54 protein-coding genes and 1 tRNA gene (1 of these 55 running past the window's edge) are annotated in these 56,684 nt (G+C 68.1%); 30 read left to right on the top strand and 25 right to left on the bottom strand.

What is annotated here, in order from left to right; genetic code table 11:
• The 3 genes from dtd to LzC2_RS02765 all read right to left on the bottom strand — a co-directional run.
• Positions 1–115: the 5' portion of a D-aminoacyl-tRNA deacylase gene (gene dtd, locus LzC2_RS02775; RefSeq protein WP_171183520.1), read on the bottom strand. Its footprint begins 368 nt before the window's first position; only the first 115 of its 483 coding nucleotides appear in the window; the start codon lies at positions 113–115; the stop codon falls past the left edge of the window.
• Positions 115–1,278, bottom strand: coding sequence for an NAD(P)/FAD-dependent oxidoreductase (locus tag LzC2_RS02770; RefSeq protein WP_171183503.1), 1,164 nt, complete (start codon positions 1,276–1,278; stop codon positions 115–117). The genes dtd and LzC2_RS02770 overlap by 1 nt, the downstream gene beginning before the upstream one ends.
• A 119-nt stretch (positions 1,279–1,397) precedes the next feature.
• Positions 1,398–3,095: a translin family protein gene (locus LzC2_RS02765; protein ID WP_171183501.1), complete on the bottom strand. Its 1,698-nt coding sequence runs from the start codon at positions 3,093–3,095 to the stop codon at positions 1,398–1,400.
• A 108-nt stretch (positions 3,096–3,203) separates the two neighbouring features.
• On the opposite strand from LzC2_RS02765, the gene larE reads away from it, so the two are divergent.
• The gene (gene larE, locus LzC2_RS02760; RefSeq protein ID WP_171183499.1) at positions 3,204–4,082 is read left to right on the top strand and encodes an ATP-dependent sacrificial sulfur transferase LarE; all 879 of its coding nucleotides are present in this window, start codon (positions 3,204–3,206) and stop codon (positions 4,080–4,082) included.
• 868 nt (positions 4,083–4,950) lie between these two features.
• Here the strand turns inward: larE and LzC2_RS02750 are convergent.
• On the bottom strand, positions 4,951–6,252 hold the full coding sequence (locus LzC2_RS02750; protein WP_171183495.1) for a serine hydroxymethyltransferase: 1,302 nt from the start codon (positions 6,250–6,252) through the stop codon (positions 4,951–4,953).
• A gap of 116 nt (positions 6,253–6,368) precedes the next feature.
• On the opposite strand from LzC2_RS02750, the gene LzC2_RS02745 reads away from it, so the two are divergent.
• Entirely contained in the window at positions 6,369–7,688 is a 1,320-nt protein-coding gene (locus tag LzC2_RS02745; RefSeq protein WP_171183493.1) for a tetratricopeptide repeat protein, read from the top strand.
• Here LzC2_RS02745 and LzC2_RS02740 read toward each other — a convergent pair.
• Entirely contained in the window at positions 7,685–8,827 is a 1,143-nt protein-coding gene (locus tag LzC2_RS02740) for a serine hydrolase domain-containing protein (protein ID WP_171183491.1), read from the bottom strand. The two genes, LzC2_RS02745 and LzC2_RS02740, sit on opposite strands and share 4 nt — an antisense overlap.
• A 53-nt stretch (positions 8,828–8,880) precedes the next feature.
• Entirely contained in the window at positions 8,881–10,236 is a 1,356-nt protein-coding gene (gene hisD, locus LzC2_RS02735; protein WP_171183489.1) for a histidinol dehydrogenase, read from the bottom strand.
• A 55-nt stretch (positions 10,237–10,291) separates the two neighbouring features.
• Between hisD and LzC2_RS02730 the strand changes: the two genes are divergently transcribed.
• From LzC2_RS02730 to LzC2_RS02710, 5 genes are all read left to right on the top strand, one after another.
• Positions 10,292–11,317, top strand: coding sequence for a threonine aldolase family protein (locus LzC2_RS02730; RefSeq protein ID WP_171183487.1), 1,026 nt, complete (start codon positions 10,292–10,294; stop codon positions 11,315–11,317).
• A gap of 88 nt (positions 11,318–11,405) precedes the next feature.
• Positions 11,406–11,654, top strand: a complete 249-nt coding sequence (locus tag LzC2_RS02725; RefSeq protein ID WP_171183485.1) for a hypothetical protein — start codon at positions 11,406–11,408, stop codon at positions 11,652–11,654.
• A 25-nt stretch (positions 11,655–11,679) separates the two neighbouring features.
• Positions 11,680–12,273 (top strand): Fur family transcriptional regulator, encoded by a 594-nt coding sequence (locus LzC2_RS02720; RefSeq protein ID WP_246254685.1) that lies wholly within the window; start codon positions 11,680–11,682, stop codon positions 12,271–12,273.
• 123 nt (positions 12,274–12,396) lie between these two features.
• The gene (locus LzC2_RS02715; protein WP_171183483.1) at positions 12,397–12,735 is read left to right on the top strand and encodes a P-II family nitrogen regulator; all 339 of its coding nucleotides are present in this window, start codon (positions 12,397–12,399) and stop codon (positions 12,733–12,735) included.
• Positions 12,732–15,680 carry a [protein-PII] uridylyltransferase family protein gene (locus LzC2_RS02710; protein WP_171183481.1) on the top strand — a complete coding sequence of 983 codons (2,949 nt, stop codon included), beginning with the start codon at positions 12,732–12,734 and terminating at the stop codon, positions 15,678–15,680. Before LzC2_RS02715 ends, LzC2_RS02710 begins: the two co-directional genes overlap by 4 nt.
• A 3-nt stretch (positions 15,681–15,683) precedes the next feature.
• Here the strand turns inward: LzC2_RS02710 and LzC2_RS02705 are convergent, their stop codons facing one another.
• Positions 15,684–16,709 carry a type I phosphomannose isomerase catalytic subunit gene (locus LzC2_RS02705; RefSeq protein ID WP_171183479.1) on the bottom strand — a complete coding sequence of 342 codons (1,026 nt, stop codon included), beginning with the start codon at positions 16,707–16,709 and terminating at the stop codon, positions 15,684–15,686.
• Positions 16,710–16,890: 181 nt separating this feature from the next.
• Here LzC2_RS02705 and LzC2_RS02700 point away from each other — a divergent pair, with 181 nt between their 5' ends.
• Positions 16,891–17,115: a hypothetical protein gene (locus LzC2_RS02700; RefSeq protein WP_171183477.1), complete on the top strand. Its 225-nt coding sequence runs from the start codon at positions 16,891–16,893 to the stop codon at positions 17,113–17,115.
• A gap of 48 nt (positions 17,116–17,163) precedes the next feature.
• Here the strand turns inward: LzC2_RS02700 and LzC2_RS02695 are convergent, their stop codons facing one another.
• A complete protein-coding gene (locus LzC2_RS02695) occupies positions 17,164–18,519 on the bottom strand; it encodes a S1C family serine protease (RefSeq protein WP_171183475.1) in 1,356 nt (451 codons plus the stop codon).
• Between the two features lie 127 nt (positions 18,520–18,646).
• Positions 18,647–19,579, bottom strand: coding sequence for an ICP22 family protein (locus tag LzC2_RS02690; protein WP_171183473.1), 933 nt, complete (start codon positions 19,577–19,579; stop codon positions 18,647–18,649).
• Between the two features lie 297 nt (positions 19,580–19,876).
• Between LzC2_RS02690 and LzC2_RS02685 the strand changes: the two genes are divergently transcribed.
• Positions 19,877–19,950, top strand: a tRNA-Cys gene (locus LzC2_RS02685).
• A gap of 100 nt (positions 19,951–20,050) precedes the next feature.
• Here the strand turns inward: LzC2_RS02685 and LzC2_RS02680 are convergent.
• Complete coding sequence (locus tag LzC2_RS02680) at positions 20,051–22,018, bottom strand: serine/threonine-protein kinase (RefSeq protein ID WP_171183471.1); 1,968 nt, start codon at positions 22,016–22,018, stop codon at positions 20,051–20,053.
• A gap of 126 nt (positions 22,019–22,144) precedes the next feature.
• The gene (locus LzC2_RS22730) at positions 22,145–23,488 is read right to left on the bottom strand and encodes an MFS transporter (RefSeq protein WP_171183468.1); all 1,344 of its coding nucleotides are present in this window, start codon (positions 23,486–23,488) and stop codon (positions 22,145–22,147) included.
• A 338-nt stretch (positions 23,489–23,826) separates the two neighbouring features.
• On the opposite strand from LzC2_RS22730, the gene LzC2_RS02670 reads away from it, so the two are divergent.
• Positions 23,827–25,098, top strand: a complete 1,272-nt coding sequence (locus tag LzC2_RS02670) for a CCA tRNA nucleotidyltransferase (RefSeq protein ID WP_171183466.1) — start codon at positions 23,827–23,829, stop codon at positions 25,096–25,098.
• Positions 25,099–25,108: 10 nt separating this feature from the next.
• Here the strand turns inward: LzC2_RS02670 and LzC2_RS02665 are convergent, their stop codons facing one another.
• Positions 25,109–26,161: a DUF6268 family outer membrane beta-barrel protein gene (locus LzC2_RS02665; protein WP_171183464.1), complete on the bottom strand. Its 1,053-nt coding sequence runs from the start codon at positions 26,159–26,161 to the stop codon at positions 25,109–25,111.
• 160 nt (positions 26,162–26,321) lie between these two features.
• Here LzC2_RS02665 and LzC2_RS02660 point away from each other — a divergent pair, with 160 nt between their 5' ends.
• A complete protein-coding gene (locus tag LzC2_RS02660) occupies positions 26,322–26,516 on the top strand; it encodes a DUF6800 family protein (protein ID WP_171183462.1) in 195 nt (64 codons plus the stop codon).
• Positions 26,517–26,654: 138 nt separating this feature from the next.
• On the opposite strand, the gene dnaK is transcribed toward LzC2_RS02660, so the two are convergent.
• The gene (dnaK, locus tag LzC2_RS02655) at positions 26,655–28,556 is read right to left on the bottom strand and encodes a molecular chaperone DnaK (protein WP_171183460.1); all 1,902 of its coding nucleotides are present in this window, start codon (positions 28,554–28,556) and stop codon (positions 26,655–26,657) included.
• Between the two features lie 272 nt (positions 28,557–28,828).
• On the opposite strand from dnaK, the gene pheA reads away from it, so the two are divergent.
• The 10 genes from pheA (at position 28,829) to LzC2_RS22725 (ending at position 37,254) form a co-directional block, all read left to right on the top strand.
• The gene (pheA, locus tag LzC2_RS02650; RefSeq protein WP_171183458.1) at positions 28,829–29,758 is read left to right on the top strand and encodes a prephenate dehydratase; all 930 of its coding nucleotides are present in this window, start codon (positions 28,829–28,831) and stop codon (positions 29,756–29,758) included.
• A gap of 176 nt (positions 29,759–29,934) precedes the next feature.
• Positions 29,935–30,198: a hypothetical protein gene (locus tag LzC2_RS02645; RefSeq protein WP_171183456.1), complete on the top strand. Its 264-nt coding sequence runs from the start codon at positions 29,935–29,937 to the stop codon at positions 30,196–30,198.
• Between the two features lie 80 nt (positions 30,199–30,278).
• Entirely contained in the window at positions 30,279–31,067 is a 789-nt protein-coding gene (tpiA, locus tag LzC2_RS02640; RefSeq protein ID WP_171183454.1) for a triose-phosphate isomerase, read from the top strand.
• Between the two features lie 84 nt (positions 31,068–31,151).
• Positions 31,152–31,607, top strand: a complete 456-nt coding sequence (gene secG / locus LzC2_RS02635) for a preprotein translocase subunit SecG (protein ID WP_171183452.1) — start codon at positions 31,152–31,154, stop codon at positions 31,605–31,607.
• A 16-nt stretch (positions 31,608–31,623) separates the two neighbouring features.
• Positions 31,624–32,505, top strand: coding sequence for a YicC/YloC family endoribonuclease (locus LzC2_RS02630; protein WP_171183450.1), 882 nt, complete (start codon positions 31,624–31,626; stop codon positions 32,503–32,505).
• A gap of 51 nt (positions 32,506–32,556) precedes the next feature.
• Complete coding sequence (gene gmk, locus LzC2_RS02625) at positions 32,557–33,174, top strand: guanylate kinase (RefSeq protein ID WP_171183448.1); 618 nt, start codon at positions 32,557–32,559, stop codon at positions 33,172–33,174.
• Between the two features lie 27 nt (positions 33,175–33,201).
• Complete coding sequence (locus LzC2_RS02620; RefSeq protein ID WP_171183446.1) at positions 33,202–33,477, top strand: DNA-directed RNA polymerase subunit omega; 276 nt, start codon at positions 33,202–33,204, stop codon at positions 33,475–33,477.
• A gap of 27 nt (positions 33,478–33,504) precedes the next feature.
• Positions 33,505–34,089, top strand: coding sequence for a flavoprotein (locus LzC2_RS02615; protein ID WP_171183444.1), 585 nt, complete (start codon positions 33,505–33,507; stop codon positions 34,087–34,089).
• Positions 34,086–34,736: a phosphopantothenoylcysteine decarboxylase domain-containing protein gene (locus LzC2_RS02610; protein ID WP_171183442.1), complete on the top strand. Its 651-nt coding sequence runs from the start codon at positions 34,086–34,088 to the stop codon at positions 34,734–34,736. Before LzC2_RS02615 ends, LzC2_RS02610 begins: the two co-directional genes overlap by 4 nt.
• Positions 34,737–34,920: 184 nt before the next feature.
• Positions 34,921–37,254, top strand: coding sequence for an FtsK/SpoIIIE family DNA translocase (locus LzC2_RS22725; protein WP_171183440.1), 2,334 nt, complete (start codon positions 34,921–34,923; stop codon positions 37,252–37,254).
• 16 nt (positions 37,255–37,270) lie between these two features.
• Here the strand turns inward: LzC2_RS22725 and LzC2_RS02600 are convergent, their stop codons facing one another.
• Genes LzC2_RS02600 through LzC2_RS02590 form a run of 3 tightly spaced genes read right to left on the bottom strand, consistent with a single transcriptional unit; the run spans position 37,271 to position 39,158 of the window.
• Complete coding sequence (locus LzC2_RS02600; protein WP_171183438.1) at positions 37,271–38,401, bottom strand: cellulase family glycosylhydrolase; 1,131 nt, start codon at positions 38,399–38,401, stop codon at positions 37,271–37,273.
• The gene (locus LzC2_RS22000; protein WP_171183436.1) at positions 38,398–38,895 is read right to left on the bottom strand and encodes a VOC family protein; all 498 of its coding nucleotides are present in this window, start codon (positions 38,893–38,895) and stop codon (positions 38,398–38,400) included. Before LzC2_RS22000 ends, LzC2_RS02600 begins: the two co-directional genes overlap by 4 nt.
• 38 nt (positions 38,896–38,933) lie before the next feature.
• On the bottom strand, positions 38,934–39,158 hold the full coding sequence (locus LzC2_RS02590) for a hypothetical protein (protein ID WP_171183434.1): 225 nt from the start codon (positions 39,156–39,158) through the stop codon (positions 38,934–38,936).
• Between the two features lie 185 nt (positions 39,159–39,343).
• Between LzC2_RS02590 and LzC2_RS02585 the strand changes: the two genes are divergently transcribed.
• Complete coding sequence (locus LzC2_RS02585) at positions 39,344–40,387, top strand: endonuclease/exonuclease/phosphatase family protein (RefSeq protein ID WP_171183433.1); 1,044 nt, start codon at positions 39,344–39,346, stop codon at positions 40,385–40,387.
• Between the two features lie 124 nt (positions 40,388–40,511).
• Here LzC2_RS02585 and LzC2_RS02580 read toward each other — a convergent pair whose 3' ends face one another.
• The gene (locus tag LzC2_RS02580) at positions 40,512–41,456 is read right to left on the bottom strand and encodes a phytoene/squalene synthase family protein (RefSeq protein WP_171183431.1); all 945 of its coding nucleotides are present in this window, start codon (positions 41,454–41,456) and stop codon (positions 40,512–40,514) included.
• Positions 41,453–42,391, bottom strand: a complete 939-nt coding sequence (gene hpnC, locus LzC2_RS02575) for a squalene synthase HpnC (RefSeq protein WP_246254683.1) — start codon at positions 42,389–42,391, stop codon at positions 41,453–41,455. Before hpnC ends, LzC2_RS02580 begins: the two co-directional genes overlap by 4 nt.
• A 237-nt stretch (positions 42,392–42,628) precedes the next feature.
• On the opposite strand from hpnC, the gene der reads away from it, so the two are divergent.
• Both der and LzC2_RS02565 read left to right on the top strand, forming a co-directional pair.
• Positions 42,629–43,987 carry a ribosome biogenesis GTPase Der gene (gene der, locus LzC2_RS02570; protein ID WP_414636408.1) on the top strand — a complete coding sequence of 453 codons (1,359 nt, stop codon included), beginning with the start codon at positions 42,629–42,631 and terminating at the stop codon, positions 43,985–43,987.
• Between the two features lie 137 nt (positions 43,988–44,124).
• A complete protein-coding gene (locus LzC2_RS02565) occupies positions 44,125–45,165 on the top strand; it encodes an HlyD family secretion protein (RefSeq protein ID WP_171183427.1) in 1,041 nt (346 codons plus the stop codon).
• A gap of 40 nt (positions 45,166–45,205) precedes the next feature.
• Here the strand turns inward: LzC2_RS02565 and LzC2_RS02560 are convergent, their stop codons facing one another.
• Positions 45,206–45,715 (bottom strand): hypothetical protein, encoded by a 510-nt coding sequence (locus LzC2_RS02560; RefSeq protein ID WP_171183424.1) that lies wholly within the window; start codon positions 45,713–45,715, stop codon positions 45,206–45,208.
• Positions 45,716–45,868: 153 nt separating this feature from the next.
• On the opposite strand from LzC2_RS02560, the gene LzC2_RS02555 reads away from it, so the two are divergent.
• Positions 45,869–46,084, top strand: a complete 216-nt coding sequence (locus tag LzC2_RS02555) for a hypothetical protein (protein WP_171183401.1) — start codon at positions 45,869–45,871, stop codon at positions 46,082–46,084.
• A gap of 20 nt (positions 46,085–46,104) precedes the next feature.
• On the opposite strand, the gene LzC2_RS22720 is transcribed toward LzC2_RS02555, so the two are convergent.
• From LzC2_RS22720 to LzC2_RS22715, 6 genes are all read right to left on the bottom strand, one after another.
• The gene (locus tag LzC2_RS22720; RefSeq protein WP_315854503.1) at positions 46,105–46,461 is read right to left on the bottom strand and encodes a hypothetical protein; all 357 of its coding nucleotides are present in this window, start codon (positions 46,459–46,461) and stop codon (positions 46,105–46,107) included.
• Positions 46,462–46,950: 489 nt separating this feature from the next.
• Positions 46,951–48,975, bottom strand: coding sequence for a LamG-like jellyroll fold domain-containing protein (locus LzC2_RS02545; protein WP_171183420.1), 2,025 nt, complete (start codon positions 48,973–48,975; stop codon positions 46,951–46,953).
• A gap of 58 nt (positions 48,976–49,033) precedes the next feature.
• Positions 49,034–49,258 (bottom strand): DUF4926 domain-containing protein, encoded by a 225-nt coding sequence (locus tag LzC2_RS02540; RefSeq protein ID WP_171183418.1) that lies wholly within the window; start codon positions 49,256–49,258, stop codon positions 49,034–49,036.
• 89 nt (positions 49,259–49,347) lie between these two features.
• Entirely contained in the window at positions 49,348–50,418 is a 1,071-nt protein-coding gene (locus LzC2_RS02535) for a Gfo/Idh/MocA family protein (RefSeq protein ID WP_171183416.1), read from the bottom strand.
• 98 nt (positions 50,419–50,516) lie between these two features.
• A complete protein-coding gene (gene tyrS, locus LzC2_RS02530) occupies positions 50,517–51,731 on the bottom strand; it encodes a tyrosine--tRNA ligase (protein ID WP_171183413.1) in 1,215 nt (404 codons plus the stop codon).
• A 65-nt stretch (positions 51,732–51,796) separates the two neighbouring features.
• Positions 51,797–52,567, bottom strand: coding sequence for a CPBP family intramembrane glutamic endopeptidase (locus tag LzC2_RS22715; protein ID WP_171183411.1), 771 nt, complete (start codon positions 52,565–52,567; stop codon positions 51,797–51,799).
• 22 nt (positions 52,568–52,589) lie between these two features.
• Between LzC2_RS22715 and trpC the strand changes: the two genes are divergently transcribed.
• The 5 genes from trpC (at position 52,590) to LzC2_RS02500 (ending at position 56,530) form a co-directional block, all read left to right on the top strand.
• The gene (trpC, locus tag LzC2_RS02520) at positions 52,590–53,402 is read left to right on the top strand and encodes an indole-3-glycerol phosphate synthase TrpC (protein ID WP_171183409.1); all 813 of its coding nucleotides are present in this window, start codon (positions 52,590–52,592) and stop codon (positions 53,400–53,402) included.
• A 144-nt stretch (positions 53,403–53,546) separates the two neighbouring features.
• Positions 53,547–54,212, top strand: coding sequence for a phosphoesterase (locus LzC2_RS02515; RefSeq protein WP_171183407.1), 666 nt, complete (start codon positions 53,547–53,549; stop codon positions 54,210–54,212).
• Between the two features lie 132 nt (positions 54,213–54,344).
• Positions 54,345–55,061: a hypothetical protein gene (locus tag LzC2_RS02510; RefSeq protein WP_246254680.1), complete on the top strand. Its 717-nt coding sequence runs from the start codon at positions 54,345–54,347 to the stop codon at positions 55,059–55,061.
• 79 nt (positions 55,062–55,140) lie between these two features.
• Positions 55,141–56,157 carry a lysophospholipid acyltransferase family protein gene (locus LzC2_RS02505; protein ID WP_171183405.1) on the top strand — a complete coding sequence of 339 codons (1,017 nt, stop codon included), beginning with the start codon at positions 55,141–55,143 and terminating at the stop codon, positions 56,155–56,157.
• 37 nt (positions 56,158–56,194) lie between these two features.
• Positions 56,195–56,530, top strand: a complete 336-nt coding sequence (locus tag LzC2_RS02500) for a Rieske (2Fe-2S) protein (RefSeq protein WP_171183403.1) — start codon at positions 56,195–56,197, stop codon at positions 56,528–56,530.
• Positions 56,531–56,684 lie beyond the last annotated feature (154 nt).

Genomic DNA, 56,684 nt, shown 5'->3' with positions numbered 1-56,684 from the left:
CCCCGTCTCCCTCTTCCACGCCTAACAGCACTAGCAAGCCGCGGCCGATCTCCCCCACGACGGTCCCCTCGACCGTCACGGACGCGTCCGAAACTCGCTGCACCACGGCGCGCATCACTCAGCCTCCGGCTTCGAAAATCGGTCGGGGGCGAACCCGTCCAGCGAGATTGCGGGGGCGTTCCCCTCGATGAGATCTGCGAGGATCGCGGCAGTGCCGGGGCTTTGTTGGAGACCGTCGCGGAAGTGGCCGGCGGCGAGGAGAAGTCGGTTGTAAGGTTCCCCGTCAGCTTGGGGAACGCGACCGAGCAGCGGGTTGCCGTCGGGCGTTCCGGGACGCAGACCCGCCCAACACCGTTCGACGGTCGCCTCCTCCAGAACCGGCGCGAGCGTGCGGGCGAAGTCGAGCAATTCGGCGAGGCCGCCCGCGGTGGTCGTCGCATGAAAGCCGGCCTCCTCCTGCGTCGCGCCGACGATCAGCCGACCGTCGGTCCGCGGGACGAGGTATCTCCGTCCGCATTCGATCGTCGCCGAGAACAGTCCCGGTCGCGTGCGCAGCAGCGCGATTTGTCCGCGGACGGGACGAACCGGGGCTGCGAATCCGGCGTCTGCCAGCAGGCCGCCGGTCCACGCTCCGCCGCAGATCAGAACCGCTCCGGCGTCGATTCGCTCCCCCGTCTCGGTCGTGACGCCGACGATGCGTCCGCCCGATCGCCGCAGCGATCGGACCGGCACGCCTTCGCGAACCTCCACCATTCCGTGGCCCGCCCCGCGTAAAGCCCGCAGCAAGCGGGGATTGCGAACCTGCCCGGCGGCCGGCACGCGGATGAGTTCGGACACGTCTCGCGACAGCCCGGGAGCATGCAGGCGCCCGTCGTCCGGCCTCAATCGTGCCGCACGAACGCCGACCTGCTGCAAAGACGTGACGTAGGCTTCGGCCTCCTGCCCCGACGCAAACTCCCCGCCGAGATTTGGGTGCGAGACGTGCAGCGAGCCGCGACGTGAATAGCCGATCTCGACGCTGGTTTCCTCTCGCAAAGCCGCGGCCCAATCGTCCCAGCGAGCGTGGGACAGCGCCCGCAGGCGATCTCGCGGGGTGACGGCGAGTTCCAGCGACGCCGGCGGCAGCATGCCGGCGCCCGCCCAACTCGCCGGCCCGGTCTGGGCGCCGACCTCGCCGCGTTCCAAGACCGTGACAGAGCGGCCGCGTCGACCGAGTTCGACCCCGCAGCTGAGTCCGATCACGCCCCCGCCGACGATCAACACATCGGGCGCGGGCATGGACGGGGCGAAACGAAGCGGGGCGGCGGGAGAACCAGTATAGGTTCCCCCCCCGCCCCGTTCTTGTCCAAGGAACGCCAGTCGGCCACGACGGACGACCGTCCGTCGATCGGCCCCGACTACCGCCCGCGCGCCGCCGCGACGAGGCGGGCCGCCAATTGAGCCGGGGTCGCGCCGTAAACCTGCAACAACGCCGCCGCTCCGCCGTCGCCGCGGTTGCGGTTCCCGCGTCGCATGGCGTTCATCATCATCGCCGGTTCCTCCGCGGGAGCGGAGGCGGCCATCACGTTGAGCAACTGGCCGAGCTTCTTGTCGCCGCCGTTTTTCCGCAGGACGGAGACCATTGCGGCGCCGACGGCCGGCATCTCTTCCGGAGCGAAGGTGCCGGGCATGAGCAGTTCGTCCGGCTTCGAGAGCCGCGACAAGGCGCCCGGCAGCCGATCGGACATCGCCCGCAAGGCGGGATTCTGCGAATCCACGTCGAACGCGATCGCGGGGCCGAGGCCCGCAGACAACCAGGCAGGCACGTCCCCGCCCCGCCCCGCCATCGCGGCTTCGGATAGCCCGAAGATCACGTTCGCCCGCATGCCCGGATCGGACTGCGTCGCGTCGTCCCGCAGGTCCTGCAGCGCGATGTAGGCGTCGCTGCCGTCGTCGGGGACCGTGGCGTCGGCGGTCACGCTGGCCGGCACCTCGAACAAACCGCTGGCGGCGGCGTGGAACTCCTGATAGTCGAAGCGGCTTTTCATCACGAACACGGTCAGCGGTCCGCGCCCGCCGAGGCCGTCCTCGCCGGCCAGCGGTTCGAGGCGTTCGGCGTCCTTCTTGATCCAATCCGCGATCTGGTTGAGCCGGGCCTCGTCCACGTTGCCGATCAGGATCAACCCCCCGGTGACGGGGGAGGCGGAATCGGGAACCTGAACGACCGTCGGCGTCGAACGGCGCAACGCCTTCTTGAACAGTTCGTTCGCTCGTTCGAGTCGAGCGGCGGCGAGTTCGCCGTCGCTCATCTTCGCCATCGCTGCCCGGGCAAGCTGCGCTGCAGTGGGCACGAGCGACCGCATCGGGGCGCTCGGATTGCCCTTGTCCAGCTTGGCTCCGGCGACGGCCCAATCACGGGCGTTGGTCCATTGGCTGCGTTTGATGCGGGCGTTGCCCGGGGGCATCTTCGGCTGCTCGATTTGCCCCATCAGGCGGATCATGCGACCGCCCTCGGGGTCGTCGGTGTCGACGTAGCCGCTGTCCATCAGCTCCTGATAGCTGTTCATCTCAAACCCGCCGCGGGCCTGCCCGTTCATGTGGCAGCGGCCGCACATGTTCACCAGCGTGGGGGCGACGTCTTTGGAGAAGGTGATCCCCCCCGCCCCGCTGTCGCCCGTGTCCATCGCGCCGCCGGCCATGGCGTTTCCGCCGGCCATATTCCCGTTCATGGCGGGGCCGTCCACCGGCATGTCGTCCATTTCGGGATGAGGTTCATCTTCGACGGGGGCGGCTCCCGGGGCCAGCGCGGTGCGAGCTTCGGCGAGATCTTCCTCGATGAGTCCCGCGTAGCGGTCGCCTTCCAGGCCGCCGGTCGCCTCTTTGAGCTTGGCGAAGCGGGCCTCCACCTCGGCCAGCATCGCCTTCGCATCTTCGGTCTCGCCGCGACGCAGCAACCCGCCCAGTCGGACCGCATCTCGCTTCAACCCGACGAGTTCGACCCGTTGCTCACGCGTCAACTCGCCCTGAGCGGCCACCGGAGCGGGCGAGAGAGCCATCGCTGCGACGACGCTGAGGACGGCGACGGCCGTGAGGAGACGGGGACGGGGCGGGCGCATCGGCGGGGTCATAGAAGAGGTGGACGGGCGGTGCGGCGGGACGAGTGTACCCGGTCCGGGGACCGCGAGGTTCGCCACGATCCCGGCCGGTCTCGCTAGAATCGGTCGATGCCCGCCGTTCAATCCCCCCCGCTCTCCCCCGAACTCGCCGCGAAGCGCGATCGGTTGCTCGACGTGCTGCGTGGAATGGGACGTGCGGCGGTCGCGTTTAGCGGCGGGGTGGACAGCGCCGTCGTCGCGAAAGCGGCCGCATTGGCCTGCGGAGAGAACGCGGTCGCCGTCACCGCCGACAGCCCCAGCCTCGCGGCCGGGGAGTTAGACACGGCGACGGAGGTCGCGACGGCGATCGGCATCCGGCATCGCGTGCTCAAGACGAACGAGTTCGCCTCGCCGGACTACCTTGCGAACGCCTCCGACCGCTGCTTTCACTGCAAAAGCGAACTCTACGACCGACTCGGCGATCTGTTGCCGGAGTTAGGCGTGGACGCGGTGGTCAACGGCGCCAACGCCGACGACGCCGGCGACCACCGCCCCGGCATGCGGGCCGCCAGCAACCGGGGCGTCCGCAGTCCGCTGTTGGAGTGCGGCTTCACCAAAGCCGACGTGCGGGCGTTGGCCCAAGCTTGGAACCTGCCGGTGTGGGACAAGCCGGCGAGTCCCTGCCTGAGCAGCCGGATCGCCTACGGCGTGCCGGTGACGGAGGAACGCGTCCGCCGCGTCGACGCCGCGGAAGTCTGGCTCAAAGCGACGTTCGACTTGCGGGAGTGCCGCGTCCGCTGCGAGGCGAACGAACTGGCCCGCGTTGAAGTCCCCCGCCCCGCCCTGCCCCGCGTCTGCGGCGAAGCGGCGGCGGTCAGCGAGGAACTCAAGCGACTGGGCTTCCGCTACGTGACCCTCGATTTGGAGGGGTTTCGTAGCGGGAGCCTCAACTCACCACTGCGGCTGAATCCTCTTCGACTGGGAGTAACAACTGGGAGCCAAACCTAGCCTGTGGGAGTTCAGCTTTTCGGGCTTTATCCGCTGCTGCCAAGACTAACAGTTCCAAGCTGTTAAGTTCCGCTCGACTCCCGCCGGTCTCTTTGAAATCCAATAGATTTGGACACGGAAGCGACACATTGAACTCCTTGCGCCCGGTGTGGTTACGAATCCGGAAGACACAGTTGGACGACTCGATCCCAACCTCTAGCGAGCGGTCGTCACCGAGGTCGCTCAAGTAGATGTCGGGGTGTCCTGTCGACATCCAAATCGCGCTGCCGCGACGAGTATTCTCAAGAATTTCTTCGACGCGACTGCCTAGTTGAGCCAGATCTGATGCTCGGTTAGCCCGCCCAGAGATGTAATCGTACTCAGTGCTAAGTTTCATTTTCGACCCTCAAGGACCGTTCCGCGATTGCCGTGAGTTCGCCAGCTAAGAGTTGAATCTTACCTGTTGCGTTGCGCAATTGCTGAAGTTGTACGGCTCGTGGCGGCTTTCGACCGACGATTGTAGCTACCTCTGTGACCGCTGTAAGTTCTTCCAGCAGTTGTCGGCAACAGATGTGAGCATCGACTTCCACAACCGCATCGAGTGAAACGGGCTTCATTCTCGCAATCGTGAAAAGCAACCTGTTTGCTAGGGTCGCAACAGCTTCACATTCACCTCGTGTAGCTGCTCGATTTAGCTCGTCGAGGTCTAACCTGAGGGACTCTAGCTTTCCGAGCGAGTTGAGCCTGCGGGTCCGTGACGCTGCACGCCTCGCTTGGTCTCGCGCAGAGCGAGCGAATAGGACCGCTGCGAGCGAGAGCCCTGCCCCAATGCATGTGACTGCGATGCCTGCCCACTGCCAAAACGCAGGCGGATTCTGCCACAGCCAGTTCATTTGGTCTCCCCGACCGCGCTAACGCCCGGGACCGGGTAGTTGCGGGTGAACTCCGTCACGGCTTCGTGGGTGCGTTTGATCAGAGCTTCGTCTTCTGGGTTGGCGAGCACTTCGAGCACCCACGCGGCGACGCGTTTCATCTCGTCCTGCTTCATGCCGCGGGTGGTGAGGGCGGCGGTGCCGAAGCGAATGCCGCTGGGGTCCATCGGCTTGCGGGGGTCGAACGGGATCATGTTCTTGTTGACCGTCACGCCGGCGGCGTCGAGGGCCTTCTCCGCGATCTTGCCGGTGGTGCCCACGGCGGTGACGTCGCAGAGCAACAGGTGGTTGTCCGTGCCGCCGCTGACCAGGGTGACGCCGCCCGCGGCCAGCGCCTCGCCGAGCGCCTGGGCGTTGTCGAGCACCTGCTGGGCGTACTGCTTGAACTCCGGCTGCAACGCTTCGCGGAAGCAAACGGCCTTCCCCGCGACCGCGTGCATCAGCGGGCCGCCCTGCGAGCCGGGGAACACTTGCCGGTCGATCGCTTTCGCCAACTCTTCCCGACAGAGGATCACCCCGCTGCGGGGGCCGCGGAGCGTCTTGTGGGTCGTGCTGGTGACCACGTCCGCCACATTCACGGGATCGTCGTGCAGTTTCGCGGCGACGAGGCCGCTGTAGTGGGCCATGTCGACCAGCAGCTTCGCGCCGACCTCCTCGGCGATCTCGGCGAAGCGGGCGTGCTCGATCTCCCGCGGGTAGGCGCTGGCGCCGGCGACGATCATCTTCGGCTTGTGCTCCTTCGCCAGAGCCGCGACCTGATCGAAGTCGATCCGGTGATCGCTCTGCCGGACGCCGTAGTGGACGGGCTTGAAGAACTGGCCGCTGACGTTCAGGTGCATGCCGTGCGTCAGGTGCCCGCCGTGGGCGAGGTCCATGGCGAGGAACGTCTCGCCCGGCTTGAGGATCGCACTGAAGGCGGCGAAGTTCGCCTGGCTGCCGGCGTGCGGCTGGACGTTGGCGTGCTCCGCCCCGAACAGTTCCTTCGCCCGGTCGCGGGCGAGGTTCTCGATCTGGTCGACGTACTCGCATCCGCCGTAGTAGCGGCGGCCGGGGTAGCCCTCGGCGTACTTGTTCGTCAGGCAGGTGCCCTGGGCCTCCATCACGGCGGCGCTGGTGTAGTTCTCGCTGGCGATCAGTTCGAGGCCGTCGGTCTGGCGACCCCGCTCGCGCTCGATCGCGGCGAAGACGTCGGGATCGGCTTGCGACAGACCGGCGGTCTGCAGGCCGGAGGCGGGGGCGGACGAGGCGGACGAAGACATCACGAGGCCGGTGGGGGAGCGCGCGGGGCGAAGGAGGCTCCTAAACTACCGCAGAGAATTGCCGCCCGACACGCGGCCGCCTGCCACATCCGTTCCCCGCCCCGACCCGCAGACTCGTGCCCGCGGAATCGCTCCCATCTGCCGAATCGCTGGAAGCCGTCGGCGACGATTCGTCGGAGGACGCCGTCGACCCGCCGTCGACCGAACCCGCCGATCCGCCGCCGCTCGCCGGGGAGACGATCGCCTTCACCGGCACATTGGCGAGCATGACGCACGCCGCAGCGGCACGGCTGGTCGCGGACCTCGGGGGGACGTTCACAGAGCGCCTCACTCGAAGCACGACGCTGCTGGTGGTGGGCGAGGAGGGCTGGCCGCTGGCCGACGACGGCGCCCCGACCGTGAAGTTCCGCCACGCGGCGGAGTGGAATCGCACCGGCGAGGCGACCGTGCGGGTGCTCGCCGAGAGCGATTGGCTGCGGGCCGCGGGACTCAGCGCCCCGCTCGACGCGGATCTCTCCGCGGGCGTGCGACGCCTCTACACGCCGGCGATGCTGTCCGGCCTGTTGGACGTGACGCCCGGCCGCATCCGCCGCTGGGCGCGAGACGGATTGATTCGGCCGGTGAAGACGGTGCACCGGTTGCCGTACTTCGACTTCGCCGAGGTCGCCCGCACCCGAACGCTGGCGAAGCTGTTAGCCGCGGGCGTGTCCCGTTCGGAGTTGGAAGCCGGGTTGGCGTCCCTGACGGAGGTCTTCGGCGAGGACGCGATCGCCGCGGGACGGCTCGAATTGCTCGCTCACGATGGGCGTCTGCTGGTCCGGGACGACGCGGGACTGCGTGAACCGGCGAGCGGGCAGCGGGTGTTGGAGTTCGCTGCGGACGCCTCGCTCGAACCCGCGTCCCCGGAAGGCGAGCCGCCCTCCCCCGCCCTGCTCCGCCTGCCGGATGCGGACGGCGAACGGCCCGAGCGTCGCACCGCCGCCCAGTGGCTCCGGCTCGGCATCGAGCGGTTGGACGCCGACGACCCCGCCGCCGCGGAGCCGGCGCTGCGAGCCTGTCTGGCGAAGGAACCGGCGCATCCCGAGGCTCACTTTCACCTCGCCGACGCCCTGTTTCGCACCGGCCGTCCCGACGCCGCGGCAGAACGCTACCGAGCGGCGACAGAGCATGACCCGCGCTACCTCGAAGCCTGGGTGCAACTCGGCTGCGTGCGGGCGAGCGGCGGCGAGCATCGCTCCGCGAGCAAGGCGTTCCGCACGGCACTGGCGATCCACGGCGACCTGCCCGAAGCTCACTTTCATCTCGCCGAGAGCCTGCACACGCTGGGCGACGAGGGCGCGCAGGAGCACTATCGAGCCTATCTCGTTCACGACGACCGCGGCCCATGGGCGCAGCTGGCCCGGACCCGGCTGGGCCTGCCGAACGACGTGCGCTAGCCGCTGAGGCCGAGCCCGAGGTCTTCGTAAATCGCCGCGTTGATCGCCCGATTGCGACGCTGGTGCTTCGGCTCCCCGCACATCCCGTTGGTCGCCCAGGCGACGACGAGTTCGTGCTCCGGATCGCAGAAGGCCATCGACGACTGGCTCCCCCCGTGCCCAAACGTCCGAGGCGAGCAGTGCGGCCCGAACCCGTACGGCACGGTGTCCGCCCCGTAGCGGTTTGAATCGATGATCACCCCGAGGCCGAAGTCGACCGTGTGCTGGAACGTCCGGTCACGGACTCCGACGCGATGAGGCGTGACGAGCAGTTCGGCGGCGGCCTGCGGAAAGGACTCGCCCAGCCCTCGCATCGCGTCGAGCAGATCGAGGTAGAACCGGCCGAGGTCCGCGGCGGTTCCGCGGAGCGACGAACCGGGCGAGTCGCGGGTGAGGTGGACGTCGTCCTGATGCTCCGTCTCGACGAGCTCCCGTCCGGCACGGCGGTACATCGGGGCGAGCGTCGGGCGTACTTCATCCACTCGATGCTCGCCGACGCTCCACCATCCGTAAAACCCGCTCCGGATGACGCGCTGAAGCGTGATCGTCTCATTGAAGCCGGCTCGTTCGTGCATCGCGTCCGTCGCCGGTTCGTTCTCCCACAGACGCAGCAGTTCGCCGAGGATGAACCACGACGACTTCGGGTGATAGCCCGCGGTCTCGCCCACGATCCACCCGTCCGCCAACGGGGCCTCGCAGACCCTGCGGATCGATTCCTCCCAGGAGACGTTCGGGTAGCCGGGATCGGCGTCGGGAAACCCGCCCGTGTGGGTGAGGAGATGCTGAATCGTCACGTCCCCCTTCCCGCCCGCTGCAAACGCCGCCAAGTATTTGGCGACAGGATCGTCCAGGCGGGGGCCGGCTTCGTCACTTCGCGTGCACCAATCGACGACCGCTGCCGCGGTGATCGGCTTGCCGCTGGACAGCCAGAGCATGAGGTGCTTCGGCTTCAGCGGCTCCCCGGGCCGAGCCTCGCCTGCGGCGCGGTCGCAGATCAGGTCTCCGCGATGCGACACGAACAGCTGGGCGCCGTGGTGCAGACCGTCGGCGCGGCCCTGTTCGAGGACGGCGCGGGTCTGGGGGAGGGCGTCGAGGCTCATGGTTCGATCGTAACGCAGAGGCTCCGCGGAGCCTCTGCGTTACGCGGCACGGGTTACGCAGTACGAATCGAAACGCTCGCCGCGTGAGCGGTGAGGGCTTCCTTCTCCGCCAAACGGACGACGTCGTCCGCGGCGTCGCCCAGCGCCGCTTCGTCGTAGCGGATCACGCTGCTGCGCTTGAGGAAGTCGTTCACGCAGAGCCCGTTGGCGAAGCGGGCCGTGCCGCCGGTGGGCAAGACGTGGCTGGGGCCGGCGTAGTAATCGCCCAGGGCCACCGGGGTGTGATGGCCGAGGAAAATCGCCCCGGCGTTCGTGATCTTTTCGGCCAACCGTTCCGGATCGCTGGTCTGAATGTGCAGGTGCTCCGTGGCGAGTTCGTCCGTCAGTTCGCACGCCTCCGCCTCGTCGCGGGCCAGCATGGACGCCCCGTAGGCGTCGAGGCTGGGCCGGATCAGGTCCGCCCGGCTGAGCGTCGCGAGTTGCGTTTCGATCGCTTCCTCCACCGCCGCGATCAGCGGTTCGTGCCACGTGACGAGCACGGCGCTGCCGGGGCTGTGCTCCGCCTGGGCGATCAGATCTGCGGCGATGAAGGCGGGATTTGCCGTCTCGTCTGCCAGCACGATTACCTCGCTGGGGCCGGCGATCGAATCGATGCCGACCGTGCCGAACGCCCGCCGCTTGGCCAACGCCACGAACAGATTGCCCGGGCCGCAAATGAAATCGACTGGCTTCATCCCCTCCCCTGCCCCGTAGGCCAGCGCCGCGACGCCCTGGGCGCCGCCGGTGCGGTAGACCTCGGTGACGCCGATCGCTTTGCAGGTGGCAAGCAGGTCCGCGTTGTAGCCGCCGAAGGCGGTGGGCGGGACGGAGACGGCGATCTCCGGCACGCCGGCGACCTGCGCGGGGACGGCGGTCATCAGTAGCGTCGAGGGGTACGCCGCCGCCCCGCCGGGCACGCACAGGCCGACCCGCTTCATCGGGACATATCGCTGCACCAGATGCACCGAGCCGCCGCCGGGCGTGTCGCGGCGGACGGGAACGTCGCGGTGTCGGATCGCGGTCTGAAACTCACGGACGTTCTCCGCCGCGCGTCGGATCGCCTCGAGGAACGCCGGGTCCGCGGCGGCTTCGGCCTCGGCAAACTCCTCTTCGCTCACTCGGACTGTCTGCGGGGTGAGGTCCTTCCCGTCAAGTCGGCGGGTGTAGTCGAGGACCGCGTCGATTCCGTCCCGCCGCACGTCGTCGCAGATGCGGTCGACCACCAGCTTCGGCGAGAGCGGCTCGCCGAACAGTTCGATCGTTTTCGCCCGGCCGGCCTCCGAGACCACGTCGCCGTCCACGCCCAGCGTGTCCCGCAAGGCGTTCAGGGCGGCTCGCCAGTCGTCGGTTCGAGTGTCGATCGTGCGCATGTCCCTATCCTAACGCGGAGGCTCCGCGGAGCCTCCGCGTTACAGTGCAATCAACATGATCGATCTCCGCAGCGACACCGTCACCAAACCGACGCCCGGGATGTACCGGGCGATGTGCGAGGCGGAAGTCGGCGACGACATGGCCGGCGAAGACCCGACGGTCAACGCCCTCGAAGCGGAAATCGCGGACTTGCAGGGGAAGGAGGCGGCGCTCTTCTGTCTGTCCGGCACGATGAGCAACCAACTCGGCGTGCGGCTGCATGCCCGGCCGGGGGACGAGGTGTTGATCCACGAAACGGGCCACATCGCCAACTACGAGGGCGGCGCCGCGGCGGCTCTCTCCGGGATCTCCTGCCGCACGGTGCCCGGCGAGGGCGGCATGCCCGGGGTCGACGACTTCACTCCGCACGTGCACGCGGACGCGGTCTACCTCTCCCGGACCGCGGCGATCTGCCTGGAGAACACCGCCAATATGGCCGGCGGCCGAGTTTGGCCGCTCGAACGGCTGAGAGAAGTTTCGAGTTGGGCGTGGGATCGCGGCTTGAAGGTGCATCTGGACGGCGCCCGATTCTTCAACGCGGTGGTCGCCGGGGGCGGCACGCCGCGGGAGATCGCGGCGTGCTGCGACACGGTGTCGATCTGCTTCAGCAAGGGGCTTGGCTGCCCGATGGGGTCGATTCTGGCCGGCAGCGAAGCGGAGATGCATGCGGCCCGTCGCGCCCGCAAACTGTTCGGCGGCGCCTGCCGGCAGGCGGGCGTGATCGCCGCGACCGCCCGCTATGCGCTGGAACATCACGTCGATCGCCTCGCAGAGGATCACGTCCATGCCCTCGCCTTTTGGAACCGTGTTTCGACAGTGGAGGGCGTGAGCGGATCGGCCCCGGAAACGAACTTGGTGTTCTTCACACTCGCTCCGCAGCTTCCCTCGCCCCGCGAAATATGCGAACGGCTCCGGGAGCGGGGCGTCCTGATGGAGCCGGCCGGACCAAACCGCGTGCGGGCCTGCACGCATCTGGACGTCTCCGCAGAGCAAGCCTTGAGCGCGGCGGACGCCGTCGTGGCCGTGTTGAACGGTCGGTGAGAGGCAGACCGACTCGACCGCCCGTTGCCGGGGGCGCCAGGGGGGCCGTACACTGACCGGCTGCCCTGCCCCCGGGAGACGCTGCGCGATGGAGCCGAACCCTGACCCCGATCCGCCGCCCTCCCCGCCGCGTGCGGAGACCGACGGGGCGGCCGGCGACCGAACGGACGCAAGCGGCGACGCTTCGACCGCCGATGATCGCTCTTCCGGCGACGCCAAGTCCGTCCGGGCGGCTCGGTTGGAGTTGATCCGCGAGCAGATCGCCGCCGGCGCCTACGATACACCGGACCGCCTCGACGCCGCCCTCGACGGGTTGTTGGCGGACCTCCTCGACTGAACCCGCCCGCCCCACGGCTTTTCGTTTGTCGCACCTCGGCCCAGATTCGGAATCGCGCTCGTCGGACGGCTCCCGGCCCCGCGACGGCTCCGCAGACGACGCGGCGCCCAACCCCCGCGGGCGAACCGACCTGCCGCCGGTGCCGGTGGCGGTTTCGCCGACAGAAAAGTTCCGCGAGTTCCTCGTTACGCGAAACCAACGCCTCACCCCGGAACGCCGGATCACGGTGGAGGAAGTGTTCGCTGATCATGAGCACTTCGACGTGGAAACCCTCGCCGAACGCCTCGCCGCTAAGAGCGACGGCCGGCGGGTCAGTCGCTCCAGCGTCTATCGGCACGTCGCCGCGATGGAGGAGGCGGGGTTGATTCGCAAGATCGCCCGTCAGGACGACCGCGACCTCTACGAGCACGCGTACGGCTACCCGCACCACGATCACCTGATCTGCCGGGAGACGGGCGAATTGATCGAGTTCCGCAGCCCGGAACTGGACGCCATCCTGGAACGCGTCGCCGCGGAACATGGATTCCGCGTCGAAGGCCATCGACTGGAGGTCTACGGCCTCTCCCGCGAGGCCCGCAAGCCGCGGCGGCGTCGCCACAGCAAGCTGGATCGCGTGTGACCGGCCCCCGCCGCGTTCGTGGAACGCTGCGGCCCGATCGCCCGTCCCTTGCGGTTTCGCGTCGGACGATCAGAGTACCCGGAGTGTTCGCCCCTCAAGTCCCCCCGGCGCAGGCGTGTTTTCGTGAAGAAGATTGAGGCGATTATCCGGCACTACAAGCTGGAGGAAGTAAAGGACGCGCTCACCGCCGTGGGCGTACAGGGCATGACGGTCACGGAAGTCAGCGGTTTCGGGCGTCAGAAGGGCCATAAGGAGCAGTACCGCGGAGCGGAGTACACCGTCGACTTTCTTCCGAAGAAGAAGATCGAAGTCGTGGTCGCGGACGATCAGTTCAAGGAAGTCGTGGACACGATTCTCCGCACGGCGCGCACCGGGCAGATCGGGGACGGCAAGATCTTCGTCTACGACGTCGCTGAGATGATCCGCATCCGCACCGGCGAAACGGGCGACACGGCGCTGTGACCGATGCGCCCCCCGCGACGGACGCGACCGCCGAACCGGTCGAGACCGGACCGGGCGCAGACCGCAACGCGGCCGTCGACTCGGCGACGTTGACCCGTCGTGCCGCGGATCGATGGGCGGGCCGTCTGGATCGGGCGCGGGCCGCGCGTGAGGCGGGCGTCGGCGGTTTGAGAGTCGCGGCGATTCTCTCCGCGATCGCCGACGACTGCGTCCGCGACCTGTACGAAGCGGCCCTCTTGGATTTGCCTGAGGACGTTCGCCGGGCGGCGCGGCGGCTGACGTCGGTCGTGGCCACCGGCGGAACGGGGCGAGGCGAGTTGTGCCCGCATTCCGACGTCGATGTGTTGCTGCTCGGCCCCAAGGCGCTGCGGGGGCCAAGGGCCGCCCAATTGCATCGGTCCGTGGTCCGCGGCGTCGTGCAGGGCTCGTGGGACGCCGGATTGCCCTTGGCGCACGCTTCGCACTCCGTTCGCTCCGCGCTGGCCGCCATGCGGGCGGACATCCAAACGGCGACCGCGTTCACGGAAGCTCGCCCGATCTGCGGCGACGCCGATCGCAGCGCCGGATTCATCGCGGCTTCTCGCGGCTGGGTCCGACGCAAGGCGGTTCGCTTCTGCGGCGACGCCCTCCTCGCTCGACAGGCCGAACGGAACGCTCATGGGGAAACGCCGTTCCTGCTGGAACCGGATTTGAAGCGGGCCAGCGGCGGCCTCCGCGACGCTCATCTGTTGCGTTGGGTAGCGGTCGCGGCGTGCGGCACGACCGATCTGGATGAACTGGTCCGCTCGGGCGATCTCACCGCCGCGGACCGCGAGGATTTGGTCGCCGCGATCGACGTCCTGCTGGACGTCCGCTGCGGATTGCACCTCGCCGTCGGACGGGCCCGGGACGTCTTCACGCGGACCGACCAGCTCGAATTGATTCCCGGCCCGGAGGAACGCGGACCGGACGCCCGTCGGGCGGTGGAGACGTTCATGCGTCAGTTCCTCACCCGCACCGGCGGACTCGCGGAGTTGACGGATCGGTTCGTCGCTCGTCATCGCCCGCGACGTTGGCAGACGAAACTGAAGCGGGCGGTGCGACGGCCGCTACGGGGAGCGGAGGATCAGCTCACCGCCGGTCCCAACACGCTTGACCTACCCGCCGCCCGACAGGCGGAGGTCGCGGCGGACCCGGCGCGGACGATGCCGGTGTTCGGAGTCGCGGCCCAAACAGGCTCCCTGCCCTCCCCCGAACTGGCCGATGCGATCCGGGAAGCGGTCCCGCTGTGGCCGGTCGAGGTTCCTCGGACGGTCGCTGCGGAGTTCGACGCCCTGCTCGCCGCCGGCGTGCACACGGCTGCGGCCGTCAGAAGCCTGCACCGCCACGGGGTGTTGGGTTGGTTGCTCCCGCCGATGGAGCAGGTTCGCTGTCTGACGCAGTTCAACCAATATCACACTTACACCGTCGACGAGCACAGTCTGCGGTGCGTCGAAGCGGCCTGCGGCATGCTGATCGACCCTGACGCGGACGGCCGCGTGGGGCACGGCGACGAAGACGACAGCGGTCTTCCTCCCTGGGGCGGATGTGATGCGACGGTCTCCGCGGCCCGGCGGGCGGTGCTCGATTCGGGCCTGTTGACGCTCGCCGTCCTCCTGCACGATTGCGGCAAAGGGGCCGGCCGGGATCATTCCGTCGTGGGGGCGGAACGCGCCTGGGACGTGGCGGAGCGGCTGGGGCTGGAGCCGGAGCGGCGGGATCTCCTGGTCTGGCTCGTCGCCCATCATCTCAAGATGACGCATCTCGTCCTGCGGCGGGATACGGCCGACCCCGCGGTGATCTTCCGGTTCGCCCGGGAAGTCGGCGACGTGCCGAGGCTGAGGATGCTGTACGTCCTGAGCGCCGCGGACCTGCGCGGCGTCGGGCCGGACGCCTGGACCGCATGGAAGGGCGATCTGCTGGCGAGCTTCTACGAAGACGTCCGCCGGGTGCTGGACGGCGGGCGACCGGCGTCGCACGAACATGCCGAGCAGCGCTTGCACGCCGCCGCCGACTCGTTCGCCGATCGTGCCGCGGCGGCCACCGGGTCCGGTCGGATCGACGTGGAGCGAGCCTCGCTCCGGGCTTGGGCCGAGCGCAAATTGCGGCAGTTCTCGCCTCACCTGATCGGACTTCGCGACCCCGACCTGTTGACGGACGACCTGAGGGTCTTGCACGACCTGCCGGCCGGCGGGGCCGCGGCGGATGGTCGGTTCGATCCGCAAACGGGCACGACGGAATACCGGCTTGCCGCGTCGTCCGCCTCGACGGGATTGTTCGCCCGGCTGGCCGGCGTACTGGCCGCCCGCCGGTTGGAGGTGGTGGACGCGGTGGTCGAGACGTTGGAGGACGGCAGCTTGCTGGATCTCTTCCGCGTGCTGGACCGGGACTTCATCCCGCCGATGCCCACTCCGCCGCCGGGGATGGGGGCGACCGCGGTCTCCGTCATCCCGATGGCGGTCCCGGATTGGCGGGTTCAGCAGGTCGCCGACGCTCTGAGGGCCGCCGCCGATTCCGAATTGGGCGACGCCGCCGCCGATGCGGCCGCCTCCCGGGCCAAGGTGCCCGCCGCGATCGCGGCGTCCCGTCCGTTCGGCACCGCCCCCGCCCTGCCCGCCGAGGTGACCGGCGAACCGATCCGCGTGACGGCCGACGTCGATTCCAGCGATACCTGCACGGTCTTCGACGTGTTTGCCACCGATGCTCCGGGGCTGATGTTCGTCCTCGCCTCCGCCATCGCGGAACAGGGGCTGATCGTGCGGCTGGCGAAAATCAGCACGCATTTGGACCAGGTGGTGGACGTGTTCTACGTCACGGACCGGGACGGGGCGAAGGTGGTCGATCCGAAGCGGCTGGAACAGATCCAGGATAGCCTCCTCGCGCGGGTCCGAGCGTTCGAAGGGCAGGACGTACCCCCGGACGCCTGACGATCAGCTGGGCAGATAGCTCTCCAGCAGCGTCACGCCCCCGGCGGCCGGTTCGACCGTGAGCGGTTTGCAGTCCGCCGGAATCAGGACGGTCTTCCCGGTGGGCAGTTCGATCGAATCACGCTCGCAGAGGAGGGTCGCGGAGCCGCTCAGGGTCATGAGCACGCGGAATCGGTCGTCGCTCGGCAGGGGGAACGCGGCGCTCGCCGTGTGGCGATCGATCACGAAATACTCGCCCTCCACGAGCCGTTCGCTCCGTTCAGACAACCCCTTCAGAGGTCGCGGCGAAACCGGGTCGACGGGGCCGCGATTGAAGTCCGTGCAAGCGATCGATTCGTCGAGGTGAATCTGCCGCGGATTCCCCTGCGGATCGCGGTAGCCCCAGTCGTACAGGCGGAAGGTGAGGTCGCTGGATTGCTGGATCTCCGCCAGCACGATCCCCGCTCCAATCGCGTGCACCGTGCCGGCCGGAATGAACACGCAGTCACCCGCCTCCACCTCAAAGCGGTGGAGCAGGTCTTCGACGGAACCCGCCTCGCTGGCGGCGCGGAGGGCGTCGGCGTCGGTCTCCGGTTTCAGACCGGCGTAGAGCGAGGCGCCCCGCTCCGCGTCGACGATCACCCACGCCTCCGTCTTGCCGTTTTCCGACGGGTCATAGGTCTTCGCCTGCTCGTCGTTGGGATGAACCTGCACGCTGAGCGTGTCCGCGGCGTCAAGGAACTTGATCAGCAGCGGAAACTGCGTCCGCGGCGTGCCGTCCGGCAGCGTCGCGTGCCGGCCGAATAGGGCGCGGGGGCGTTCTGCAACGAGACGTCCCAGCGACCATCCCGCGTATTGGCCGGCGGTGACGACGCTCTGATCGTCACCATGGTCGGCGACCTCCCAACTCTCGGCCCAGTCGTCTCCTTCGCCGAGATCCTTGCCCAACAGCGAGCCGAGCTTGGTTCCCCCCCAACGGATCCGTTTGAGAATCGGGGCCGGTTCCAGGGGGCCGGCGGAGGCGGCGGCGTTGCGGTCGGCGTCGGCCATGAGATCTTCATTCTCCAAGATGCGGGGCAGAAGATTGTGACGACGCGCGGGGCTTCGATCACCGTCGCGGGCCGGGCGAATCGAGGTCGCGACTCGAACATGGGTTCCCTCCCCACGGGCCAGCCCCTATATGAGCCGCCCCCGGCTCAGAGCCGCCCCCGCCCGCCCGCGACGCGACCGCATGTTCGACCCCGCTTCGTCCGCCGACCGCCTTCCTCGCACCGTCGACGTCGATCCGACGAAGTCGGTGGAAGTCGAGTTGGCGGTGGGCGACAGCGTGCAGGTGGGTGAAGTGGTCTGCACGGTCGTCGAGATTCTGGACGGGGAGGTCCACCTCCGCGTCGATCCCGCCGAGGGTTCCGAAGAGGCGGCGGAAACCGCCCGCTTCTCCGCCGTCGCCCGCTGATCGCCGTTCGCAGACAGATCGGGATCGAGCGCCGAAAGCGTCGACCGATCACGGGAACTCGGGAAGTTCCTGGAGCGTCACGTCTAGTTTGAGCGGATCCGGCTCGCCGGCCCGCACGATCGTAAGCGTGACCGTCTCGCCCGCTTTGCGACGAGTCAGTACGTCTTGCAGGTCTGACCCGCTGCCGATGTCCCGGCCGTCCACAGCGACGATCAGGTCGCCCGGCAGGGTGCGGTTCTCGCCGAGCCGCGTGCCCAGCACCCCCGCCTGATCCGCCGCGCCGCCGGGGAGCACCCGACCGACCAGCGCCCCCGCGCGCGGGATGCGTCCCAGCCGAACGTCGCGCCGCATTCCGGCGTCCATCACCAGTCCGACGCCGATGCCGATCGGCCGGACTTCCCCCGTGCGGATCAGCTCGGGGACGAACCGGTTGAGGTCGTCCACGGGGACCGCGAAGCCGATCCCCCCGCTGCGGCCGCCGTCGGTGAAGATGGCCGTGTTCATGCCGATCAATCGCCCGGCGGAGTCCAGCAGCGGTCCGCCGGAGTTGCCCACGTTGATGGCGGCGTCCGTCTGGATGGCGCCCGTGATCCGCTGACCCGGTTCGCCGGCGATCGCGCTCTCCCCGGGCAGGCCGGAGGGGATCGCCCTGTCCAGCCCGCTGACCACCCCGGTCGTGAGCGTTTGATCCAGTCCGAACGGACTGCCGATCGCAAACGTCGACTGCCCCACGCGCAGATCGCCGCTCTCTCCGACCGGGATGGGGGTGAGGGCTACGGGCGGGGCGTCGATCTTCAAGACGGCGATATCGCGTCCCGGCAGCGCCCCGACGGGCCGGCCGTTGTAGGTCGTGCCGTCCGCGAGGGTGATCCGCAGATCCTCCGCGTCCGCGATCACGTGTGCGTTCGTGACGACGTGCCCGTCCGCATTCCAAACAAACCCGCTGCCGGAGACCTGACGTTCGCCGATCAACGCCTGCTGGCCGGAAGCGTCGACGCGGTACTCGGGCACCCGGCCGACGAGATGCACAACGCTGGGCGAAACCCGTTCGTAGATCTCCGTCACCGTTTGTTCCGCGGGGGCGAGTTCGCCCCTCGGCGTGATCGGACGCGGCGCCGCGTCCGGGTCGAGGACGCTCCCGCCGCTCAGCAGGCCCAGCCGAAACAGCAGCCCGGCGATGATCACCAGCAGGACGAAAACCAGCCAGGGCGAAACGCCCCGCCCGGTGCGCCGCCGAGGTTCGACCGCTTGCTCCGGCCGCTCCGCGGTCCGTTCGACGAAATGTTCCGCCGCTCTGCCCTGCCCTGGGTAACGGGCCGCTCCCTCGGGCCAATCACCCCGGTCGAGCAGATCCCCGGCGCGGCCGGCGGCGGCGGGTTCTCGAGCGGCGTCGAACTCAGACATCTCGGGCGGCGGGACCGGGGACGGGCGCTCCATTGTGCCCGTGATTCGTCCCCCGCCCATAGCCCGCCGTCAAGATCGCCCGCGGATCCGCGCCGATTCAGACCTCCTCAGTTCAGACGTCCTCGTTTCAGGCCTCGTCGAGGCTCGACAGGATCTGAAGCTTGCCGAGCACCGCACGTGCGGACTCCGCGATGTCTCCCCGGCGAGAGTCCGAGAGATGCCGGAAAGAGTCCATCACTCCTTCGGTGAGCGTTGCGTCGACCCGTTGGAGAGTCTTGGCGAGTCGGGCGGCGTTGGAGTCCGTTTTGTCCTCCGCGTCACTGCCTGATTCGCCCCCCGGCGGCGTCACGGCCCCCGCGGAGAACGGCGCATAGCCGTCGCCGCCGGTCTCGTCCCCGTCTTCGCCGCTCTCGCCGGATGCGGTTTCACGCAGCGCCGCCATCGCGGCGGGCGGTCGGGCGGAATCGGCCCCGTCTTCATCCCAGGGCGGGCGTTCGCCGGCCGGGCCGGCGAACTCGTCCGGGTCGCGAACCGGCACCGGATCGGTCGGCAGACGAATCACCGACGGGTCGCCGGCGAAGTCGTCCGCCGGCCCGCGAGCCGCGGGAGCGGAGAGGTCTTCGCCGTGCAGGGCCCGGCGGTACGCCTTCATCTCCGCGACGGTCGCCTCGTTCTCAGACGCCCATTCCAAGCATTCGGGAGCGTCGTCCCACGTCAGGGCGACGTAGAAGTGCGACCAGCGCGGCCCGCGTTTGGGGGAACCGGGGGCCGCGACGGTTTCGTACTGCTCCCGCACGTCGGCAAAGGTCTCCCAGACCCGACGACGCTGGTACACCTGATCGGCGGACAAACCGACGAGGGCGGCAAAGTCGGCGTCGGTCCGGCCGCGGGCGTACCGTTCGGTCCATTCCGCGGCGCATCGCCCGACGACCCAGTTGCACCGGCTGACGGCGATCTGCGCCGTCTCGACCAGTTGCGATTCGGTTTCGGGGAGACCGTCGGGCGCGACAGTCTGGGAGGCATCGGTGTCGGGAGCGGAGGGGGCGACGACGGCGGTCACGGGGGCGTCCTGCGGCGGTGGCTCTATGGTGAGGGCGGGCGCCCATCCCGGCGACCGCTCGGGGAGCGTAGGTCGTAAGCTGCTTCTTCCGAAACACCGACCTTCGCCCCTACATCCTGCCCAGCCGTCTTGACCATCACGGGCGGTCGATTTAGGATCCGAACCGCGGTCGCCCCAAGCGTGTCCGCGAATTGGAAAAAGCCGTCGTTTTCGTTCAAGCGATCGCGGCGGCGGTTCCGATAGAAGTGGCACAGCCGGTTCGTCCGGCGCCGGTTCATCCGGAACAGTTGACCAAACGGTGGTGTAGCCAAGTGGTCTAAGGCAATGGATTGCAAATCCATCATTCGGCGGTTCGAATCCGCCCACCACCTCTCCGCAGCCGCTCGGGTGATCACTCACCCGGGCGGCTGTTTTCTTTCGCGGTCGAATTCGATTCGCCGGACGTGATCGCGAAATCGAACTCTTCGCAGTTCACTCCGCCGCTTCGCTGTTCGACGGCGCGGGCCCATCGGGGGGCGGCTCGTCTTTCCCGGTCGGTTCCGGTGCGGCGGTTGGTTCGGTGAGGAACGCGGGCGGCGGGGGGGATTGCCCGGCGAGACGCGCTCGGGACCACTCCACCTGAGGAACCAGTTCCGGGACGGTTTCGTATAGTTGGACGACCCCGGTCCACTTCTCGCGGGCTTCTCCGACACGGCCTGCTGCGAAAGCACGCTCGGCGGATCGCAGGCTGTCCGCAACAAATCCCTGTCGGCCGAGGGTGTCGTCGCGGAGTTCCGACTCCAACTCCGCGGCCCGTTGGTCGAGCAGCAACCCGTAATAGCGGGCGTTGTCAGCGCCGATCTCTTCCCGCTTCGTCCAAGCGTTGTCCTTGAGCAGATCACGGAGAACGTTCACTTGGTCGGCAGCGCCCCAGTAATCACCGAAGTCGGCAAGTCGTTCGACCTCCTGGTACTGCCGTTCTAACTCGTTTCGTGGGCTGGCGAAGACGCTGGCGGCTTGGGTGCGAAGCTGTCGACGGAGGATGTCTACTTCGATGCGGTCGATCCACGCCGTGAGTTCCGGGGCGTGTTCGGTCTCTGGAAACCGTTCCAGCAGCGGATCAATGAAGTTTTCGCGAGCGGCTCGCCAGTCGTTGACGTCGTCGGAGGCCATCAGCGCCGCGGCTTGGTCGTACAACTCCTCTTCGCCAGGCGGCCACATCGCCCACGTCGCTCCGCCGGCCATCAGGACCAGCAACAGGCCGAGGAACCATGCTCGCTCGTAGATCGGGACGGCGGGGCCCCTCTTTCGCTTCTTCTTGCGGCCCAGCAGTTTGCGGGCGGCGTCCCTTTGGGTGCGGACCTCGGACACGGTGGCGCCCAGAGCCGTGGACTCCGCGGCGGCGGTACGGCCGATGACGCTGCGGGTGGCTTCCTCTTCGGCCCGTTCCCGGAGCAATTCTCGGACGGCGAGAGCGTCGAACGGGCGATCCGCCGGATCTTTGGCGAGCATCGAGTCGACCAGATCGGCCAGCCAACGCGGACAGTCCGGACTGCGGACCCGCGGGGGCGGCTCCGTCATATGCGAATGCAGCAACTTGGCCGGATTGGTCGCGGAGAACGGCGGTCTGCCGGTCAGCAGTTCGTGCAGCACGCAGCCCAGCGCGTACAGGTCCGTCTTGGGACCGACTTCGAGGGCGGAACTGATTTGCTCCGGGGCCATGTAGGCGTAGGTGCCGACCGTCCGCCCGGCGGCCGTCAGGGCGGTGGCGTTCGCGTCTCGAGCGATGCCGAAGTCGCCCAGCTTGAGGTTCCCTTTCGAGTCGATGAACAGGTTCGCCGGCTTCAGATCGCGGTGGATCACCCCTTGTGCATGAGCGTGATGGAGGGCGTCGGCCGTTTGAGCGGCGAAGTCGACCGCCCGTCGCCAGTCGACCGGGCCGGTCTCGCGCAGTCGATCTTCGACGCTCCCTCCGCTGAGCAACTCCATGGCGTAGAACAGCTTACCGCCGGTCTGCCCGCCGCCGAAGTACCGCACGATGTGCGGGTGACGGAGCTTCTTGAAGATTTCCATCTCGCGGTTGAACCGCTTGCGGACCTTCGGGTCCGCTGCCAGCGATGGGGTGAGCACCTTGACCGCGACCGCCCGGCGATCGCCCTTGGTGTATTTGGCGGCGTAGACCACCCCCATGCCGCCGACGCCCAGTCGGCGTCCCATCGTGAACGGGCCGAGCCGCCTCGTTTTGGTCTGCGAATCGTCCGGATTGGGAACCTCGCCGGTGTTCTCCGCGGTCACGCCCGCCGATCCGCCGGGGATCACGGTCTGTCTGGAGGCTTCGTCGAACGACGGCGCTTGCCGAGTCTTGCCGAGATCCTCCGAAGGCTCCGCCGCGTCGGCCTCTTCGGAGGCCGCGGCATCGACCGTGCGGGGCAGTTCGGCGGGCGGCGTGGGAGCAGTCATGCGGCGGCGGGGTACGGTGGCGGCCCGTGCCCCGGCATGAGGGCGGCCCCCGGCAAGCGGGCGGATGGGCGATCTTCGGCCACGATCAGGTTCGGTTCAACTGCTTTCGGGCCTCGCTCGCCGGACTCAGCGTCGCGGTTCCGGCGCCCGCCACGTCAATCCGCACCCCGCGGCAACCAGGATCGCCACGCCGAGGAACACCGGCCGGTGTCCGATCAGGTCGATCAACGCTCCGACCGGCACGGCGAACAGGAACGGGGCCGCCATGCACAGTTTCAGGGTCGAAACGTACCGCGGGTGATTCTCAGGAGCGGTGAGTTCGAGCGTCCAATTCGTCATCGCCTTGAAGGATACCGGCGTCAGCCCCAACAGAAAGAAGAGGGCCGCCATCGCGGTCGGATCGCTCAATTGCGTCAGGATCAGCGCCGACGGCGGCAGCGTGGCGAGTCCCGCGAGGCACATCCGCACGGCCAGTCGATTGCCGAATCGATCCGCGATCCAGCCGACCGCGACGCTGAACAGCCCCGCCCCGACGTTCTGCGCCGCGACGAACAGAATCAGCGGCAGGTTTCCCGCCCCGTGCCGTTCACGGGCCAGCACGATGTAGTGGGGGAACACAAGTTGAGCGGTGACGAAGAGGCCGGCGACCGCGGCGATTCTGCGGAACCGGCCGTCGGAGCGCAGGACGGCCGCGGCCTCTCGCACCTGACCGCGGACGGAGAACCGTCGTGAGCCACGGTTCCCAGCCCCGTCGTCCGGCGCTTCCCGCACAAACAGCACGAGCGTCGAACTGATCAACATCCCCGCGGCGGTCGCGGCGAAGGGCGCGGCGAAGCTGCCCGGCCCTTCGACTCGCCAGCCGGCCAGGAATCCGTAGGCGACCGTGACCGCGGCGATCGAGCCGAGTACCCCGCCCGCCGCGATCAGCCGGCCCCGCCGATGCGGCGGGATCAGCTTCGCCTGCAAGGTGCTGAATCCAAGCTGGTTCAAGCCGGTCGCCACGAAGAACAGCCCGTAGAGCAGGAGGAACCCCGCAACCGCCGGCGCTCCCGCGAACCGTTCGTCGAGAGCGGCGAGCAGGACCGCGAGTAGTGCGAACGGGGCCGCCATGCCCAACGTCGTCGCCCACACGCTCCACCTTTTCAGCGGCCGATCGCGCAGGCTATCCGCGTACAGCAACGGCGGGACGCTCTGCCCTGCCCGGTTCAACAGCGGCAGGAACCCTTGGACCCACCCCGCTCCCCCAGCCATGGCCAGCGGGGCGGTCAGCGTGTCCAGCAGCGCCGGCATCACGACGCTTTCCGTTTTGAAGATCCAACTGACCCGCAACGCCACGGTGTAGGCGGCGAGCGTCGCGAGGTTGCGACGCTCCGCCGGGGGATCGGCCGGAAGGCCTGTGTCGTCAGATCGATCTGACGATAACGGGGAACCCTCGGCCGCGGATGTTGTGGAGGGCGGAGTTGCGATCACGGAGGGTTCGCCAGCCGATTCATCCCCCGCGAACTCTCCGCGCGCGGCGGTTTCAGCCGTTACATCAGCCAGGTTCGGCACCGCCGGCCCGTGGAGACCGTCGCAGGCGATCGTTCCACATGAGAAACCGTGGGGGCCGGAGCGTTCTGTAGGCGAGGGGACGATCGGAGGAACCGTGGGGTCCGGAGGTTTGGTCGCGGGGAACCCTCGCGCTCGAAGGATTCTGCCTGGCGAGGAAGGATTTGAGGAACCGTAGCGCGTAACGGGGATCGGTCGTCCGGCGGAACCGTCGCGCCCGAAGGATTGCATCGACCGCTCGGTCGAGGTCCGCTGGGGGCGTGACCGACGCCGAACGCCCCGCCGACCCGAACCGTGTCTTCGCGAGTTACGTCGCTGAGGAACTATCGCGCGCGGGCTATCGCGCCTTGTTCGCTGGCGGATGCGTCCGGGATCGCCTGCTCGGCAAGACGCCGAAGGATTACGACGTCGCCACCGACGCCCCCCCGGCCGCCGTCCGCGAAACGTTCGGGAGAAAGCGGACGCTGGCGGTGGGGGAAAGCTTCGGCGTGATCGTCGTGCTGCCAAACCGCCGACGGTTCCCCGGCGCCCAGCAGGTGGAGGTCGCCACGTTCCGGGAGGACGCCGGCTACGCCGACGGGCGCCGCCCCGACGCCGTCCGCTTCAGCACGCCCGAAGCGGATGCGCTGCGGCGGGACTTCACGATCAACGGCCTGTTCGAAGATCCGGCGACGGGGGAGGTGATCGACTTCGTCGGCGGGGTGGCGGATCTGGAAGCAGGCGTGCTGCGAGCGATCGGCGATCCGGCGGACCGGATGGCGGAAGACGCCCTACGCATGCTGCGTTTCGTGCGTTTCGCCACCGTGCTGGAGTTCTGGCCGGACGAGGAGACCTCCGCCGCGGTCCTGGCGGCAGCGGACAACATCACCGCCGTGAGCGGCGAACGCATCGGGCAGGAGATGCGTCGACTGTTGGCGGCGCCGCGACGCGATCAGGGCGTCGCGATGCTGCATGCGGCGGGGCTGTTGGGATACGTCGCCCCCTCCGTTGCGGCCCTGAGTCCGACCGAGCGATCACGGACGCGTCAAGCTCTCCGGTTATTGCCCGGCTGGCAGCCGGGCCCCGTCTCGTTCCCCCTCACGTTGGCGGCGTTGTACGCGCAGGTGGGTTCCGCGGAAGAGGCGGTCCGGGGCTGGCGGCTCTCCAACGACGAGGCGCGTCGATCCGAAGATCTCCTGGCGAATCTCGGCGCCCTTGGCGGCTTCGAAGCGTTGCCCACGCACCGCAAGAAACGACTGCTGGCGGGAGCGTTTGCGAGGGATTTGATCGCTCTCGAACGTGCGATGCGGCGAGCCGACGGGGACGACGGGACCGGCACGGCCACCGCGGACGCGGACGCCGCCGAAACGTTCTTGAACGAAACGCCGGCGGCGGAACTGTCCCCTGCCCCGCTGCTAACCGGCGGAGATCTAATCGCCGCCGGCTGCCAGCCGGGACCGCAGTTCAAACAGATGCTGGACGAGGCATATGACGCCCAGCTCGACGGCACGGTGCGCTCGACCGAAGAAGCGCTCGCCCTCGTGACTCGGTAGCTGGCCGGCGTCAGCGGCGAAGACCGACGCGGAAGAGCCAGGCGTCGTCGAAGTCGGCATCGCCCACGCCGCTTTCGTATTCGACGTCGCGATTGAAGACCCAGCCGGTCTCAGCCAGCAGGCCCATGCCGCCGTTCCGCTTCCATTCGAACCCGGCGAGCAGGCGGAGGTCCGAGAGCGTCGCCACATCATCCGTCGGCACGCCGGGGCGTTCGTGGCGTTCGATCGCCCAACTTCCGCCGCCCAGTTCCCCGGCGATGTATCCGAAGCCGCCGTCGTCCCAACTCGTGCCCCAGAACCGCTGAATGACCTTCGGACGCGGAAGGATGAACTCGAAGGTCGTGCGATCGGTCGGCTTATGGATGACTCCGAACGCCGGCAGCCAGGACAGGTCTTCCCGGTCGAGGTAGACCGCGCCGACGGTGAACTGCGTTCTTGCGGAATACTTGTAGATCCCCAGCAGCCGACCCGGCATGCGGAACGAATCCGAGGAGACGTGGTCGAAATCGGTGTAGATCCCCGGCGAGAGGCCGACCTGGGCGATCCACTGTTCGGAGAGCGGCATCGTCGCGGTGAACTGGGCGCTCAGTCCCCACAACCGCGAAGGCAAATCGGGGCCGGGAGCGGGGAACGCCGAAGTCGACGGGCCGTCCACCAGTAGCAGGTTCAGTCCGGGCGTGACCGTCACGAACGGCGGGACGCCGCGGAGGCCGTGCGTGCTTTGCAGGTCGAGTTCGGAGGTGGACAGGTCGCCCCCCGTCACCTCGGTGCGCTGCCCGTTCATCGAGCGCGGCGTGAGCATCTGGAGCCACGGCGGCTTCCCCGCATCAACCGGGGGCGGCGGGGGCGACGGCCGACCGATCGGGCCGCCGATCGGCCCGGCGGACGGATGCATCAGCGTGGTGGGGATCTCCGCTGGCGGGTGGACGCGGGCGTTCAACGCGGCGGCCAGCGGGCTGCGGGCCCGTAGTTCTTCGGTGGTCAGCTCCGTCGCATCGCACGATTCCCCCCCGGCGCACGTCGCCGCGAGGATCAACACGGCGACGAGGGACTGGTGAGGCATCGTGGGGGCGTAGTCCGATCCGACCTCCCTCGTCAACGGGAATCGCGGGGCCGTTGTCGCGGCAGACCGCTGTGGATACCCTGTTCGGCCCGCGCCTCCGCGCGAGTTTCGCACATCCCCGCGGCCCCGAGCCGCCCCCCGAGAGAACCAAAGACCTGTTATGCCGAAACCCGAGCGGCAAAAAGAGCTGGCCCGCCGCCGGCATCGCAAGATCAAGCTGAAGAAGCTTCGCGTGAAGTACACCGCCGCGGGCAACGCGGAGGAGAAAGACGCCATCTTCGCCAAGGCCCGTCGCATCAGCCCGTTCGTCCCGCGCGAAACGTTCGACGAGCCGCACGTCCCGGTCTCCGCGTAACAACGCCGGTGATCGACGCTCCTTCGGAGCGGACGTTCACAGAAACGACAGCGACCCGGACGCTTGCAGCGTCCGGGTCGCTTCTTTTCATGCGCCGGTAACAAGGACGGGGGGCCGAAGCCCCTCGCTCACGTGGCCTCAGCTCTTCGTTTCGAACTCGGCGTCGATCACGTCTTCGTCATCGGACTGGGCGGTTTCGCCGGCCGATTCGTCGGACTGCTGATCGGCGGCCTCGGCGCTTTGCAGTTGCGAGGCGAACGCCTGCATCGCGGTGTTGAGGTCGTTGATCGCAGATTCGATCGCTCCGACGTCATCCCCCTCCGCGGCGGACTTCACCTTGTCGATCGGGCCCTGCAACGCCGTCTTCGTCGCGTCGTCCAGATTTTCGCCCTGCTCCGTCAGCATCTTCTCGGCTTGGAAGGCGACGGTGTTCGCCTGATTCTTCGCCTCGGCGAGCTTGCGGCGGGACTTGTCGGCGTCGGCGTTCGCCTCGGCTTCCTTGAGCTTCGCCTTGATCTCGTCCTCGGACAGGCCGCCCGATTGCTCGATCTTGACGTTCTGTTCCTTCCCGGTCGCCTTGTCCTTGGCAGACACGTTCAGGATGCCGTTCACGTCGAGGTCGAAGGTGACCTCCACCTGCGGCATGCCGCGCGGCGCCGGCGGGATGCCGTCGAGCGTGAACTGATCCAACAGGCGGTTGTCCTCCGCCATCGGGCGTTCGCCCTGGAAAACACGCACCGTCACGGCCGGCTGGTTGTCGGCCGCGGTGGAGAAGGTCTCCTTCTTCGTGGCGGGGATCGTGGTGTTCCGCTCCACGAGGACCGTCATCACGCCGCCTTCGGTTTCGATACCGAGGGAAAGCGGGGTGACGTCCAGCAGGGTGACGCTCTCCACGTCGCCGGTGAGGATGCCGCCCTGCGTGGCGGCGCCGAGGGCCACGACTTCGTCCGGGTTCACGCCCTTGTTCGGCTCCTTGCCGAACAGGTCTTTGACCAGGGCCGCGACGGCCGGGACACGGGTCGAGCCGCCGACCAGCACGACTTCATCAATGTCGCTCTTGGACAGCCCGGCGTCCTTCAGGGCGTTCTGCACCGGCGTCTTGAGGCGGTCCAGCATCGGGTCGATCAGGCGCTCGAAGTCGGCGCGGGTGATCGTCTGCTGGAGGTGCTTGGCGCCGCTGGCGTCGGCGGTGATGAACGGCAGGTTGATGTCCGTGGAGGAGGCGCTGGACAGCTCCTTCTTGGCCTTCTCCGCCGCTTCTCGCAGGCGTTGCAGGGCCATCGCGTCCTTGCGGAGGTCGATGCCCTCGTTCTTCTGGAAGCCGCCGGCGATGTGGTCGATCAGCAGTTCGTCGAAGTCGTCGCCGCCGAGGTGGGTGTCGCCGTTCGTGGCGAGCACTTCGACCACGTCGTCGCCGACCTCTAACACGGAGACGTCAAACGTGCCGCCGCCGAGGTCGAACACGACGATCTTCTCGTCGGCTTTCTTGTCGAGTCCGTAGGCCAGCGCCGCGGCGGTCGGCTCGTTGATGATGCGGGCCACTTCAAGGCCGGCGAGTTGGCCGGCGTCCTTGGTGGCCTGGCGCTGGGCGTCGTTGAAGTACGCCGGGACGGTGATGACGGCCTTGTTGACCTTGTGGCCGAGGTAGTTCTGGGCCGCTTCCTTCAGCTTACGGAGCACGACCGCGGAGACCTCCGGCGGGGTCATCTCCTTCCCGCCGGCCTTGATCTTCACGTAGTCGTCATCGGCGCCCGTCACCTCGTAGGAGACGGCTTTCTCTTCGGCCTTCACCTCGTTGTGCCGGCGCCCCATGAAGCGCTTGGCCGAATAGATGGTGGACTTGGGGTTGGTGACGGCCTGCCGCTTGGCGGGCTCGCCGACGTAGGTCTCGCCCTTATCTGTGAAGGCGACGACGGAGGGGGTGGTGCGGGCGCCCTCCTGGTTCTCGATGACTTTGGCTTCGCCCCCTTCCAGCACGGCGACGACGGAGTTCGTCGTGCCGAGGTCGATGCCGATAATCTTCTCGCCGGAAACGGCCATACAATACTTTCGTGTGATGATTTCGTGATGGAGATACGCGGCCGGCCGGCGGGCCGAACGGTCGCTTGGGCTATCACAGCAACCGCGGCGCCAAACTGACGATTCGCTTGTAGAAAAGCGTTCGCACGCAGCTATGTGCCGGATTGGCAGTCCGCGACGTTGAGCGGCGCCCCCCGCGGCGGGAGACTGGGGGGATGGAATCGAATGCCCCTTCGCCGAGCGTACTGTCGCGTCTGCTGAACGAATGGTCCCAAACCGCGGACGATGCTTCCGTGGACGCCTTGATCGCGGCGAACGCGGGGCCGCTGCCGGATTCGGTCCTGACCTCGATCGGCCGGGAGTTGCTCGCAGCGCATCGGAACCGCCTCGCCCCCGTCAGGGTCGCGTATCTCGGGCCGGAGCACAGTTTTTCGCATCAGGCGGCCGTGCTGCGGTTCGGGGAGACGACGGATCTCTGCCCCGTCGCGACGATCGGGGCGGTGTTCGAGTCCGTGGCGAAGGGCGAAACGGCTTATGGGCTGGTGCCGGTCGAGAACAGCACGGACGGCCGCGTGGTGGACACCCTCGCCGCGTTCGCCCGGTTCGCTGGGGTTGATGATCACCCCGTCCGAATCTGCGGCGAGGTGCCCCTCCCCATTCACCTGCACCTGATGAGCGCCGGCCCGCGATCGGCCGTGCGGCGGGTGTACTCGAAGCCGCAGGCCCTTTCGCAGTGCCGTGGTTGGCTGGCGGAACATCTGCCGCAAGCCGAGGCGCTGCCGGAGTCCAGCACCGCCGCCGCCGCCGCCCGGGCAAAGACGGAAGCGGGCGCCGCCGCGGTCGGCGGGGAGCGGTTAGCGGTCGAACATGGGCTGACAATTCTCGCTTCGGAGATCGAGGACAACCCCCGCAACGTCACTCGGTTCGCCGTCCTCGGGACCGAGCCGGCGGCCGCCACCGGCGACGACCGCACCGCCTTGCTGCTCCGCATCCCGCACGAGCCGGGATCGCTGGCGGACACGCTCGCCGTCTTCGCCCGGCACGAAGTGAATCTGTCGCTGATCGAATCCTTCCCCCTGCCCGGCGGCGAGCCTGGATACCAGTTCTTCCTCGATTGCGACGGCCACGCCGACGACCCGGCGATCGCCGCCTGCCTGCGTTCGCTGGGACGGGTCGCGAAGTCCGTCACGGTGCTGGGCAGCTATCCTCGGGAGCGGAATTGAACGAGCGGACGCACTGCATCCAAACCGATCTCGATCTGCATGCGAGTTTCGATCTGGCTCCGCTCTGTCGCGAACTAGAAAGGACGGGGCTGGACCTTCTTCACTGCTCGAAGACGGCAGAGAGCCGCTGGGCGGCTGTCTTGGAGCCCGGGAGCGACCCGGATTCGCCGCCGGACATGGACGCCGCTTTTCGCGTGCTGTTGGCCGCCGTCGAGGGACTCTCCCCGGATAGGCGTGCGGAGTGGGACCGTTGCGAGCGCCGCGTCTTCGACCCGGGGTTCGAGTGCTGCGAGGAGCCGTTCTGCTTCCAGCAGACCTTGTCCGCGGAAACGATTCGCCGTGTCGCCGCAGCGGGCGGTGAGATCGAACTCACGCTGTACGCCCACCGTCCGTCCCCCTTCGAAGCGACAGACGACGATCCCGCCCAAGCCGGCGACTGACCGCTGTCGCGCGTTTCGCAATACGCCCCGGTTCGGCATACTCTCGCGCCTCTGTCCGAACATCTGTGGAGAATCGATCGATGCGTCGTCCTTTCGTTGCTGGCAACTGGAAGATGAACACCACCGCAGCCTCCGGCTGTGCGTTGGCCCGCGAAATCGCCGCCGCCGTGCCGACCAGTCGGGACGCTGTCGACGTGCTCGTCGCCCCTCCCCTGCCCTATCTGGATTGCGTCGACGACGAACTGGCGAAGTCCGCCGTGATGCTCGGCGCCCAGAACTGCTACCACGAAAAAGAAGGCGCCTTCACCGGCGAGGTCAGCCCCCAGATGCTGGCGGACCTGGACGTGGACTACGTCATCCTTGGCCATTCGGAACGTCGCCACGTGCTCGGCGAGACCGACGCCGACGTGAACAAGAAGGTCGCGGCCGCGTTGGCCGCGGGGCTGGGAGTGATCCTGTGCGTCGGAGAAACGCTGGAGCAGCGCGAAGCTGGCGAGACCGAAAAGGTGCTGGCTGAACAGCTCTCCGGCGGGCTGGCCGGCCTGACGGCGGAGCAGTTCACCGCCGGCCCCGGGGGCAACGCGGACCTCGTGCTGGCCTACGAGCCGGTTTGGGCGATCGGCACCGGGAAGACGGCGACGCCGGAGATGGCTCAGGAGGCGCACGCCTTTCTGCGGTCGAAGCTCGCCGAGGGTTGGGGCGACGACCTAGCCGCGGAGACCCGCATTCAATACGGTGGGAGCGTCAAGCCGGCGAACGCTGCCGATCTGCTCGCCCAACCCGATGTGGACGGGGCGCTGGTCGGCGGGGCGAGCCTCACGGCGGAGAACTTCCTCCCGATCATCGAAGCGGCCTTCGCCCTCGTTTGATCCGCTTGGTTTGATCCACGTCGGCGCCGCTGGCGTCTGAGTTTCCCCACGACCGCGTTCGTCTGACTGAAAGCCCTCGGGGCCATGGATATCCCCTACGCCGCCCTGATGATGTTCGCCCTCGCCGGGTTGAGCATCGTGCTGATCCTCATCATCCTGCTGCAACGCGGCCGCGGCGGCGGTCTGGCCGGCGCCTTCGGCGGCGCCGGCGGGCAGAGCGCGCTGGGTACCCGGGCCGGCGACGTGTTCACCAAGATCACGATCGGCTTGGCCGTCGCCTGGATCGTGCTGGCCTGCGTGGACATCTACGTCCTCAAGGGAGCGACGGAGAAGTTCGAAGAAGCTCCCAACGCCGGCGCCGCGACCATCTCCCCTGCTGCCCCGGAGGCGGGGACGACCGGCGGGAACGAGATCCCGGTCCTGCCCGCCGACGCTGACGCCGAGACCGACGTGGAAGGCGCGGATCCGGTCGGCGAGGAAGACGACGTCGATCCGTTTGAGGCGACCGAAGGCGACCCCGTCCTCCCGGGCGACGAGTAATCCCGTGCCGCGGAGTATGACCGGGTTCGGCGCGGGCGCCGCGTCGTCGGATGGCACGTCGGTCGCCGTCGAGGTCCGGAGCGTCAACAACCGCTTCCTCAAGATCCAGACCCGCCTGCCGGATGGGTTCTCGGAGATCGAACCGAAGATCGAAGCGGTCGTCCGGGATCGCTTAAATCGCGGCGCCGTGACGGTTTCGGTGCGGGTCGAAACAGCCGGCCGCGCGAGCCGGCTGACGCTCGCCGCGGACGTGCTCGACGGCTACCGGGCGGACGCGGAGGCGTATGCCGTCAAAGCCGGGCTGGCCGCTCCGACCGATCTCTCCGCCTACCTCCGCTTGCCCGGCGTGGTGCGTGAGGAAGCCGCGGCTCCCGGCGATCCGGCCGCGGATGCGAAGCTGGCGCTGCACGCCACGAAGGACGCGTTGAACGCCCTCAACGACTTCCGTGCCCGCGAAGGCGAGGCGATGGCGGAAGAGCTGCGCTCGCAGATCGCAACGCTCCGCAATCACCTCGGCGCGGTCGAAGAGCGCGCCCCCGGACTGGCGGAGGAGTTCCGCTCGAAGCTGCACGGCCGGGTCAGCGCCCTGCTCGCCCAGGCCGGCGCCGAGGTGAGTCCCGCGGATCTCACTCGCGAGGTGATCGTCTACGCCGACAAGGCGGACGTGACGGAGGAGATCGTCCGGTTACGCACCCACTTGGACGCCTTTGAGGCGGCGCTCGCGGGGGACGACGGCGTCGACTCGCCCGGCCGAACGCTCGATTTCCTCACGCAGGAGATCAATCGGGAGATCAATACCGTCGGATCCAAAGCGAACGACGCGGATCTGGCCGGCGCCGTCGTGGGGATGAAGGGCGCGGTCGAAAAGCTGCGGGAAATCCTGCAGAATCTGGAGTAGATCGGACGTCCCGGTCGCCTTTTTCTCCGTCCTATTTCATTGCGCCGCCCCGTGTCCGAACCTGGCGCCGATTCTGCGACGGACGATGTCGATCACGCGGCGAACGCCCGGATTCTGATCCTGTCCGGCCCCAGCGGCAGCGGGAAAAGCACCGTGGTGCGGGCGTTGGTCGCGGCGTGCCCCGAGCCGGTGCGGTCCTGCGTCTCCGCCACCACCCGTCCGCCGCGGGCCGGCGAGATCGACGGTAAGGACTACCACTTCTTGACGGACGCAGACTTTCACCGCCGGCGGGACGCGGGAGAGTTCCTCGAAACTGCCGAGGTCCACGGCCGGGGCTACTGGTACGGCACGCTGTGGTCGGAGATCGACGCGGCCGCTGCGGCGCAGGCGTGGGCGTTATTGGAAATCGACGTCGCCGGCGCCCGCACGGTGTTGACCCGCTACCCCGACGCCGTCACCGTCTTCCTCAGCACGTCCACCGAGGCGGAGTTCGAGCAGCGCCTGCGATCTCGCGGCACGGAGGGCGAGGAGGAGATCCGCCGTCGTATCGAAACTGCCCGGGCGGAACTCGCCGAGGCGGACGGCTACCGCTTTCGTGTCTACAATGACGACTTGCCGGCCGCGGTCGCACAACTGTGCGAACTTCTCGCGTCCCATTCGCCCTCCTGATCCCCACTTATAGGCCACCCCCCCGCGATGCTCGAGGCGTTCAAACAGGAAGCGATCGTGGACAAGGTCGGCGGACGGTTCAAACTGTCCACGCTGATCCAAAAACGGATGGTCGCCCTCAACCGCGGCGCCCGCCCGCTGGTCGAGATGCAGACGAACGACACGATGGCGATCGTCGTGCAGGAGATCCTGACCGACAAGATCTACCTCGATGCCTCCCAGAAGGTGCAGGTGCGCGAGCCGGCCGGAGGCGATGGCGGTCCGGGCGTCGAGGATCTTGGCCCGTCGCTCGACGATCTGTGAGCCGAACTTTTCGGAGTGAGTGCGGCCATGTCCGCTGACCACGCCGCCGCCGCGTTCCGGGATCGCGAGATTCTGCTGGGCGTGTGCGGCGGCGTGGCCGCGTACAAAACGGCCGACCTGTGCAGCAAGTTCGTGCAGGCGGGCGCCGGCGTGACCGTCGTGATGACCCGCGGCGCCGGCAGCTTCATCGGCGCGACGACGTTTGAAGCCCTCACCGGCAGGCCGGTGTACTCGGAGATGTACGCGCCGAAGGAACACCCTCGCGGAGAGCACATCGGACTCGCGGAGCGGGCGGAATTGTTCGTCGTCGCCCCCGCGACGGCTCACTTTCTCGCGAAGGCGGCGCTGGGCTTGGCGGACGATCTGCTCAGCACGCTCGTGTTGACATGTGAGTGCCCGACGCTGTTCGCCCCCGCCATGAATACCGCGATGTGGGAGTCGCCGTCGGTGCAAAGGAACGTCGCGACATTGCGAAGCGACGGCCACGGTCTCGTCGGCCCCGGCGAGGGCTGGCTCAGTTGCGGCCGTGTCGGGGCCGGTCGCATGGCGGAACCGGACGCGATCTTCACCGCCGCCGCGGGCGCCCTGCCGGCGGTTCGGGACGACGCATGAAAGTTCTCGTCACCGCCGGGCCGACGCGGGAGTATTTGGACGACGTTCGCTATCTGTCGAACGCCAGCAGCGGGAAGATGGGCTACGCGGTCGCGGCGGCGCTCGCGGCGGCGGGGCATGAGTGCGTGTTGGTCTCCGGGCCGGTCGGCCTCGCCCCGCCCGCGGGATGCGAGTTCGTCCCCGTCGAGACGACGGCCGAGATGCGAGCCGCGTCCGAGACGGCGTTCGCTCGGTGCGATGGCGTGATCGCGGCCGCGGCGGTCTGCGACTACCGCCCGGCCGTTCGCGTCGCCGGGAAGATTAAGAAGGACGGGGCGCCGGTCTCCGTCGAACTGATTCAGACCGACGACGTGCTCGCGGCGCTCGGCGAGCGGAAGAGCGCGGGACGAGAGGTTCCGCGATGGGTGATCGGATTCGCTTTGGAAGCGGCCAACCCGCGGGAGAACGCCCTGCAAAAATTGCGGGCCAAGCAGTGCGACCGCGTGGTCCTGAACGGCCCGGCAAGTATCGGCGGCGACCGGACCGCCGCCGAGCTGATCGGGCCGCGGGGCGAGGTCGTCGCGCGGTGGGAAGGCACGAAGCCGGCCGTCGCAGGCGAACTGGTGGATTGGATCGACGCTTGGGTCGCCGCGGAACGGCCCGCATAACCGGCTCGCAGATTCGATCTGGCAAGGCCGCAAGGTTTGCCAAATCGGACGGGGCGACGGGCGGCGGGGTGCGGTCGCGACGGTTCGGGGCGAACGGTCCGCATGCGAGCTTTCCGGGAGCTAGGTTTTCGGGCGCGGCCCGAGCTGGCGGCGCGGTATCCCGTTCCCCCGCCTCGCATCACCCGTGATCGACGTCAAACGCCTCGGCCAGGATCTCGCCGCGCTCGCCCTGCTGGCGGTGACGGCCTTCCTCGGGCTGGCGCTGTTCAGCTTCGACCCCGCCGACCTCGCCGGGGGGACGGTCTGGCCGGCCCACGAGGAGCCGGCGAACCTCTGCGGTCCCGCCGGCGCCCGTGCCGCGTGGCACCTCCGCAACCTGTTGGGACTGGGAGCGTGGTTGCTTTGGGTGCGGCTCGCGTGGGTCGATCTGCGGTTGTTCGCCCGGGAGGCGACCGCGGAACCGGTCTTGAAGCTCGTCGGTTGGGGGCTGACGCTCGTCGGCGTCTGCGCCGGTCTGGCGGCGTTGCTGCCGGGGGCGAACGCCGGCGTGCCGACCGGCGGCGGCGGGCTGCTGGGGGCCGGCTGCACGGCGATCCTCAACGACAACTTCTCCGCGGCGGGCACGGGGGTGCTGCTGGCCGCGATCGTGGCCGCCGGTCTGCTGCTGGCGGGTGACTTCGGCACGATCGGCGCCGTCGCGGCGACCGCCGGCGGGGCCGCCGCCGTCCCCTTCACCGCCGCGGGCCGGGCATTCGATCGCACGCGTCTCCGCGTTAGCCGCTGGCAAGCCGACCGCCGCGCTGCGGCTCAACAGCGTGCCGCGGAGCGAGAGGCGATCCAAGATGAAAAAGCCGCGAAGAAAGCGGCGATCGCCGCCGAGAAGCAGGCGCCTTCCGTTGAGCGTGTTCCTCCGAAGGCGAACGCGGAGGCGGTCGTCGCTCCCCCCGCAGAGATTCTCCCCGCCAAGGATCCGGACAAGAAATCGTTCCGCGTGAACCTCCCCGCCGGGCCGAAGCCCGCCGCGGCGACGCGGTCGCACACGCTGCCGCCGACCGATCTGCTCGAACCGCCGGAGCCGTTCCCATTCGAGGAATTGGCCGAAAAGGCGCGCGTCGCTGCCGAGACGTTGGAACAGACGTTCTCCGACTTCGGCCTGAACGTGACGGTCTCCGAGATCGATACCGGCCCGGTCGTCACCCAGTTCGAACTGGACCTCGAGAAGGGGCTGCGGGTGAACAAGGTCGCGGCGCTGGCGGACGATCTCGCCGTCGCGTTGCGGGTGCCCGCGGTGCGAATCGTGAACCCGATCCCGGGCAAGAACACCGTCGGCGTCGAGGTGCCCAACGACACCCGCGTGATGGTCCGGCTGCGTGAGATCGCCGAGACCGCCACGGGCGCCGACGACATGGCGATTCCGATCTTCCTCGGCAAGGACGTCTCCGGCGCCCCGCTGGTGGTCGATCTCGCCAAGATGCCCCACCTGCTGATCGCCGGTCGGACGGGCACCGGAAAGTCGGTCTGCCTGAACACGCTGATCCTCTCGATGCTGCTCTCCCGCACGCCGGACGAGGTCAAGATGCTGATGATCGACCCGAAGATGGTCGAACTCAGCCCGTACAAAACGCTGCCGCACCTTATGCATCCGGTCATCACGGACATGAAAAAGGCCGAGGCGGTCCTCGCTTGGGCCGTCGACAAAATGGAGGAGCGCTACGAGCTGCTGGCCCAGTGCGGCGTGCGGCACCTCACCGACTTCAACGAGATGCCCCGGGCCACGAAGCTCGACAAAATGGGCCTGTCCGAGCTGCACGAGGAAGCGGACGCCCTCACGGAGAAGATGCCGTACATCGTCATCGTCGCGGACGAAATGGCGGACCTGATGATGACCAACGGCAAGGAGGTCGAGTCGCACATCATCCGCCTCGCCCAGAAGAGTCGTGCGGTCGGGATTCACCTCGTGCTCGCCACGCAGAAGCCGACGGTGGACGTCATCACCGGCCTGATCAAATCGAACCTGCCGGCCCGGATCAGCTTCCAGGTCGCGTCGAAGTCCGACAGCCGTGTCGTGCTGGACGAGTCCGGCGCCGAGCGTCTGCTGGGCAACGGCGACATGCTCTACCTCACGCCCGGCACCAGTTCGCTGGTGCGGAGTCAGGGGGCGTTCGTCGGCGGTTCCGAGATCGACCGCGTCATCGACTTCTTCGGCGACTGCGAACCGGAGTATGACGAGAGCATCGAGCAGGCCACGACCGCCGGCTCGGTCGGCGGCGGCGAGGGCGGCGGCCTGCACGGCAGCGCCCGGGACGACATGTACATTCAGGCGGTGGAGTGCGTCGTTCGCGAGGGCCGCGGTTCGACCAGTCTGCTGCAACGGGCGTTGGGCGTCGGCTACGGCCGGGCGGCTCGGATGATCGACCACATGGCCGAGGACGGCTTCCTCAGCGGCCACAACGGCTCGCAGGCCCGCGAGGTGCTGCTCGACGTGGAAGCGTTTGAGGAACTGCGGGCTGCCGGGTGACGGATAAGGCCGCCGGTCACTCCCGCGCCGGCCCCGGCGCTGGAACCGACCGACTCGGCGGCCCCTCGGCAAACAGCTTCAGCCACGATCGCGTGAGGGCGGCGCCGAGGTCGTCTCGCTCGGCGAGTTCCTCCGGCGTCGCCCCCCAATAGAAGCCGATCCAACCGTCCGCGTGGACGGCGGAGCGCTCGATAAACGTGCCCAATTCCTCCGCGGAGCACTTCAGCGGAAACGTCTCCTCGATCACCACCGGCTTGCTCTTCGCGAAGCCGGAGACCATCGCCAACGCGTCGTCGAGCTTGCCGGATTCGGGATAGATGTGGACGCAGATGAAGTCGAGTTCCGCCGCGGCGATCTCCGGGGTGATGCCGGCGAACGCACCGGGGTTCTTCGGCGGGTGTGCAATTAAACCGAGAGTGATCAGCGTCTCCGCGTCGTGCCGACGGATGGCGGCGGTCATCGCGCGGATCCAGTCCCGGGCGATCGCGCCGCGGTCCCGGTCGGCCGGATCGAGGCTGAGAAACTGCACGAAGTGTTTCCCCGCGAACGCCCCGCCCAACCAATCGTCCCGCACCCCGCCGGCGGCGAGCGGTTCGTTCATCAAGTCGTAGCAAAACACCGTCGGGTCGTGTGCGCAGGTCTTCGCCACGGCCGACCAGAAACGCCCCTGCACCGCCCAACGCTCAGTCTCGGGTAGGGCGTCGTACCACGCGGGGACGTCCGCTTTGTGGTAGCAGCCCAGCCCGGTCAGGTCGAGCCGCAGGTCGTTCTCCCGCGCCAGCGCCAGCAGGTCTTTCAGCCGAGCGAGATTCTCGGCGTTCGGGCGCTCCGCCGTCTCCATGAATCGGCCGAGTTGCAGGTGCACCCGGACGACGTTCGCCCCGAGCTGTCGCATCTCGGCGAAGTCCTCGCGGACCGTCGGCCATTCCTCGTGCCAGTAGTCCTCGATCAGCCGCCCGTCGCGGTCGTGATCGTAGTTGAAGCCCCAGGGAACGAAAGGTCGATCGCCCGCGAGAAACCGCGATCCGCCTTCGGAGACGCGAATCCTTTCGGGGGCGGGCACTGAGTCCGGTTCGTCCGCCGTCCCCGAAGCGAGCTGGCCGACGAACGCGAGCCCTAGCGCCAGCAGGAGGCGAGCGGTCGTCACAGATCCCGCTTCTGAGCGAGCTGCACTTCGATGCCGTCCGGATCTTTGAAATAGGTGCGGCCGGAGGTCTGCCGCACTTCGCGTCCCTCAGCTTTCAGCTTGCGGGCGGCCTCCAGCGGGTCGTACTCGTCGATGCCGAAGCAGAAGTGGTTCAGCCCGGGCGTCTCTGATTGAAACAACGCGACGAAGAACTCGCCGTTCTCTCGACCGAGAAAGGCGCTGCGGTCGTTCCCACGGATCTTCTTCAAGCCGAGGTGTCGTTCATAGAACGCGACGGAGCGGTTCACGTCGGTGACGTCCAGGGCGATGTGGTCGACATTCCGGCCGGAGAACAGCGGCTTCGCATCCGCCGCGTCGTCCTCTCTCTCCTGCGCCGCGGCGGAGCCGGCGAACGCCGACGCGGCGCCGAGGGCGGTGAGGCCGGCGATCAGGTCGCGGCGGGAGAGGCGGCCGTCGTCGTATTCCGCGACGAGGCTGGCTGGATCGGGGGACACATCGAACTCCGGGCAAGGTGGGCGGGGCGAAGTTCAGCTTACCGCGTCGGCGGAATCAGCGGATGGTGCGGAGGGGCCGGGCGGAATCGCTCCGTCAGACTGCCGACGACGGGCGCCGCTTTTCGCCAGGTCGGCACGCTGGCGCGACGGTTCAGGCCGTCAATCTCGGTCGCCTCGACCCGATCCAACAGGCCGCCGTAGATCGTCGTCCCGCCGCCGAACACCCCCGCCGCGGCTCGCGGGGAGGCGGTGCGGCTGGGCACGCAGTCGCCGTCGTGAAAAAGAACGAACCACCGGCGGAGGCAATGCGGGACGCACGAGAGGTTTCAGAAGGCCTGCCGTGACGCTGTCCCCGTCGTCTGAACGCACCGTACCCCGCCCGGGCGCATCCGTTTCGGATCCCTTCGGCGGTGGATGTGAGGGACGGGCCCGATATAAAAGAGTTACGATGACAGACACTCCCGCCCCCGCCGACGATAAATCCGATGACGACTCGCCGGATCGGGAGCGTCACACTGTCGGTCGGCTGCGGCGGTGGTCGGCCCACCTGCTGGGCGGCGCTGCGGCTCTTCTCCTGCTCGCCACGGTGCTCGGTTACTTCGGCGAGCATGCGTGGCTTCTGGACCTGACGAACGAGTGGCGGCTGCAGTACGCGCTGCTCGCACTGCTACTGACCGCTGCGCTGCTGGCCCTCCGGTCGTGGAGGTGGCTGGCGGTGGCGGGCGTGGTCGCCGGACTGAACCTCTGGGTGATCCTGCCCTGGATGATTGGCGGCGGCCCTGAGGTTCCGCCTGGCGTCGCGGACCGCGACCTGCGATTGATGACGCTCAACGTTCGCGTTTCAAACGATGACTTCGCACCGCTCCGGCAGCTGCTTGCCGAGGCAAAACCGGACGTGGCGGTGCTGCTCGAAGTCGATCGTGAGTGGCTTGCCGAGATTCGCGAATTGTCAGCCGGCTACGAGATCGTCGATACGCCCACGCAAGAGCGGTTCGGTACGCTGCTGCTCAGTCGCCGGCCGCTCAAGGACGTAAAGTTTGAGAGCTTCGGCGAGAAATGGTCCTCCAGCATCATTGTTCAGTTGGAGGTGAACGGTCAGCCGGTGACCGTTATCGCCACGCACCCGCCGGCGCCCATCAGCACAAAGACCTGGCGGAATCGCAATCAACACTTGCGGGAGCTCACCCGCTACGTCAACGGTATCGACACGCCGGTACTCGTTGCCGGCGACCTGAACGTGACGATGTGGTCGCCGCACTTTCGCCGTTTGGTTGATGAGGCGCAGCTGGCCGACGCCCGCGACGGGTATGGGCTGCTGCCGACGTTCCCGGCGACAAGACTGGGCGTGGGCTTTGGTTGGCCGCTTCGGATTCCGCTTGATCACGTGCTCGTCAGCGAGGAGTGGGCCACCCTGGACTGCGACACCCCGCCCGGCATTGGGTCGGATCATCTTCCGGTTAGCGTCGACGTCGCGCTGCCTCCCGCGCCGTAAACGACGGCAGCGAAAGCGGGAGTTTGGCAATGCGAGGGGCGTCGACCGCCCCGCGCGAGCTTGGTTCCGAACTACTCCGCACACCATTCACTGTCGTTGAGGTGAGCGTTGCCGGCCAAATCTGTCAGGGCCGCCAGCGCTCTGCAAAGCCGCCGGCCACAGCGGCAGCCTTCCGCCAAGCGGGCACTCGCACCCGGCGGCGTAGCACGTCGATCCCCGCGTGCTCCGCCTGGTTCAACAGGTCGCCGTAGATGCGGGTCATGGCGTGCAGTACGCCGCGGCCATGGGGGGAAACGTGTGCGAACAGCGGCTTCGCTCGATCGTACTCATGACGAACCTCCTCGACCTCGCAGCGCAGCAGCCGTTCGAGCCGGTGACGGATCGCCTCTCCGTCCCGAATCTCGTCCAGCCCGTTTCCGAGCAGATCGGCCGGTTCGACGCCGAACTGTGCGAGCCGCTCCGCGGGGAGATACACGCGGCCGGTCGCGGCGTCCTCGGCGAGGTCGCGGAGTATGTTCGTTCGCTGAAACGCTCGCCCGCAGGCCAGCGCCGGCTCCCGGGCCGTCCCGTCCAACTGCTCGCATCCCCAGACGTGCAGGCAGCACAGGCCGACCGCCCCGGCCACGTGATAGCAGTAGTCGTCTCGTTGGGCGGCCGTCTCGAAGAACGTCCGGGGTTCGCCTGGAGCGGCTTGCGGGCCGGCCAGGTCCGCTGCGACGCCGTCGATCACATCCAACGGCAGATGCACGGGGATGCCGCGTCGCCGTACGACGTCCATGAACGCGGCGAGATAGGCGACCGAGGGATCGACCGAGTCGCCTCGCAGCGCCGCTTCAGTCCGCGAGCGCCAATCTTCAATCGCCCAGCGACGCCGATCGAGCGGTTCGTCGGGGTCGTCGCCGAGGTCGTCCGTCACCCGCATGAAGGCGTAGAGCGCGCCCATATCCCGCCGCTGATCCGCCGGCAGGGTGAGGAAGGACCAGTAGAAATTCTTCCCGGTCCGCCGGGCGAGACGGGTGCAGTCGGCGAAGGCGGCGTCGAGATTCGGCGGGGGGGCGGCGCCGCTCAACGCGTCACCAGACGTCGGAGGCTTCGGCTCATCGCTCCGGCGAGCAGCGCCGCCGCGTCCCGCTTTCCCACCGTCGGCCGCGTCTCCCACACCTGATAGTCGATCCCCCGCAGCTTGCGGCAGATCGTCAATCCTCCTGCGGCGAACAGGTCGATCGCGGCCCCGAATCGACCGCCGAGCCGATCGGCCAACGGGCGCCCGGCCCCCAGAAGGTCCGCCGCCCGGTCGACCTCGAACCGCATCAATTCAAGAAACGCCGGCGTCGTGCGACGCGCCTCGTAGTCCTGCAGCGAATACCCGAATCGGTCCAGATCTTCCGTCGGCAGATAGCGGCGGCCGATGTCCGCGTCGCGATCGACGTCCTGCCAGAAGTTGATGAGCTGCAACCCGGTGCAGACCGAGTCCGACCGGGCCACGTTTCGTTCGTCGTACGCGCAGAGCAGTCGCAACACGATCCGGCCGACCGGATCGGCACTGCGGCGGCAGTAGTCGCGGAGCTCGGCGAAGGTTTCGTACGCCGTGACGGTCTGGTCCTGCTCGAAGGCGGAGATCAGGTCAAGAAACGGTTCCGGCGTGAGACCGAAGCGCTCCGCGGTCGGCTTGAGCGCGACGAACACCGGATGTCGCGGCGATTCTCCCGCGAACATCGCCGTGGTTTCGCTCCGCCACCAATCGAGCAGCGCCAGCGATTCGCTCGTTCCCTCCACCTCGTCGCCGAGGTCGTCGGCCCAACGGCAGAAGGCGTAGACGGCGTGGAAGTGCGGCCGCAGCGTCGCCGGGAGCACGACGGAGGCGACGGGGAAGTTCTCGTAGTGCCGCGTCGCCAGCCGGTGCACGTGCTCCGCGGCCTGCCGGTCGCTGGCAGGTTCGATTGCGACCCTCTGCGGCATCCATCCTTCCAGATGTGCGGGAAGATCGGCGGCGGCGGCAGTCATGATCACGACGTTCCGTTATAACCGCCCCCCGCGCGACCGTCCTTGCCGCCCCCGCCGGTCGCCCGAAGGATGTCCCTTCATCGTTCTCTTCCCCCCTCGCTGGCGCGTCGGGTTCACCGAAGACTTCCCGCCGTGTCCGTTTCCCCCTCCCCGACCTCGACGACTGATCCGCTCGCGGGGACGGACCCGCCGGCCGAGGCCGTCGCGTCGACCGACTCCGCCGCGGCGCCGGCGACGATCCCCCGGATCGCGATCGTCGGTCGCCCGAACGTCGGGAAAAGCAGCCTGTTCAACTGGCTCGCCGGGGAGCGACTCTCCATCGTCGATCCGACCGCCGGCGTGACCCGCGATCGGCTCACGCACCTCATGCATGAGGGCGGCCGGTACTTCGAACTGATCGACACCGGCGGGATCGGGATCGTCGACTCCGACGCCTTGGAAGAGGAGATCGAGGGACAGATCCGCGTGGGCCTGGAGATGGCCGACGTGCTGCTGTTCGTCGGCGACGCCCAGACCGGCGTGCTGCCGCTGGACCGGGAAGTCGCGAAGCGGCTGCATCCGCTGGGCAAGCCGTTGGTCATCGCGGCCAACAAGTGCGACAGCCCGAAGATGGAGTCGGACGCCGCGGAGTTCCTCGAATTGTTCGACGCCCCGCTGCTCGCCACGACCGTGAAAGGGAATCGGGGCCGCGACGCCCTGCTCTCGACGCTGGTTCAGGCGCTGCCTCCCGCCGGCGAGGGAGAAGCCAGCGGCGGCGCCGAACTCGCGGCCGATCCAGTGATGAAGCTGGCCGTCGTCGGTCGTCGGAACGTCGGCAAGAGCACCTTCCTCAACGCCTTGGCCGGCGAGGAACGGGTGATCGTGTCCGAGGTCGCCGGCACCACCCGCGACAGCATCGACCTGCGGTTCGAAGTGGACGGTCGCTCGCTGGTCGCCATCGACACGCCGGGCGTGCGCCGCAAGAAAAGCTTGGCAAACGACGTGGAGTACTACGGCACCGTCCGGGCCCAGCAAAGCATTCGCCGGGCGGACGTGGTGCTGATGACCTTCGACGCGACCCGCACGATTTCCAAGGTCGACAAGCAACTCGTCGCGGACATCGTCGAGGCGCACAAGCCCTGCATCTTCGTGGTCAACAAGTGGGACCTGGCCCTGGAGAAGGAGATGACCAGCGAACGCTGGGCGGAGTACCTGGAGAAAACCTTTGCCAACATGCGCTACGTGCCGGTCGCGTTCCTCACGAGCCAGGCGGGCCGGAACGTGCGGCCGGTCGTCGACCTGGCTCAGAGCCTGTTCAAGCAGGCTCGCGAGCGGGTCGGCACCGGAAAGCTGAACACGGTGATCCGAGCGGCGATCGAGAAGAATCCGCCGCCGATGCGGAAGAATCGACGACCGAAGATCTTCTTCGCCACGCAGGTCGCGGTGACGCCGCCGACGATCGTGCTCAAGTGCAACGATCCCGGACTGCTCGGGGACGATTGGAAGCGGTACCTGCTGACGCAGATGCGGGATCGCTTGCCGTTCCCGGAGATCCCGATTCGACTGTACTTCCGCCCGCGCGGCAACGAAGAGGAGCCGACGCCTGGCCGTCGGTGAGTCGCGATCGACGGGCCGTCGTTGTCTTCAAGGTTGTGTTTCGTAACCGCTGTACGGGGCGTGCGGGGCGTACGGGTCGCTCCGGTTTGGGCCGGCGGCCTGCGAAGCGACCGTGAACCTGACCGATGGCGTCGGGGATGGAACGCCCACCCCGCCCCCGCCCCGCCGTCACGCTCGCCCTCTGCGGCGCTGCGCTGACCGTGGGAACCGCCGCGGTCGTCCTGCTGGCCCCCGGCCCGCCGGAGTCGGTCCGAGGCACGTTGCATAGCGCCGAGGATCTCGTGCGAGCGCCGAGCGGCGGTCGGGTGATGCGCTGGTTGGCGGAACCCGGCACGACCGTTCGGCCCGGCGATCCGTTGGTTGAATTGGAAGACGCGGACCACGCCGCCGAACTGGCGGCCGCGGAGGCCGCCGTCGCGAAGGCCGCCGGCAAGCTCATGGCTGCGGAGAAAGCGGCCGAATTGGATCTGGCATGGCGACGTTCGGCCGTTCGTCGGGAACTGCACGAGGTACGAACCGAGACGGCGGAGTTGCTCCGCGATCGATTCGACGCCGCGCTCACCGCGGCGGCTGAAGGTGACGTCCCCCCGCGCGGCGGCATTCCCGCCCGCACCGTCAGCATGCGGAACCACACGGCAGCGTCCGCTGCCACGTCGACCAACGCGGCGGAGGTGTTGGAGGCCCGGCTCGCGCTGTGCGATGTGCGGGAGGGAGAATTGCTGGATCTGCTGGAGCGTCTGCCCGCCGCCGTCTCGGCCGCGACGGGCACCCCCGCCGCCGCCGCGGCGTTGGCTGAGGCGAAGGCGGAGCGGGACGCCGTCGCTCAGGCGCCGACGACGCTCACCGTGCACGCCGCCCGGCACGGTCGCGTCGGGCGTCGTGCGGTGGCGCCGGGAGCCACCGCGGTCGCCGGCGAACCGCTGACCGCCGTGCGGGACGACGCCCGGCCGTTCGTCACCGCCCTCGTTCCCACTGGCCGGCTCTCTCGATTCGAAACCGGCGCCGACGTCTCCCTGCAGTTCGGCGAGGCCGACCGCCGCGACGGCTATCTCGGTCGGGTGGTCGCCGTGGCGCCCGAAGCGGGAGACGGGCTGGCGACGGTGCGGATCCTGCCGACCGGCCCGCTCTGGCCGGATCTCCCCGAGGGCGCCGTCTGCGACGTCCGTCCCGCGGATTGAAGCGGGAGGCGATCCGGTTGCTGCCTGGCCGCGTCGTCCGTTAGTGCGGCATGGTGATCGACCGCGGCGCCGGGTCCGGGCCGCGGTCGCCGGCGTCGTCCGCCGCCTCGACCGTGGCGATCGCATCCAGATCGAACGGACCGTGATCCGTCCAGCCGTCGGAACCCGCGGCGACGAGCCAGAGCTCTCCCCGGACCGAGCGCCGCCCGTCCGGCGTGCCCTCGATCATGGCGCCGTCGTTCAACGTGACGCGGACCGCGCGACTCTCCGCCGGCGGGGTGAGACCGGGGACGCAGAGAACCGGAAACCGTTCCCACGCCCAGGCCCACAGCGTTTCCCGGGCGCCCACGTCGCCGGCGAGGTCGGCCCAGGCGCTCTCCGCGAGACGCAGATCGGTCCGGTTCGCCGCTCGGCACCACGGCCGCAGCACGGTCTCGATCCACTCCCGTCGAGACGCGACAAGTCCCGCGAAGCCGGGTGGTCCGGCGGCGGGCGACCCGACGGGGGCCGGTTCTGCGGCGGACGGCAGAGCGGCCGGCTTCTGGTTCACGGGAAACTCGCGGGGGAACGTGAGGGACGGGAATCGATGTTCTATGCTGCCCGATCGTCCCGGACGCCGCGAGTCGCGTCTCGGGCGTCCTTTCGCAACCTTCCCACGCCGGCCCGCCGCGGTCGGGGAACCTGACGTAGGCCGCCTCTCTCAATGTCCGCCGCCGTACTCGACGCCCCCCGCCCCACGCCCGCCGGCCCGTCACAGTTCCCGGGGGAAGAAACGATCGCCGAGGTGGATTTCGTCACGGAGATGAAGCTTCGTACGTGGGCGCGTCAGCGTTACTGCAACGCCGGCGCCCGGGAGCCGGACTGGCACCCGGTGATCCTCGACGAGATGCGACGCATCGACGGCGAGGTGTGGGCTTAGGGCGGCACTGATGCGGGCGATCAATTTTCCATTGCGAACGCCGCGAAGGCAGCTCTCAGCCCATCGTCACAGGGAACGGCGAAACCTCCAATGGTGGCATTGCCGAGGATGTCTACGCCGGGATCGCCCGCCGCCAGTGCCTTCCCCAAGACCCAGCCGACGGCCGCGTCGAACTCGTCATCGTCCTGCGGCTCCGGCACCACGGCGATCGCCTCCACTACGTTGTCTGAGAGGACCGCCCCCCAAGTCTCCAGAAGTTCGGACCACAGTGCGGCGACGGCAACGCCAGCCTTTGACCCCTTGTAGGCCCAAAGTCTGTTGGGCTCGCCGGCGAGCCGCAGCCAGAGCCACGCAGCGACGGCGGGGTGCGACTCCACCACCCGGCTGCCGCCGCGGGCAAGTTCGGCTGCTTCGGAGGTTAATCGAAACGGAAGTTGATCCTGCCGCAGTCCGTACCGCCCGCAGATTGGCAACCCCAGCGAGGCCCGCGTGATCGCCCAATGCGAGCAGCCTGAGTATGGCAGGACCGAGATGCCCTTCGGCGCGCGATAACACGTCGCGGTGCGAGAGAAAAATCGCTCGATGGTTCGCTGTGAATACGCTGACCGACTCTGCGAACCCAGTGGCGGGCCGGTCAGTGGGGCGTCCCAGAGCAAGAGCACGTCACCTCGCCCGGCGAGTTCGTGGCATAAGTCCGGCAGATCCAGTGCTGGTACGCGGCGAAAGTCCCCGTCACAGACGACTGCCTCCTTAGTAGGTGCCGGGTCGATTGAAACGACGTACATCGGCTTCACTGTGATATATGCATTCGGACGGTCAGCGGCGCCCTGTCTGTACGACCTGGTTCGCTCGCCCCACCCCCGAGCCTACTCCGCGAAGTCCACGTCGCCCACGGCGAGGCCGACGACGCCCGCGGTCCCCTGCCCCGGGAAGAACGGGCCGACGCGGCGGTCGAGGGGGAACAGCAGCACGGTGTCGTCGTCGGCGGTCAGAGCCTTGTCAGATGCGTACTCCGCCGCGTAGCGGGCCGTGTTCGAGAGCCGCACGTCATTCAGCACGCCGGTAAACGGGCGGGTGAGGGCGCCGTTCCCGTCCGTGTCGGCCCCGAGGTACAGCGGCAAATCGTTGAGGGTGCGGACGCCTTCGCCGGGCGCGGCGCCGACCGGCTTGCCGTCGATGAATAGCTGCACGCGAGCGCCGTCCCAGACGCCGGCGAGCCGATAGCTCTGGCCCGCCGTGAGCTTCTGCGGACTGACCGCCGTGACGTACTTGCCGGCGCCGGCGCCGGGGGCCGTGAGGTGCACGTCGAACTGCGGGACGCCGTCGTTCATAAAGAAGGCGTACTCGCTGCCCTGCGTCTTGGCGACGATGCCGCAACCGCCCGTCAGCGCCGCGGCGTCCGGCGTGATCGTGCACTCCAGCGTGAATGGGCTGTCCGGGGCCAGGCGAAATGCGTCGTCGTCAACACGGATCGCGGAGCCGCCGTCCAGACGCACGCCGCGATCCTCGGCGCCGACGAAGAACTCCTCGGACAGCGTTCCCAACTCCACGTCCATCGGGATGGTGCGGGTCGGCAGGGAAACGCGGGCGTCGCCGTCGATCAGGTCCGTGTCGAGCACGAACTGCGGAACCGTCTCAGGCAGGCGGTCGTCGCGGAGGGCGTAGGAAAAGGCGAACTCGGCGCTTTCACCGCCCTCGATCGTGGCGTGCAGGTGGTCCGGGGCGAACCGCCAACCGGCTTCGACGCCCCGCGGCGCCATTTCGACCTCCACGGGGCGATCGGTCGGATTGGCGAACTCAGCGACGTACTCCCCGATCACCGGCCCGTCGCCGAGGGTCAGCGGGGCGGACGTCCGCTTCAGGGCAATCCGCCGCACTTCGTCGAGCATGGCCAGTCGCTCCGGCGTGTATTGCCGCGGATCGGCGACGGCGCCGACCGGTAACATCGCGACGGTCATGCCCGCGTGGTTCTGTTCGGTGGGTTCGACGTCCGGATCGCGGACCGTCACGATGTGCATGTGGTGGACGTAGCCCAGCGTCGGCATGTGACCGGGCATCGCTCCGCCGGTGGTCGCGAGGGCGTGATAGGCGATGCCTTCCTTCACCCCGTCGTACCGCAAGCGATGGATGTGGCCGGCGAAGACGGCGCGGACGTTGCCGGCGTCGGCAAGCGTTTTGTGCACCACGTCCCAGTTCCCATCCGCATACCCACGCCCGATCCAGCGGGGATGGTGCAGGAAGACGAAGACGTGCTTGCTGTCCTTCAGTTGGGCTAGCGCCTGCCGGACGAAGGCCAGCTGTTCGTCGCTCATTGTCTGGGCGGAGCCTTTACTGAAGGTCTTCTCGCCGGTCTCCGGGTCGCCCTCGTCGGAGTAGAGCACGAGGAAGCCGCAGTCTTTGTGCTTGAAGCTGTACCACAGCGGACCGAAGTGCTTCTCGTATTGCGGCTCGTGCTCCCCCTCAGGTTTCGGACCGGAGCCACGCCAGTAGACGTCGTGGTTCCCGGCGACCGGGAACCAAGGCATGTTTAAACCGGACATCACCCCGCGGAACTCCCGCATCTGGAGCATCCACTGGGGCGTTTCGTTGTAGCCCTGGACAAGGTCGCCGACCGTCATGACGAGGTCCGGGTCGAGCAGGTTGGTGTCCTTCACCGCCTGCTTCAGAACCGCGATGCCCTCCGGCTGACCGCCGGTGCGGTCGCCGTAGATGACGAACTGAAACATCCCCTCCTCGTTCGGAGGCGCGACCTGTTGCCCCTCGTTGGGGCGAGTCGTGAAGACCGACGCCGCGGCCGCTTCCTCATGAGCGTGCTCGTGAGAACCGTCCTCCCCCGGCGGGTGGCCGAAGGCCGGGGTGGCGGCGAGCAGGAACAGGAAGGCGTTTCGCATGCAGGACAAGCTAACGACTCGGAATCCGCACGTCGGGCCTGTGCGGTGAAGATTGCGTTCAGGCGGCGAGTCGACGGGCGTGCAGAACATCACGTTCGCCTAGCGGACGCACCGTGTCGGCGGGCAGCGAAAGCACCGCGACGGTCCCGCCGGCTCCATTGAAGAACTCCACTTCAACGCCCCGCTCCCCGTAAATGTGCACGACGGTCCCGACATCGCCGGCGCTCAGCCCTTCCTCCGGGCAATCTTTGGTGAGGGCGACGCGGGAGTGCTCGGCGGGCATTGTTTCAATTCAGGTAGGCGGTGACGAGACGTGGCGGGGCGTTGCCGGCCGTCATCCACAGGGCCGCCTCACGGTCCGCACAGCGGACCCTACGCATTCGGTCGCGGCGGGTCTTCCTTCAGCGGTAGCGAAATCCGCTGGCCCGTGCGCTGGCTCTCGTAGATCGCGAGGATCAATTCGACGCTCTTCCGGCCCTCGCGACCGTCGACCAGCGGGGCGCCGCCGGCGTCGATCGCGTGCAGGAAGTCTTTGAGTTGATCGCGGTGTCCGGCGTGGGAGATCGCTTTGGGGTCGGCGGCCCCGCCGCCGATCGTGTCCGGGGCGGCGAACTTTCGGCGGACGTCGGCGTCGGCCTCAGTTTCCTCGGCGAACTTCCACAGCAGCACGCTGTCCTGCTCCACGATCGCGGAGCCGGCGGTGCCGTGCAGCTCGGTCTTCTTGAGCAGGCCCGGCCAGACAGCGGTGCTGGCTTCCAGCGTGCCGAGCGCCCCGTTGGCGAATCGCACCGCGGCGACGGCGGCGTCCTCCACCTCGATCCGCTCGTGGGCCAGCGTACCGGTCACGGCGCTGACCTCGACCACGTCGCCCATGAACCACAGCAGCAGGTCCACGTTGTGGATTGCCTGGTTCATAAAGGCGCCGCCGCCGTCGAGTTCGTAGGTGCCCCGCCAGCCGCCGGAATCGTAGTATTCCTGCGAGCGCCACCACTTCACATAGGTGTCGCCGAGCGTCAGCTTCCCGAACCGGCCGTCGTCCACGGCCTGCTTCAAGGCGACGTTCGCCGGGCTGAAGCGGCTCTGCATGATCGTGCAGAGCTTCACGCCGGCCGCGTCGCAGGCGTCGATGATCGCATCGCAGCGGGCGAGCGTGACCTCCAGCGGCTTTTCGACGACGACGTGCTTGCCCGCTTCGGCCGCGGCGACGGCGATGTCCCGGCGGGCGCCGCTGGGGGTGTTGATGCAGACCGCGGTGATGCGGTCGTCCGCCAGCAGGGCCTCGAGCGAATCAAACGCTTGTCCGCCGTGCTCTTCGGCGAACGCGGCGGCTTTCTCCGGCGTGCGGTTGTAGCAGCCGATCAGTTCGGCGTGCTCCAGTTCCGCGATCGCCGCGGCATGAAACGCGGAGATCGAGCCGGTGCCGACGATGCCGAAGCCGTGCATATTGAAAAAGGCGTAAGGCGTAAGTGGAGAGGCGTAAGTGACGGAAGAAAAGAGGCGATACGAAAGGCTGCTTACGCCTTACGGCTCGCCCCTTACCCCTAGGTCAAAGCGACGCGGCAGAACTTCTTCTTGCCGGCCCAAACGAGCAGGCCGTCGCTCACCGCGACCTGCTCGTCATGGGTGAGAACCGGCGATTTGTCTGCGCCCAGCTTCATGCCGCCCTGCTGGATCAGGCGCCGGGCCTCGCTTTTACTGCCCGTCAGCTTCAACTCAGCGAGCAGGTCGACGGCTTGCATCAGCCCGTCGGCGGGCGCGGACAGCGGGCGATCGGGGATGTCGGCCGGCAACCCGCCGCCGCCGATTTCCTTCTGCCAGCGATCCGCGGCGGCGTCGGCCTCGGCGGGGCTGTGGTAGCCGCCGATCACGCTCTTGGCGAGCGTCACCTTCGCCTCCTTCGGGTGTCCGGTAATGAGAACGTCGATCTCCTCGGCCGGTCGGTCGGTCAGCAGGGTGAAGTAGTCCCGCAGGTTGTCGTCGGAGACCCGCATGAACTTCTTCATCTGCTCGTACGGCTCTTCCGCGATGCCGATGTAATTCCCCAGCGATTTGCCCATCCGTTTGACTCCGTCGGTGCCGACGAGGATCGGGCTCATCACGCCCACCTGCCCCGCCTGCCCGGCGTTCGCCTGGTAGTCGCGGGCGAGCATGAAGGTGTAGAGCTGCTCCGTTCCGCCGAGTTCCACGTTGGCTTGAATCTGCACGCTGTCCCACGCCTGCATCACGGGGTACAGGCACTCGTGCAGGAAGATCGGCTTCTCGTCCCGATACCGCTTGGCGAAGTCGTCCCGCGTGAGCAGCTGGGCGACGGTGACCTGACCACACAGGCCGAGGAGTTCGCCGAATCCCATCGGATCGAACCAGTCGCCGTTGCGGTGCACCTCCGCGCGAGACAGGTCAATCACCTTGCCGCATTGGTTGAGGTAGTCCGCGGCGTTCGCGTCGACCTGCTCCTTGGTCAGTTTTTTTGAACGCGCTTCGTCCCGGCCGGACGGATCGCCCACCCGGGCGGTGGCGTCGCCGATGATGAGCACGGCGGTGTGCCCCAACTCCTGGAACTGCCTTAGCTTCCGCAGGGGCACCGTGTGGCCGAGGTGCAGATCGATCCCGGTCGGATCGATGCCGTACTTCACCCGCAGCGGCGTGTTCGTCTCGCGGCTTTTCTGCAGCTTCGCCCGCAATTCGTCCTCCGGGACGATCTTCTCGACGCCCCGGGTGAGCAGTTCCAGCTGCTCGTCGACGGGGGCGAAAGACACGGCGGGGGCGGATCGAAGGGGAGGCGGGACGGAAGTCGGCAGGGTCGTCGCCGGGACGCGGCGATTCAAGCGGCGGCGCCGAAACCGTCTAACAGGGCCCAAGCGAGCATCAGGGCGTTGAACCCCGCGTGGGCGATGATCGCGGGCAGGATCGACCCCGTCCGCTCCCGGCTCCACCCCAGCACGCAGGCCAGCACGAACAACGGCGCCCAATCCTGAACCGGGTGCAGCAGGGCAAACAGTGCGGCCGAAGCCATCACCGCGGGCACGACCGTCACGCCGGCGGTTCGGAGCGATCCGAGCAACAAACCGCGGAATAGCAGTTCTTCCCCGATCGGCGCGAAGACGACGGCGCTCAGCGTCACGGCCGCCCAAGTCGACGGCGTTCCTTCCAGCAATCGCAGCAGCATCTCATTGCCCCCTTCCTGCGTCCGAAAGAAAAGGGTCGCCGCGAACGCGATCGCCGTCGGGGGGAGCGCCAGCAGCAACGTCAGGAGGCCGTCGCGAACGCTGGCGAGACTCGGCAGACGGCGTGGAGTCGATCGGTCGACCGCGAACGACCAGAGCGCCGTCGCCCCGCACGCGATTAGCCCCGCTCTCGCCACGGATCGTGCGAGCGGGGAGAGGTGATCTCCGGGCAGCCCGCCGGCCAAGGCCGTGGCCAGAACCCAAATGCCGGCTCCGGCCGCCGCGCCCCACAGGGCGACCGAGGGCAGCGGCCTTTGGGGAAGCAGCGATTCGCCCCGCTGACGCCGGGACGCCTCGATTCCCCACATGCCGACGCCGCAGGCGACCGTGAACAGGGTCAGCGACAGGCCGGGCGGAGGAAGAATCACGTTTTCACTGTAACCTGCCCGCATGGCGACGATCCTCGACAAGATTTTGACCCGCACCCGGACCGACCTCGCGGCCCGGGAAGCGACCGTTCCGCAGTCACGACAAGAGGCGTTGGCCGCGACGACCCCGCCGGCTCGCGACTTCACCGGCGCCCTGCGTCCGGAGAACCGCGACGAAGGCACGCCGCTGGCGCTGATTGCGGAAGTGAAGCGGGCCAGCCCGTCCGCCGGCCCGATCGCCGAGGCGGCCGATCCCGTCGGCGTGGCGACGATCTACGACGCGGCCGGCGCCCAGTGCGTCAGCGTGCTGACGGACGGCCCGTTTTTCGGCGGTTCGCTGGACGACTTGAAAGCGGTTCGATCGGCGATCGATCGGCCGGTTCTCCGCAAGGATTTCATCGTCTCCCGCTATCAGCTCGCCGAGGCCCGCGCCGCCGGCGCGGATGCCGTGCTGTTGATCGCGGAGTGCCTGCCGGGCGACGAACTGGCCGTGTTGCACGCCGCCGCGGGCGAGTACGGCCTGCATACGCTGATCGAACTGTATGAACCGGAGAACATGCCCCGCGTCGCCGCCCTCGCCGCGGCGGCCCCGGAGCGAACCTCGATCGGGGTGAACAACCGCGACCTGCGGACCTTCACGGTCGATCTGGAACATTCGCTGAAACTCGTCGCCGATTGCCCCGCGGGCGTGACGTTCGTCTCGGAAAGCGGCATCCGTACCCGCAAAGAGATTGACCGACTGGCCGCCGCGGGCGTGGGCGCCGTGTTGATTGGCGAGACGCTCATGCGGGCGCCCGATTCGGCCGCGAAGGTGCGGGAGTTGGTGGGCGGTTGAGGATCGCCGGACTGAGTCGTGACGGCTCGAACGGTTACGCCCGTCGCTTGCGGTTTCGCGGCGTGAACAATTCTTGGGGATCCGCGAAACCGTAACCGACGATGACCGGGAATCGTCCACGCTCCTTCAGACGCTCTCGTCCCCATGTCCGTCGAACACGTCCTCTGCGTCCCTGCCGCTCGCTTCCGGGAGCTCGGCGAGTTTCAAGGATTTCGCGCCGACACCGCCTCCCTCGCCGATTTGCTCGACCCGGCGAACACCCTCTACCTGCCGCGGCCCGAGGCGGAGGAAGATCCTTCCCACAAGCAGCTTATCCCATATTGCGTGCTGATCGCCGCCGTGGCCGAGGAGGACGGAACGGCGGGCGAGCGGGTCTTTGCCTATCGCCGCGGCGCCGGCGGCGGGGAAAAACGATTGGCGGCGAAGATCTCCTGCGGCGTCGGCGGGCATATCTCGACCGTCGACCGGGACGCCGCGGGGGATACCTATGAGGCGGGCATGTCTCGAGAGTTGGAGGAAGAAGTTTCGATCCCGGGCGGGTACGGCGAACGTCTGGTCGGCCTGATCAATGACGACGAGACGGAGGTCGGCCGGGTGCATCTCGGCGTGGTGCACCGGCTTGACCTATCCGCGGATCATCCGGCAAATCCGCACGACCCGCAAAGTTTTCCACGAGTGGCGCTGCGGGAGGCGTCGATGATCGAGGCGGGGTTCCACGACCCCGCGGCTCTGCTGGCGAACCCGGCAGCGCTGGAATCGTGGAGTCGCATCGCACTGGAAGCGCTGTTTCCCGCCGTCGCTCGCTCCTGAACGCGAGCATGTCGAATCGGGAGGGAGCGGGAACTTGCGTAAGGGGTTTCCCCGGTGCGCTCGGCTTGCTACAACGCTCTGACCCGGCAGGACGCCGGTATTCTCCCCGCCCGTGACGAAGGAACGTCCCCGATGCCGGCTTCGGACTTCACGCCCCCCACTCCGTCCGGCTCTCCCCGTGCGGACGTTACCCCGGCTGCCCGCGGTCTGAGTCGCCGCGTGTTCGGCGCCGCCCTCGCCGGCGCCGCGAGCTTCGCCGCGTCCGGTTCGCTGCTCGCTCAGGAAGCCCCCGCGGACGCGGAGCCGGACGTCGAACCGCTTCCCCCCGGCGGACTGACGGAAGATTCGTTGGGCGCCCTGCTCTCCGCGATCGGCCTGAAGCCGTCGAAGGAAAAGAGCCGCTTCGATTTTCAGTTCAAAACCACGCTCGAAGAGGAGCAGTGGGACTTCACGATGTCCGCGGTGCTCTCCCGCAACCAGCAGAGCCTGTGGGTGATGGCTTGGTTGGACGAACTGCCCAAAAGCGCCGCCGCGGTGCCCCGCAGCGCCCTGTTGAAGATGCTCGCCGCGAACGATCGGATGGGGAACGGCAAGTTCTTCGCCTACATTCCGGCAAACCGTCGGTTCGTGCTGCAGCGGGTGGTGGCGAACACGGAGATGTCCAACGCGAAGGTCCGCGGTCTGCTGATCGATCTGGGACGCAGCGTGCGGTCCGAGTACGGTGTGTGGAGTACCGAAGGCTGGGTTGAGAAGGTGCCCGCTGCGACCAGCGCCGCCGCCCCCGCTCGGCTGCCGGCCACGCGGGTCTCGACGAACGACCCCCGGTACAGCGACGTCAGCCGGAACTAGCCGACGGCGGGCCGACCGGCTCCGCCGTCCCGCCATCCCACCGTCCCGTCGATCAGGTCTCCGCGACGCAGTTCTCCTGATGAAGACTCCCGCGACCGCCCGGCAGCGAGCCGAATACGCGGCCTTCCGGTGCGTCGCAGGATTGGTCGCCGCTCTCCCCGCCCCCGCCGCCGCGGCCTTGTGCCGCGGGCTGGCGGCGGTCGTGTGCGCCCTGCCGCACAAGATCAACCGCGGCAAGGTCGCTCGGGAAAACCTCGCCGTCGCGTTTCCCGAGCTCTCCCCGCAGGAGGCCGACGAACGCATCAGGGGGATGTGGACGCACCTGTTCCGTCTGGTGACGGAAATGGTGCTCTTCGAGCGCAAAATGCGGCTGGGGAACCTGATGGACGTCATCAGTTTCTATCATCGGGACGAGACGACCCGCGCTCTCAACAGCGGCCGACCGCTGATCATGTTGGGCGGACACTTCGGGAACTGGGAAGTCTCCGCAGCGTCGTTCGGAGCGTTCGGGATCCCGATCTCCGTGGTGGCGCGAGACATGGACAACCCCTTGATTCACGAGTGGTTCGCCGGAAAACGGCGGGCCAGCGGCGGGCGGTTGATCTCGAAGAAAGGCGGCGGCGGAGAGGTCACGGAAGTGCTCGAATCGGGCGGGATCGTCGGCTTGCTGGGCGATCAGGACGCCGGTTCGCGGGGCCAGTTCGTCCCGTTCTTCGGCAAAGATGCCAGCACCTTCAAATCCATCGCCCTGCTGGCCAGCGAGTACGACGCGCTGGTGCTGGTCGGCTATGCCCGTCGGCTGCCGGACGACTTTCGCCGCAATCGATGGGTGCGGTTCGAGGTCGGCACGGAGGCCGTCTTCGACCCCCGCGACTTCACGGCGGAATCGGCCGTGAAGGACCTCACCGCGGCGTACACCGCGGCTATCGAACGGGTCGTCCGCAAAAGCCCGGAGCAATACTTCTGGGTCCATCGACGTTGGAAGAGCGTCCCGAAGCCCCGCGGTCGCAAGGCGCGCGAACGCGCCGCGGCGCTGGCCAAGGAAGAGGCGTTGACGAGCGAAGCGTCCTCCGCCGACCGCGCCAAGGCCGCGTGAGCGTCCCGGTTCGCGGCCAATCGGTTTAGAGTGGGGTATGCCGCTCGCACGCCTCTGTTCCGTCCAAGATGTCCGGCCCGGGGATGGCGGGGAGTTTCCGGTGGGCGATCGTCTGATCGCCCTCTTTCGACTCGCGGAGCCGCAGGACGGTCGCGAATGGTTCGCGCTCGACGGCTTGTGCCCGCATGCCGGCGGACCGCTGGGCGCCGGAGCGCTCACCGGATGCGTCGTCACCTGCCCCTGGCACGGCTGGCAGTTCGACGTGACAGACGGCGGGCACAGCCTCACCCCGCAAATTCGACACGAAACGTTTCCGGTCTCGGTGAAAGACGGGTTCGTGTGGGTGGAATTGCCGGACGACGCCTCGCGTTGATCGACGGGCGATGCGGGCGCGATGCCGCCGGGGGCGCGAGCCGTCCGGTCCGGCGGACTTTGCCGGCGAGCGGGGTCGGCCCGAACGTGCCGGCCGGAGCGGTCGATAGGAGCCTCCGGCCGCTATGCCCCGAGACGCGCCGGCCGTTCCCGTT

It is taken from the genome of Alienimonas chondri, assembly GCF_013036045.1.
Taxonomy (GTDB): Bacteria; Planctomycetota; Planctomycetia; order Planctomycetales; family Planctomycetaceae; genus Alienimonas; species Alienimonas chondri.
Note: the sequence above shows the minus strand (reverse complement) of the source record. Positions and strands in the feature narration are given on the sequence as shown.

Bases quoted from the DNA above. Each gene is read 5' to 3' on its own strand.
- LzC2_RS02545 (WP_171183420.1), bottom strand. From the start codon at position 48,975: ATGCGAAACGCCTTCCTGTTCCTGCTCGCCGCCACCCCGGCCTTCGGC.
- LzC2_RS02680 (WP_171183471.1), bottom strand. From the start codon at position 22,018: ATGACTGCTCCCACGCCGCCCGCCGAACTGCCCCGCACGGTCGATGCC.
- LzC2_RS02750 (WP_171183495.1), bottom strand. From the start codon at position 6,252: ATGTCTTCGTCCGCCTCGTCCGCCCCCGCCTCCGGCCTGCAGACCGCC.
- LzC2_RS02535 (WP_171183416.1), bottom strand. From the start codon at position 50,418: ATGCACGGCTTCGGCATCGTCGGCACCGGCTCGATCTCCGCGTTTCAT.
- LzC2_RS02770 (WP_171183503.1), bottom strand. From the start codon at position 1,278: ATGCCCGCGCCCGATGTGTTGATCGTCGGCGGGGGCGTGATCGGACTC.
- LzC2_RS02565 (WP_171183427.1), top strand. From the start codon at position 44,125: ATGGAACGCCCACCCCGCCCCCGCCCCGCCGTCACGCTCGCCCTCTGC.
- LzC2_RS02700 (WP_171183477.1), top strand. From the start codon at position 16,891: ATGTTCGACCCCGCTTCGTCCGCCGACCGCCTTCCTCGCACCGTCGAC.
- LzC2_RS02610 (WP_171183442.1), top strand. From the start codon at position 34,086: ATGAAAGTTCTCGTCACCGCCGGGCCGACGCGGGAGTATTTGGACGAC.
- LzC2_RS02660 (WP_171183462.1), top strand. From the start codon at position 26,322: ATGCCGAAACCCGAGCGGCAAAAAGAGCTGGCCCGCCGCCGGCATCGC.
- LzC2_RS02505 (WP_171183405.1), top strand. From the start codon at position 55,141: ATGAAGACTCCCGCGACCGCCCGGCAGCGAGCCGAATACGCGGCCTTC.
- LzC2_RS02540 (WP_171183418.1), bottom strand. From the start codon at position 49,258: ATGCCCGCCGAGCACTCCCGCGTCGCCCTCACCAAAGATTGCCCGGAG.
- trpC (WP_171183409.1), top strand. From the start codon at position 52,590: ATGGCGACGATCCTCGACAAGATTTTGACCCGCACCCGGACCGACCTC.
- LzC2_RS02515 (WP_171183407.1), top strand. From the start codon at position 53,547: ATGTCCGTCGAACACGTCCTCTGCGTCCCTGCCGCTCGCTTCCGGGAG.
- LzC2_RS02630 (WP_171183450.1), top strand. From the start codon at position 31,624: ATGACCGGGTTCGGCGCGGGCGCCGCGTCGTCGGATGGCACGTCGGTC.
- LzC2_RS02705 (WP_171183479.1), bottom strand. From the start codon at position 16,709: ATGGCCGACGCCGACCGCAACGCCGCCGCCTCCGCCGGCCCCCTGGAA.
- LzC2_RS02695 (WP_171183475.1), bottom strand. From the start codon at position 18,519: ATGTCTGAGTTCGACGCCGCTCGAGAACCCGCCGCCGCCGGCCGCGCC.
- LzC2_RS02740 (WP_171183491.1), bottom strand. From the start codon at position 8,827: ATGAGCCTCGACGCCCTCCCCCAGACCCGCGCCGTCCTCGAACAGGGC.
- hpnC (WP_246254683.1), bottom strand. From the start codon at position 42,391: ATGACTGCCGCCGCCGCCGATCTTCCCGCACATCTGGAAGGATGGATG.
- LzC2_RS02730 (WP_171183487.1), top strand. From the start codon at position 10,292: ATGATCGATCTCCGCAGCGACACCGTCACCAAACCGACGCCCGGGATG.
- tpiA (WP_171183454.1), top strand. From the start codon at position 30,279: ATGCGTCGTCCTTTCGTTGCTGGCAACTGGAAGATGAACACCACCGCA.
- LzC2_RS02500 (WP_171183403.1), top strand. From the start codon at position 56,195: ATGCCGCTCGCACGCCTCTGTTCCGTCCAAGATGTCCGGCCCGGGGAT.
- hisD (WP_171183489.1), bottom strand. From the start codon at position 10,236: ATGCGCACGATCGACACTCGAACCGACGACTGGCGAGCCGCCCTGAAC.
- LzC2_RS02620 (WP_171183446.1), top strand. From the start codon at position 33,202: ATGCTCGAGGCGTTCAAACAGGAAGCGATCGTGGACAAGGTCGGCGGA.
- LzC2_RS02765 (WP_171183501.1), bottom strand. From the start codon at position 3,095: ATGCGCCCGCCCCGTCCCCGTCTCCTCACGGCCGTCGCCGTCCTCAGC.
- LzC2_RS02615 (WP_171183444.1), top strand. From the start codon at position 33,505: ATGTCCGCTGACCACGCCGCCGCCGCGTTCCGGGATCGCGAGATTCTG.
- dnaK (WP_171183460.1), bottom strand. From the start codon at position 28,556: ATGGCCGTTTCCGGCGAGAAGATTATCGGCATCGACCTCGGCACGACG.
- larE (WP_171183499.1), top strand. From the start codon at position 3,204: ATGCCCGCCGTTCAATCCCCCCCGCTCTCCCCCGAACTCGCCGCGAAG.
- LzC2_RS02645 (WP_171183456.1), top strand. From the start codon at position 29,935: ATGGACGCCGCTTTTCGCGTGCTGTTGGCCGCCGTCGAGGGACTCTCC.
- LzC2_RS02510 (WP_246254680.1), top strand. From the start codon at position 54,345: ATGCCGGCTTCGGACTTCACGCCCCCCACTCCGTCCGGCTCTCCCCGT.
- secG (WP_171183452.1), top strand. From the start codon at position 31,152: ATGGATATCCCCTACGCCGCCCTGATGATGTTCGCCCTCGCCGGGTTG.
- LzC2_RS02725 (WP_171183485.1), top strand. From the start codon at position 11,406: ATGGAGCCGAACCCTGACCCCGATCCGCCGCCCTCCCCGCCGCGTGCG.
- LzC2_RS02665 (WP_171183464.1), bottom strand. From the start codon at position 26,161: ATGCCTCACCAGTCCCTCGTCGCCGTGTTGATCCTCGCGGCGACGTGC.
- LzC2_RS02555 (WP_171183401.1), top strand. From the start codon at position 45,869: ATGTCCGCCGCCGTACTCGACGCCCCCCGCCCCACGCCCGCCGGCCCG.
- LzC2_RS02585 (WP_171183433.1), top strand. From the start codon at position 39,344: ATGACAGACACTCCCGCCCCCGCCGACGATAAATCCGATGACGACTCG.